This window comes from Clostridium sardiniense, assembly GCF_016907995.1.
Taxonomy (GTDB): domain Bacteria; phylum Bacillota; class Clostridia; order Clostridiales; family Clostridiaceae; genus Clostridium; species Clostridium sardiniense.
Window position 1 is genome coordinate 1 of sequence record NZ_JAFBDA010000028.1, and the last position, 40,959, is coordinate 40,959.

Annotated in this window: 36 protein-coding genes, 1 tRNA gene and 1 rRNA gene; 10 read left to right on the forward strand and 28 right to left on the reverse strand. The window is 29.1% G+C overall.

Going from position 1 to position 40,959, the window contains the following annotated elements; all coding sequences use genetic code 11:
* Positions 1-510: 510 nt before the first annotated feature.
* The gene (locus JOC62_RS16275) at positions 511-1,188 is read left to right on the forward strand and encodes a uracil-DNA glycosylase (RefSeq protein ID WP_204596353.1); all 678 of its coding nucleotides are present in this window, start codon (positions 511-513) and stop codon (positions 1,186-1,188) included.
* 48 nt (positions 1,189-1,236) lie between these two features.
* Here the strand turns inward: JOC62_RS16275 and JOC62_RS16280 are convergent, their stop codons facing one another.
* The 10 genes from JOC62_RS16280 to JOC62_RS16325 form a co-directional block, all read right to left on the reverse strand.
* On the reverse strand, positions 1,237-2,397 hold the full coding sequence (locus JOC62_RS16280) for an acyltransferase (protein WP_204596354.1): 1,161 nt from the start codon (positions 2,395-2,397) through the stop codon (positions 1,237-1,239).
* Positions 2,398-2,522: 125 nt separating this feature from the next.
* Positions 2,523-2,723, reverse strand: a complete 201-nt coding sequence (locus tag JOC62_RS16285) for a hypothetical protein (protein WP_204596355.1) — start codon at positions 2,721-2,723, stop codon at positions 2,523-2,525.
* A gap of 68 nt (positions 2,724-2,791) precedes the next feature.
* Complete coding sequence (locus JOC62_RS16290; RefSeq protein ID WP_204596356.1) at positions 2,792-2,986, reverse strand: hypothetical protein; 195 nt, start codon at positions 2,984-2,986, stop codon at positions 2,792-2,794.
* A gap of 283 nt (positions 2,987-3,269) precedes the next feature.
* Complete coding sequence (locus JOC62_RS16295) at positions 3,270-3,884, reverse strand: copper homeostasis protein CutC (RefSeq protein ID WP_341534819.1); 615 nt, start codon at positions 3,882-3,884, stop codon at positions 3,270-3,272.
* Positions 3,885-3,932: 48 nt separating this feature from the next.
* Positions 3,933-4,008: transfer RNA gene (locus JOC62_RS16300), tRNA-Phe, on the reverse strand.
* Positions 4,009-4,014: 6 nt separating this feature from the next.
* Positions 4,015-4,131: ribosomal RNA gene (rrf, locus tag JOC62_RS16305) — 5S ribosomal RNA — on the reverse strand.
* 216 nt (positions 4,132-4,347) lie between these two features.
* Positions 4,348-5,049, reverse strand: coding sequence for a B3/B4 domain-containing protein (locus JOC62_RS16310; protein ID WP_204596358.1), 702 nt, complete (start codon positions 5,047-5,049; stop codon positions 4,348-4,350).
* Positions 5,050-5,130: 81 nt separating this feature from the next.
* Complete coding sequence (locus JOC62_RS16315) at positions 5,131-5,952, reverse strand: MerR family transcriptional regulator (RefSeq protein WP_204596359.1); 822 nt, start codon at positions 5,950-5,952, stop codon at positions 5,131-5,133.
* 156 nt (positions 5,953-6,108) lie between these two features.
* Positions 6,109-6,894 (reverse strand): alpha/beta hydrolase, encoded by a 786-nt coding sequence (locus tag JOC62_RS16320; protein WP_204596360.1) that lies wholly within the window; start codon positions 6,892-6,894, stop codon positions 6,109-6,111.
* A gap of 86 nt (positions 6,895-6,980) precedes the next feature.
* Positions 6,981-7,424, reverse strand: a complete 444-nt coding sequence (locus JOC62_RS16325) for a GNAT family N-acetyltransferase (RefSeq protein ID WP_204596361.1) — start codon at positions 7,422-7,424, stop codon at positions 6,981-6,983.
* 132 nt (positions 7,425-7,556) lie between these two features.
* On the opposite strand from JOC62_RS16325, the gene JOC62_RS16330 reads away from it, so the two are divergent.
* Together JOC62_RS16330 and JOC62_RS16335 are read left to right on the forward strand one after the other, a co-directional pair.
* Positions 7,557-8,288 (forward strand): NAD-dependent protein deacylase, encoded by a 732-nt coding sequence (locus JOC62_RS16330; RefSeq protein ID WP_204596362.1) that lies wholly within the window; start codon positions 7,557-7,559, stop codon positions 8,286-8,288.
* Between the two features lie 54 nt (positions 8,289-8,342).
* A complete protein-coding gene (locus tag JOC62_RS16335) occupies positions 8,343-8,783 on the forward strand; it encodes a hypothetical protein (protein WP_204596363.1) in 441 nt (146 codons plus the stop codon).
* A gap of 46 nt (positions 8,784-8,829) precedes the next feature.
* On the opposite strand, the gene JOC62_RS16340 is transcribed toward JOC62_RS16335, so the two are convergent.
* The 4 genes from JOC62_RS16340 to licT all read right to left on the reverse strand — a co-directional run bounded on the left by JOC62_RS16340 (position 8,830) and on the right by licT (position 13,082).
* On the reverse strand, positions 8,830-9,780 hold the full coding sequence (locus JOC62_RS16340; protein WP_204596364.1) for a CPBP family intramembrane glutamic endopeptidase: 951 nt from the start codon (positions 9,778-9,780) through the stop codon (positions 8,830-8,832).
* Positions 9,781-9,985: 205 nt separating this feature from the next.
* Positions 9,986-11,215: a competence/damage-inducible protein A gene (locus JOC62_RS16345; RefSeq protein ID WP_204596365.1), complete on the reverse strand. Its 1,230-nt coding sequence runs from the start codon at positions 11,213-11,215 to the stop codon at positions 9,986-9,988.
* Between the two features lie 396 nt (positions 11,216-11,611).
* A complete protein-coding gene (locus tag JOC62_RS16350) occupies positions 11,612-12,235 on the reverse strand; it encodes a histidine phosphatase family protein (RefSeq protein WP_204596366.1) in 624 nt (207 codons plus the stop codon).
* Positions 12,236-12,254: 19 nt separating this feature from the next.
* Positions 12,255-13,082, reverse strand: a complete 828-nt coding sequence (licT, locus tag JOC62_RS16355; RefSeq protein WP_204596367.1) for a BglG family transcription antiterminator LicT — start codon at positions 13,080-13,082, stop codon at positions 12,255-12,257.
* 448 nt (positions 13,083-13,530) lie between these two features.
* Between licT and JOC62_RS16360 the strand changes: the two genes are divergently transcribed.
* A complete protein-coding gene (locus JOC62_RS16360; RefSeq protein WP_204596368.1) occupies positions 13,531-15,177 on the forward strand; it encodes a PTS transporter subunit EIIC in 1,647 nt (548 codons plus the stop codon).
* Positions 15,178-15,244: 67 nt separating this feature from the next.
* On the opposite strand, the gene JOC62_RS16365 is transcribed toward JOC62_RS16360, so the two are convergent.
* From JOC62_RS16365 to JOC62_RS16390, 6 genes are all read right to left on the reverse strand, one after another.
* Positions 15,245-16,195: an ROK family protein gene (locus JOC62_RS16365; protein WP_204596369.1), complete on the reverse strand. Its 951-nt coding sequence runs from the start codon at positions 16,193-16,195 to the stop codon at positions 15,245-15,247.
* Positions 16,196-16,319: 124 nt separating this feature from the next.
* Positions 16,320-16,556 carry a hypothetical protein gene (locus JOC62_RS16370; RefSeq protein WP_204596370.1) on the reverse strand — a complete coding sequence of 79 codons (237 nt, stop codon included), beginning with the start codon at positions 16,554-16,556 and terminating at the stop codon, positions 16,320-16,322.
* A gap of 253 nt (positions 16,557-16,809) precedes the next feature.
* Positions 16,810-18,891 (reverse strand): elongation factor G, encoded by a 2,082-nt coding sequence (gene fusA / locus JOC62_RS16375; protein ID WP_204596371.1) that lies wholly within the window; start codon positions 18,889-18,891, stop codon positions 16,810-16,812.
* An 811-nt stretch (positions 18,892-19,702) separates the two neighbouring features.
* A complete protein-coding gene (locus JOC62_RS16380; protein ID WP_204596372.1) occupies positions 19,703-20,392 on the reverse strand; it encodes an MgtC/SapB family protein in 690 nt (229 codons plus the stop codon).
* A 323-nt stretch (positions 20,393-20,715) separates the two neighbouring features.
* Positions 20,716-21,723: a hypothetical protein gene (locus JOC62_RS16385; RefSeq protein ID WP_204596373.1), complete on the reverse strand. Its 1,008-nt coding sequence runs from the start codon at positions 21,721-21,723 to the stop codon at positions 20,716-20,718.
* Positions 21,724-21,736: 13 nt separating this feature from the next.
* Positions 21,737-22,747, reverse strand: coding sequence for a phosphodiester glycosidase family protein (locus JOC62_RS16390; RefSeq protein ID WP_204596374.1), 1,011 nt, complete (start codon positions 22,745-22,747; stop codon positions 21,737-21,739).
* A 353-nt stretch (positions 22,748-23,100) separates the two neighbouring features.
* On the opposite strand from JOC62_RS16390, the gene sdaAB reads away from it, so the two are divergent.
* The 4 genes from sdaAB to JOC62_RS16410 all read left to right on the forward strand — a co-directional run bounded on the left by sdaAB (position 23,101) and on the right by JOC62_RS16410 (position 28,045).
* Complete coding sequence (gene sdaAB / locus JOC62_RS16395) at positions 23,101-23,802, forward strand: L-serine ammonia-lyase, iron-sulfur-dependent subunit beta (RefSeq protein ID WP_204596375.1); 702 nt, start codon at positions 23,101-23,103, stop codon at positions 23,800-23,802.
* Positions 23,783-24,661 carry an L-serine ammonia-lyase, iron-sulfur-dependent, subunit alpha gene (gene sdaAA, locus JOC62_RS16400; RefSeq protein WP_204596376.1) on the forward strand — a complete coding sequence of 293 codons (879 nt, stop codon included), beginning with the start codon at positions 23,783-23,785 and terminating at the stop codon, positions 24,659-24,661. The genes sdaAB and sdaAA overlap by 20 nt, the downstream gene beginning before the upstream one ends.
* A 42-nt stretch (positions 24,662-24,703) precedes the next feature.
* A complete protein-coding gene (locus JOC62_RS16405; RefSeq protein ID WP_204596377.1) occupies positions 24,704-25,759 on the forward strand; it encodes a PTS sugar transporter subunit IIC in 1,056 nt (351 codons plus the stop codon).
* A 276-nt stretch (positions 25,760-26,035) separates the two neighbouring features.
* The gene (locus JOC62_RS16410) at positions 26,036-28,045 is read left to right on the forward strand and encodes a transglutaminase domain-containing protein (RefSeq protein ID WP_204596378.1); all 2,010 of its coding nucleotides are present in this window, start codon (positions 26,036-26,038) and stop codon (positions 28,043-28,045) included.
* Between the two features lie 109 nt (positions 28,046-28,154).
* Here JOC62_RS16410 and treC read toward each other — a convergent pair whose 3' ends face one another.
* Both treC and treP read right to left on the reverse strand, forming a co-directional pair.
* Positions 28,155-29,819 (reverse strand): alpha,alpha-phosphotrehalase, encoded by a 1,665-nt coding sequence (treC, locus tag JOC62_RS16415; protein WP_204596379.1) that lies wholly within the window; start codon positions 29,817-29,819, stop codon positions 28,155-28,157.
* A gap of 68 nt (positions 29,820-29,887) precedes the next feature.
* Positions 29,888-31,315: a PTS system trehalose-specific EIIBC component gene (gene treP / locus JOC62_RS16420; protein WP_204596380.1), complete on the reverse strand. Its 1,428-nt coding sequence runs from the start codon at positions 31,313-31,315 to the stop codon at positions 29,888-29,890.
* Positions 31,316-31,499: 184 nt separating this feature from the next.
* On the opposite strand from treP, the gene treR reads away from it, so the two are divergent.
* On the forward strand, positions 31,500-32,219 hold the full coding sequence (treR, locus tag JOC62_RS16425) for a trehalose operon repressor (protein WP_204596381.1): 720 nt from the start codon (positions 31,500-31,502) through the stop codon (positions 32,217-32,219).
* 71 nt (positions 32,220-32,290) lie between these two features.
* Here the strand turns inward: treR and JOC62_RS16430 are convergent, their stop codons facing one another.
* The 3 genes from JOC62_RS16430 to JOC62_RS16440 all read right to left on the reverse strand — a co-directional run bounded on the left by JOC62_RS16430 (position 32,291) and on the right by JOC62_RS16440 (position 37,385).
* The gene (locus tag JOC62_RS16430; RefSeq protein ID WP_204596382.1) at positions 32,291-34,114 is read right to left on the reverse strand and encodes an LTA synthase family protein; all 1,824 of its coding nucleotides are present in this window, start codon (positions 34,112-34,114) and stop codon (positions 32,291-32,293) included.
* Positions 34,115-34,197: 83 nt separating this feature from the next.
* Positions 34,198-35,637 carry a glycosyltransferase family 39 protein gene (locus JOC62_RS16435; RefSeq protein ID WP_204596383.1) on the reverse strand — a complete coding sequence of 480 codons (1,440 nt, stop codon included), beginning with the start codon at positions 35,635-35,637 and terminating at the stop codon, positions 34,198-34,200.
* 212 nt (positions 35,638-35,849) lie between these two features.
* Positions 35,850-37,385: an AbgT family transporter gene (locus JOC62_RS16440; RefSeq protein ID WP_204596384.1), complete on the reverse strand. Its 1,536-nt coding sequence runs from the start codon at positions 37,383-37,385 to the stop codon at positions 35,850-35,852.
* 328 nt (positions 37,386-37,713) lie between these two features.
* Between JOC62_RS16440 and JOC62_RS16445 the strand changes: the two genes are divergently transcribed.
* Positions 37,714-39,156, forward strand: coding sequence for a DUF2334 domain-containing protein (locus JOC62_RS16445; protein WP_204596385.1), 1,443 nt, complete (start codon positions 37,714-37,716; stop codon positions 39,154-39,156).
* A gap of 25 nt (positions 39,157-39,181) precedes the next feature.
* Here JOC62_RS16445 and JOC62_RS16450 read toward each other — a convergent pair whose 3' ends face one another.
* The 3 genes from JOC62_RS16450 to JOC62_RS16460 form a co-directional block, all read right to left on the reverse strand.
* Positions 39,182-39,643, reverse strand: coding sequence for a VanZ family protein (locus tag JOC62_RS16450; RefSeq protein WP_204596386.1), 462 nt, complete (start codon positions 39,641-39,643; stop codon positions 39,182-39,184).
* Between the two features lie 109 nt (positions 39,644-39,752).
* Positions 39,753-40,196 carry a hypothetical protein gene (locus JOC62_RS16455; RefSeq protein ID WP_204596387.1) on the reverse strand — a complete coding sequence of 148 codons (444 nt, stop codon included), beginning with the start codon at positions 40,194-40,196 and terminating at the stop codon, positions 39,753-39,755.
* Positions 40,197-40,347: 151 nt separating this feature from the next.
* Complete coding sequence (locus JOC62_RS16460) at positions 40,348-40,491, reverse strand: hypothetical protein (RefSeq protein ID WP_204596388.1); 144 nt, start codon at positions 40,489-40,491, stop codon at positions 40,348-40,350.
* Positions 40,492-40,959: the final 468 nt, after the last annotated feature.

A 40,959-nucleotide genomic window follows, 5' to 3' on the forward strand; every position in this document is an offset into this window, starting at 1 on the left:
CACTCATAAAACTTACTTTTATAAAAAGAATTGCTGGTTGTTTAAATGTTTTATATATTCTGTTCAATTTTCAAAGACCATTTTATCTCGTCGCCTTCAAGCGACTTGATTATCTTATCACTTAGGAGTTATCATGTCAACATTTTTTTAAAACTTTTTTCAAAGCTTAAAGTGTTGCTATCGCTCCTTTGCGACGTTTTTCATCTTATCATCTAGTGATTTACTTGTCAACATTTTTTTCTAAGAAGTAAACTGTCGAACTTTGTTTATCACATCAATGACGTGTTTTATCTTATCATAATCTGCCCTACCCCTTATAATACATTTTGTCATGTAATTTTATTATCTCCATCATTCTTTAAATTATGCATTTTTTCTATGTTTTTTTTATATTGATACTCTTGGTACTGTTTTTCTATTTTTTTTTAATATTCAGAATATTTTAAGGCAAAATCCCCCCTCTTTTATATTTTTTCATATGATATACTTTAAACTAAGGAGGTGATTATTATGGCAAACATCTTAAAAAATGATTGGAACGATTTATTACAAGATGAATTTAATAAAGATTATTATAAAAAGATACATAACTTTCTTGTGAATCAATATAGTACAAAAACAATATATCCTGATAAATACGATATATTTAATGCGCTTCATTTTACTCCTTATAAAGATGTAAAAGTTGTTATACTTGGTCAAGATCCATATCATGGTCCAAATCAAGCGCACGGTCTTAGTTTTTCAGTTAAACCTGGAAATAGAATTCCACCATCATTAGTAAATATATATAAAGAGCTCAACCATGATCTAGGGTGCTACATACCTAATAATGGGTATTTAAAAAAATGGGCCGATCAAGGAGTACTTTTATTAAACACAACACTTACTGTAGAGGCTAGAAAAGCAAATTCACATCAAAGAATAGGTTGGGCTATATTTACTGATAAGATTATTTCTTTATTAAACGAAAGAAAAGATCCAATAGTATTTATACTTTGGGGAAATAACGCAATTAAAAAGAAAGATCTAATCACTAACCCTATACATTATATAATACAATCAGTTCATCCAAGTCCCCTATCAGCTTCGAGAGGTTTCTTTGGATCTAAACCATTTTCTAAAACTAATAGCTTTTTAGAAAGTGTTAATAAAAGTCCAATTGATTGGCAAATTGAAAATCTATAATTTTTAATGTTTCTTATAAAAAAGATGATTAATGAGAATTACTTCTCATTAATCATCTAACACTTTGAACTTATTTATTCTTCCTATTAATCTTCCATTAAGTAACTTAGAATTTATCAAATAGTTTAATGCAATCTTTACATGATAAAAATTATCATTTACTCCGGTTATAATCTTTGATTTTGGTATTAATGTTATTACATAAACCATTCCAGTAACAAGGAATGTTGCCCCTATTCCACTTATAACCGCATTAATAACTGGATGATCAATTCCAACACTTCTTAATGGGAATATTATCCTATTTAGAGCGTAAATGTGGAGCATGTATCCTGCATATGAATATTTAGATATAAATCCCATTACGCTTGATAATATCTCCCTCTTTATAACATATTCTCCAACTATATAGAACATAAGGATATTTGATGTTCTATAAGCAATATCAAATAGTAAGTTATATTCTACAAAATCAAATTGTCTGGAGAACTTATAATAAAATGTTAATATAAACATTCCATATACAATATATCTATATTTAAGAACAACTCTCTTAAATATATCATAATTAAATGCTGCATACATTCCAAATATAACGTATATGCTCCAGAATAATATTGATATATTTACAAATCTCATTTGCAGTTCTGTAGGTTGTCCAAATATAAAATTCGCAGCACCTTCCTTTATCCCACCTTGATGTATTGATACATACATATATCCTTTTAATAAAGCAAGAAATGCAAATATTCTAATTACAATATTTCTCTTATGTAACCATCTTCCTACATATATTAAAACCGGGAATATAATAACTAGTCTTATAAACATACCCATATACCAAAGATGGAAACCTCCATTTCCAGCCAAAGTCTGCCCTAAAAAATTAGATATTCTATCTGGATTATATAAAAGCATATTTATATATGAAAATATAAAATACGGTATTATTAAATATAAAAATCTATTTTTATAGTATCTTTTTATGTCCATATTCTCTTTATAACTATAAGCAATAGTCAACCCACTTATAAATAGGAATATTGCAACACCAGGTTCTGCAATAACCATAAGAAAATTAGCCACAGTCACCCATCCTGCTGACATAGAAAAGTCTGATGGTGCACTCCCTAACGCATGCTGCATTATTACAAAAAAGAAAGCAAGTGTCCTTAGCATTTCTATTTCTTTTAGTCTTTGTTTTTTCATAATTCATCCCCCACCTTTATAAACTAAATTATACAATATAATTATTACATAACAATTATAAATTAAAATTTTCTTCAATAAAAAAGGTATGTATTATTTAAAGTACATACCTAATAAATTTCCATCTATATGTTTTGTTTTACAGTAATAATCATTTTTTTATATTGTTCATCTGTTATTAAATCATATCTTTTCATTATGATTAGGGTTTCTTCATCATAAAGAGGTTTCTTCAAATCCTCATTATCCTTACATACTAAAATAGACTTTCTTCCTACTAATAAAGCTATAAAGACTAGAATTGCAGATGTTAATACAAATTCCATTTTCATATTCTCCAGTAAAACATTATATTTATATAATATTATGCTTTAATGCTAAGTATGATTCCAATTTACTTAAAACTTTTAAGCCTTTTATAAAATGTATATGCTAAAGTAGATATTATTCCAACCACGCCTCCTAGCGAAAAGAATAAAACCACTTCTCCTATTAATGTCCCAATTAAAACTCCACTTCCTACTCCAAATGCTATTCCTTTTGCAACTAACTCATATTCGTATTCTGTTAAATTAGCTTTTTCAAACACCATCATCACTCCCAAACCCATAATCTTACTTTTATTATAAAATATACTTCTTAATAATTTCTTAAGCAAAGCTTAAATAACGCTTATATAAAAAGAAAATATTTTTTAATTGTGATACTCTCTTATAGCTTACTTAGTTTTAATTTAAATACTTTATTATATTATATACTATTTAATGGGTTATTATTTACAATTTAATTACAAATTTGGTGTGTACAGGTTAATATTTTATATAAATAAAGGATAGACTATCCTTTATATCTATCCTTATACTATCTTTAAATTATACTATTTTACTTCCATGTAATTCTTTTGCATTTGTCATATTATATATATGCTCTCTATTATTAGCATTTATCCCGCCACCAGGCATTATAATAATTCTCTCACCAGCATATTCAACCAATTCTTTTAATTTTTCTAAATTATTTGGAGCGTTGGTTGATCCACCTTTTGTAAGTATTCTATCTATTCCAAGATCAACTAGTGAATCTATAGCAAAATTTTTATTCTCAATTTCATCAAATGCCATATGAAAAGTTGTACTTAAATTTCCAGCCTCTTCTTTCAATATTTTGTTTCTTTCTATATCTATAGTATTATCATCATTTAAAATACCAAAAACTACACCATTTAATCCAAGCTCTTTACATATTCTAATATCTTCTTTCATTATTTCAAATTCTTCATCTGAATAATTAAAATCTCCACCTCTAGGTCTTATTATTACGTTTATAGGTATATCTATATCGCAAACAGATTTTTTTATTGTTCCATAGCTAGGAGTTGTGCCCCCTTCTTGAAGGTTATCACATAGTTCTATTCTATCTCCTCCATTTTTGAAAGCAGCTATAGCCTCCTTATAATTTCCCACACATACCTCTAATTTCATCCCTATTCACCTCTTATAAAAAAATAAAAAGCACTAACAAAAGTTAGTGCTTTCTGGTGGCTCGAGTAGGAATCGAACCTACGACACGCGGATCTTCAATCCGCTGCTCTACCAACTGAGCTATCGAGCCATACAAACCTAGCAACGTCCTACTCTCCCACACAGTCTCCCGTGCAGTACCATTGGCGCTATAGAGCTTAACTTTCCTGTTCGGAATGGAAAGGAGTGTTTCCTCTATGCCATCATCACTAGATACAAACATATTATAACTAATATTTAGTAAAGTGTCAAAGACTTTTTTTTATTTTTTATAATGTTTTTTATCTCTTTTTATTTAACTACTAAATTATTATACACGGTTATACAAAAGTAAAAATAAATATAATAAATTTAATTTATATAATAATTTATTCTGTCCATAATACAAAGAGACTGCTCAATACAGTCTCCTATTCCTTATTAATCAATTTTATATTTCAAACTCACTATTGTTTTTATCTATAAATCCTACTTTTACTTCACAATTTAATTTTTCTTCTAGCAATTTTGCAAGCTCATCTCTTGCAGATATAACTTCATCATAGTTTTTATCAGTAAATCCATCTATAGGGAAAAATATATTCTTACTTTCTGATACTATCTTCCCATGTTCACTTTGTCTCCATATCCATCTCCTTGTTCTAACCCTATCTCCTGCAAAATATATTAATTCATCATCTTCTAAGTATTCCTTCTCTTCTGAGCCAAATGGAATGAAACTATCTCCTTTTTTTGAGAATTTAACATAAATATCTCCACCAACAGTATCAATGTCATGTGCTCCTAGCGGAACTAGATATTTTAAAGAAATAGCATTTCCAAGATTAACTATAGGATTAATATTAGGTAATCCCTTCTTTTTAGCTACTCTAGTAAGCATTGCCTCATTTGATGCCATAAACTTATTAGGATTAATATCCAAGCTTTTAAAAGCATCTCTATAATAAATTATTTCTTCTAGTTCCTTAACTTTTTTACCTTCGAATTTTCTTTCATCTAGTTCTATAATATTTTTTAATAATTCATTGATCTCAATATTATCCTTAGAATTATCAATACCTTTTGCTACTACTACCCCAAAACATACATTGTCGAGTTTATTAAAAACATCTCTATCTACTATAAATTTCATATTAGCCCCCTAAATACTTATTAACATATAATTGTAATATTTCTAATGTTTTGTATTATAAACATTCCAGTAGATGGAATGTCAATACTTATCAACTAATATTTGAATTTCTGTTACTATTTCAGATTCTTTGTTTGTTAATCCAAAATCTATCAATGTTATTTCTACTGAATCTTCTAACATCTTATAGCCTTTATTTTCAATATACTTTAGTAACTTTTCATAATATAAAGGTGATTCTTCATGAGTTCCATTAAACCTTACACATACATAAGTGCCTTTAGGTAATACTTTTAAGAATCGTTTATTATAATTCTCACCTTCTACTATAACAAAAATTGAATCATACCCTTGAAATATCCTTTCCCTTAGTTTTTCTAAAGAAATTGATACTCCAACCTTTCCATTAAAGATTGAAGCTTTTTCATTTGCTGTTATTTCTAACTTTCTAATAGATAGTTCTAAATCATCAAAGGTTTTTATCTTTTGTCTTAAAATAGCAACAATTCTACTATCAAATTCAATTTCTTGTATAATATCTAAATTATCATAACGTCTTGCATAGTTAATAGTCTCTATTCTTTTTTGTATTTTATCTTTTATAAACTCCATCTCTTTTATCTTTTCTTCAGTTATCTTTTTTTGAGTTTCAAATAAATCCATAATATTATCTATACTTCTATTATCTAAATGCTGTTTTATTTTATTTAGTGGTGTACCTAATGCCTTTAAATACTTTATTGTATTTAATTGCTCAAATTGCTCTGTAGAATAATATCTATACCCATTCTCCTTATTTATAAATCTTGGCTTAAATAAGTCAATTTCATCATAATATCTTAATGTTTTACTATTAATATCAAATAACTTTGATATCTCACCAATTGTAAATAGATTTTTCATTTTGCATCTCCTATATTATTAAGCAATTTTTAGTATTATTTTACCATAATATAAACCTAAAAATTTCTATAACAAAAAATACTGCACATTCATTTATGAATAATACAGTATCAATATTAATTATATTTATTGTTATATAATTTTAAATTATGAATCTTAATTTTCGAAACAGAATTGTAAAGCTTTCTTTAATGCTTCATTAAAGAAATACCAATCATGAACTCCTTCCCATTCCTCATAAGTAAAATTCAAATTAATCTTTTCTATTTCATTACGAAATCTTATATTATAATCTCGTAAATAATCTTCTGTTCCACAAGCTAAATATATCTTAGGCTTAATTTCTTGTACACTTACACTCTTGGCTAGCTCTAGTATTTCATTTTGAGGATTACATTCTAATTCTTGTCCAAAAGCTGATAAAAAGTCTGTAATTAATTGTTCGCCATACATCGCCTTCAATTCTTCTGTTTTATCATTCTTCCTCTGTCTATCCAAATCATCCTTTAAAAATAAACAAGCTGATGAAAATGCACAACAATAACCATATTCTTCTGGTTTTGACAAAGCACATTTTAAAGCACCATATCCCCCCATAGATCCACCAATAATTGCAGTATCTTCTCTTTTATGAGATATTTTAAAAACACGCTTACAAATTTCAGGCAACTCTTCTGTAATATAGCTAAAGAATCTTTGTCCATATTTCATATCAGTATAAAAACTTCTTGCTACTTCTAGCATTATAAAAATAGTATTATAGTTGTTTGCATAAACCGGCAACATAGTATTATCGGCCCAGCTTCCGTTATCTCCACAAAGCCCGTGAAGGACATATGCTACTTTATACTTGTTACTTTCTTTAAATCCATTAGGAACAATAACCGTTATCCCTGTATCCATTTCAAGAATTTTTGAAAACACATTTCCACGTAAAATCATATTTACACCACCTATTTCACATATATTTCTTTTGTATTTTATATATTAAAATATTTTTCTATGTCTTTAAATTATATATGTTCTCATTATTTTAATTCATACATAAGTATTTTCTCTAAAGTATTGCCATAACTTTTCAAAGTATCTATCTGTACGAAACCATACTTTTCATATAAATTTTCTTCTCCGGTTGCAATATATATTTTCTCAAAACCTTCTCTTTTAGCATACTCAAAAACCTTTTTAATCATCTTCTCACTTACCCTATTCCCCCTATACTTTTCATCAACAAATACAAATCCAATCCATGGTGTATAAGTACAGTTAGGAATATAATCTGTTTTGGTTATTGTACAAAATCCTACTACAGTGTCATCTTCAACTACTACAAAAGGGCATTCAAAATCTTCAAACATATTTTCTCTCATTCTTTTTGCCAAGCTTGCCCCAACTCTCCATGAGCATTTTTCAGCCATTTCAATTGTTCTATTCCAATATATATCTTCTCTATCAAGAATTCTTATCTCCATATACCCTCCCAAATTTTACCTAAGTATTCTTTATTTAAGTATATCACTATGATAATATTTGGTAAAAATATTTTTTATTTTCACCATTCTATGTAATAATAAACTTATCGAATATAACTTGGAGGTGAATTCATGAATACTGAAATAGAAAGATTAACTCAAATTTTAAAAGAAAGTAATAATATAGTTTTCTTTGGAGGAGCCGGTGTATCAACTGAATCTGGGATTCCTGATTTTAGATCTAGTAATGGACTTTATAATGATTCAAATAAAGTACAATATTCTCCTGAGGAAATACTAAGTCACTCATTCTTCTTTTCTCATACAAAAGATTTTTATGACTTTTATAAGAATAAAATGATTTATACGAATGCTAAACCAAATAAAGCCCATATAGCTTTAGCTAAATTAGAGGCTGAAGGTAGATTAAAAGCTATAATAACTCAAAATATCGATGGATTACATCAAGAAGCTGGTAGTAAAAAAGTTTTTGAATTGCACGGATCAATTCATAGGAATTATTGCACTAGTTGTAATAAATTTTATCCACTAGATTTTATACTAAAGAGTAAATATATCCCCATTTGTACTGAGTGTGGTGGAATAATTAAACCAGATGTTGTCCTATATGAGGAACCTCTTGACGAAACAACATTAAATGCTTCAGTAAGAGCTATAATGAATGCTGATACATTAATAATTGGAGGAACATCCCTTGTTGTTTATCCAGCTGCTTCACTAATTAGATATTTTAGAGGTAAAAATCTAATACTTATAAACAAAAGTAGTACTCAATACGATAACTTAGCTTCTCTTTGTATAAATGATAGTATTGGAGAGGTGTTATCTAAAGTAATTGAATAATTTTTTATAAAACAAAATATATATAATATATATAACAATTTAGGAGTTTTTTGAATGAAATATATTATATTTATATTGTTAATTTTAGTTATAGTTTTTTTAGTACTATATTATGAAAGAAAACTTTTCTCTTGCAGAAAACAACTACTAATCGCTAATAATCAAATTAATAGTTTAAGACAACGAGTTCCAAAGACAAATCCACATAAAAAGAATAAAAAATTTGAAATTAAATTTTCTGCTCCTAATTCTAATATGGGAATAATAAACGAAAACTCTAATATATATATATCACCTCTAGAATCTTCAGAATTAGTGCAACATATAGATATTAAAATGGAGGTCAAAATTCTAGATAAAGCTGAATTAAACAGTGAACATTGGTATTATATATCGCTTCCTATGGATAGTAATATAAATTCTAGAGGATGGATTCCTCAAAGAAGTTTCTCATATTTTTATGGTAACTCTACTAATATTACTAAAAACACATAATAAAAACCTTAGATAATGGCTTTTTCAAGCTATTATCTAAGGTTTTTTATATTTTAATAGTAAGTCCCATATATACAACATAAATAACTAATGTTACTATTAATGGCCAATCTATAACTCTTTCCGTTGTTTCAGTTAATTCTCCTGAAACACTTCTGTATCCATCAGGATTTATTATCTCAATAACTCCTCGTCTCTTACCTAATTTATCTAACTTCCTAATTACTAAAAATGCTAATACTGAAGCTACAACAAATATTATAATTCCACCTTGAAGCAATGCTAACTTCTCTCCTAGTGGAAGTGATTTAAGTGACACTTGACTTGTATTTTCTATTTGTGATGGATTAATAAAACTCATTAATTTTTGAAGTGTAACTGAAGTACCATTTATAATAAAGTGCATTATCATAGATGCATAAATACTCCCTGTAACTCTTACTGCATAGGCTAATACAAAACCAAGGACAGTTGCATATAAAAACTGATTTGCATCTAAATGGAATATTCCAAAGAATAATCCTATAATAACTGCTGATTTAAATCTACTTTTTCCATTGTATCCTGATAAGATTACTCCTCTTAAGGTAATTTCTTCTGTAATAGCTGGCATAAAGGCTATTATTCCCATAAGTATAATATAGGGTGTGCTTGATATTGAACTCATTAAATTTCCTATATTATTTTCAAAAAAGAATCCACTTATAAGTCCAAAGAAATTCATTATAGGCACACACAAGAATCCTAATACTATTACAAGAATTAAATCTTTAAAAGGCAATAACTTAAATCTAAATGTTTCTACTAAATTACATTTAGTTACAATCACATATATAATTGCTGGTATTATAAATATTATTATGTGATTACATACTAAGGCTATTCTTATATCTCTAACCCCAATTAATCTATAAATTGGCAGCAATACATAGGGCATAAATATTTCTAATAATATTATTATTAGAAAATATAAATTTGCTCTAAAAACTTTTTTCATATTTTTCTCCTTTTTTATTATACTGAGTATATTTTTTTAATTTTAGGAGATACTATTCAATGAGGCTAATGCTTCATTAATTAATCGCCTCTCCCCCATTTTATTTATATACAGGAACAATCCCTCTTTTGATTTAAAGAAGAAAGAGGGATTTTTTCTATCCCTCAATATTTTCTCTTTCTTTCAATATCATTTGTATTAATTTTTATAATAAGCTTCTTCTTATTATATCTAGAGCTGTCATACTTGCTCTATTTTTAACTGAATTTCTATCTCCAGTAAATATATGTTTATAAGATTTAACTTCCCCATCTACATATATACCAAAATACACAAGTCCTACAGGTTTTTCTTCTGTTCCTCCTGTTGGTCCTGCTATTCCAGTAGTTGATACTCCAATTCTAGCACCGGTTCTTTTTGCTATTCCTTCTGCCATTTCTTTTGCAGTTTCATGACTTACAGCACCGAACTTTTCTAATGTCTCTTTCTTTACATTAAGAGTTCTCATTTTAGCTTCATTAGAATAAGTAACAGCACCTTCAAGAAAAACTTTTGATATACCTGGATACTCTATAAGCTTTGATGATAATAGTCCACCCGTACATGATTCACTAACTCCTATTGTCATATCTTTGTTAACTAACATTTTGGCTACAGTGTCTTGAAGGGTAGTATCTCCAGTATTATACACTGCATCTCCTAGCCTACTATAAACTTCATCCTTTAATGGATTAATTAGTTTCTTAGCTTCTTCTTCGCTTTTAGCTTTTGCAGTTATTCTAAATATAACTTCTCCTTCTTTAGCATAAGGCGCTATTGTAGGATTCTTTCCGTTATCAATTAAGTCTTGTAACTTTTTCTCTGCTGAGCTTTCTCCTATGCCGAATACTCTTAAAACCTCTGATACTATAGTGTCTCCAGTACGCTTTTCTAAATATTTTCTTACATGCTTTTTAAACATTGGCTCCATTTCTTTTGGAGGTCCAGGTAATACTATTATAGTCTTATCATCTTTTTCAAATATAGCACCTGGGGCTGTTCCATTTTCATTATCTAATATAATAGCTTCCTTAGGAAAATATGCCTGTTTTTCATTACTTTTTACAAATTCTCTTCCCATTTTCTTAAAGTAATCTTTTATTTTTTGTAGGCTTTCCTCATGAAGACACATATCCATTCCAAAGAATTCAGCTGCAAGTTCCTTTGTCATATCATCTTTAGTTGGTCCAAGGCCACCAGTTGTAATTATGATATCACTTCTATCTAAAGACCTTTTAAAGCAATCTAGTATTCTTTCTCTGTTATCTCCAACCGCTTCATGATAATAAACATCTACTCCTAAATTAGCTAGCTCCTTTGCAAGATATTGAGCATTTGAATTTAAGATATCTCCTAAAATAACCTCTGTACCTACTGCTATTATTTCACACTTCATAATATCCCTTCTCACTTAATTAATTTTATTTAACTCATTTCTATATTTTCCATATCCATATATTTTATTATATACTATTTTTGCCAAAAACAATAAGGATGATAGTTAACCTTTTGTAAAGATACACTATCATCCTAATCATCATAAGTTGAATGCAATTTTTTATGTTGCTATCCCTGAGCACAAAGGAGAACTCAGGGATAGTTTATATAAAAAATCCTTCCTCTCATTACACAGAGTTTATTGCATGGGTAACTTATAAAATACTTAATTAGAGTGTTAAGCATTTTATAATTATGTATGAGAGAAGAGAATTTATTCTTCTTCCCTTAATAACAACTTATCTCTTCATACAATAACATATGCATTAATAACTTCTTTTATTCATGAATTATTTTACCAACCTTGTTTTTCCTCTTTAAGTGTAAAATGACTTCCATCATTCTTAAATTCTATATTAAAGTTTTCACCATCTACAATAACTTTTGTAAGAGATGCTTGTTCCATAACTTCATTATTTGCTTCTTGGTCATTAAAAAATGTCATTATAGCCTTTAATGTTATTCCATGAGCAACTATTAGGATATTTTTCCCTTCATTTTCTTTTATTATATCTCTCATAGCAGAGTTTACTCTTTCACGAACTTCTCCTAATGTTTCTCCATTTGGTGCACGCATCTCTAAGTTTCCTCTCATTATAGCGCTTATATCCCAATCTGGATTTTCTTTCATCACTTCTTCTGTTATCTTGCCTTCATAATCTCCAAAGTTCATTTCTTTTAGTCCTTCATGAACTTTAACTTCTATATATTTGTCACCTTTTACTATCTGCGCAGTTTTGTATGCTCTTTCTATAGGGCTTGTATATATTGTATCTATATTAATGTCTTTAATTCTTTCTGATAATTCTTTTGCTCTATTAAGTCCAAATTCAGTTAATGGTGAATTACCATGACCTTGGAGCCTCTTCTCTAAATTCCATTCTGTTTGACCATGTCTTGTTAAATATATTGTTGTCATTTTTATATCTCCTAATTCTCTAGTTTTTTCTAAATCTTCTTATGTGCATAATAAGATAAATTATCTCTTGTCTTGATAAATTATAACTAAATTGTTTTTTTATATATTGTTCAATTTTATCAATACATTTTCTTTCCTCTGGATATCTATTTGAAATTATATCATAAAGTTCTACATCTTCTTCTTCAACTTGTTCTCTCTTAAAAATTCTTTGCGCAAAGAATTTTAGATGTGTTAAAAGCCTTGTATAATCTAATGACTCTTCATCAAATTTAATATCAAAATATTTCTTTATGATATTAAGAAGCTTATTTGTAAGAACTGTAATATTCATAGTATTATACATATCTTCATTTAATGCTGAATTCAATATATGTAAGGCTATAAATCCTGCTTCATCTTCGCTTAACCTTATTCCGGTATATTTCTCTACTATATTAATTCCCTCTAACCCAACTTTAAATTCTTTTTTATAAAGACTTTTTATTTCCCATAGCATAGGATTTTCTATGCTTATATTCTCATTTGCTCTTATTACAGCAAATGATAAATGATCAGTTAGTAGTATATATATTAATTCACCCAGTTCAATGCCTAATTCTTTTTCTGCTATAGCAACAATTTCCTTTGTCATACTTAAATACTCCGGAGGTGTTTCAATCATTAATTGCTTGAATTTTTCATTGCTCTTTTCATTTTCCATTTTAAAAATTTTTTCTATTTTTTCTTCATCAATTGATTCACCAGATTTTTTTTGAAATCCAATCCCTCTTCCCATTACTACTGCTTCTTCGCAATTTAATATAACCGTCACAACATTATTATTAAGAATCTTATTAATAATCATATATTTTAAACCCCTCTTCATAAGTTTTACTCAATATTTTAATTGTAGTTATACATTAAAGAACATATTAATTATACAACTACTAATAATCTTTATTCCATACATATAATATTATCATTTTATTCATAAAATTAAAATATTTTTAACTTTTATGTTGACATCTTTTTTTTATCATGATAACATTTACTTGAGCTTAAATGCTGAGATTTGTTACTATTAGATTAGGCAAATCAGAGAAAATTCTATCATTTAGTAAAAATCGAGGGATTGCTACTATTTCATTAGGCAAGACTTAAATATATGTAAATCTGAAATGGTATAGGCGTATTATATACGTTCTTATACATCATAAAGATTTATAAATATTTAAGTCTTTTTTATTTGTAAAAAAGTCTTAAAAAGCAATTTTAAATTATATTTTTACATATTATTTAAGGAGGATTTATATATGTTACAAACACTTCAAAGAATCGGTAAAGCAATCATGCTTCCAATAGCAGCTCTACCAATTGCAGGTATTTTACTAGGTATAGGTGGTGCGTTACTAGGTATTTCAGGGCTTAATAATCCGCCAGCTGTTTATGAACCATTAATTGCATTTGTTAATATTCCAGTAGTTACAGCTATTTTAACTATAATGAAAAATATAGGGGACATCATATTTGGTAACCTTCCAATATTATTCGCTGTTGGGGTTGCAGTTGGACTTGCTAATAAAGACAAGGGAACAGCAGCACTTGCTTCAGTATTTGGATTTATCGTTATGAACCAAGTTGTTTCAACACTTCTTGCATTAGGATATACTCAACTAGGTGTTGTTACTCCTGATAACGTTGGAGAATTCGGAACATACGTTACCACTAATGTTGGTATATTTACTCTTAATATGTCAGTATTTGGAGGTATTATAACAGGTATTGTTACTTCTATATTACATAACAAATTCTATAACATAGAATTACCACAAGTTATTGGATTCTTCTCAGGATCAAGATTTGTTCCTATAATCACAGCTTTAGTTATGGCTTTAGTTGGTGCAATACTTGCATTTGCATGGCCAGTAGTACAAAACGGTATTTCAATTATTGCAGAGCTAGTTAAAAATGCTGGTGCAATAGGTACTTTCTTCTATGGAGTAATTGAAAGAGCATTAATTCCATTTGGATTACACCATGTATTTTATACTCCATTCTGGTTTGGGTCATTCGTTGAAGCTAACGTTATTATAGATGGAACTCAACAAGTTATCGCAGGTGCTAACACTGCATACTTCGCTCAATTATCAAGCATGACTGATTTAGTTGGTGCTTCAGCAGATACTATGAGTAACATAGTTGCAGGAACTACTAGATTCATGGCTGGTAAATTCCCATTCATGATGTTTGGACTTCCAGCAGCTGCATTTGCAATGTATAAATGTGCACACCCAACTAAGAAAAAAGTTGTAGGATCACTTTTACTAGCTGCTGCTGTAACTTCATTCTTAACTGGTATAACTGAACCTTTAGAATTTACATTCTTATTTGTTGCTCCAGTATTATACGGAGTTCACTGTTTACTTGCAGGTCTATCATTTATGTTAATGGATGTACTTAACGTATTTGTAGGTATGACTTTCTCTGGTGGATTTATAGATTTCTCACTATTTGGTTTACTTCCAGCTGGTGCAGGAGTTCCAACTAAATGGTTCATGATCGTATTAGTTGGTTTAGTATATGCAGTTATTTACTACTTCTTATTCACGTTCATGATTAAGAAATTTAACTTAAAAACTCCAGGTAGAGATGCTGATGAAAAAGACACTAAACTATTCACTAAAAAAGATTTCCAAGCAACTTCATCAGGTGATGAAATTATAGAAAAAGCTCCTCATGTTTTAGAAGCTTTAGGTGGAGAATCAAATATAGTAAGTGTTGATGCTTGTATAACAAGACTTAGAGTTGAAGTTAAAGATAAGTCAAAAGTTGATAAGAAAGCCCTTAAAAATCTAGGAGCTGCTGGAGTTGTTGAGGTAGGAAATGGAATCCAAGCTATTTTCGGCGCTAAAGCAAACTCTTATAAAAATGAAATAAACACTATTTTAGGTAATAACTAATTAATTTATAATTAATCCAATATAAACTAAAAAACTGTAGCTAAATCTAGCTACAGTTTTTTAGTTACTATTTATCTAATTCTAAAAGTGCTAATGCAACAGCACCTACAACACCGGCATCTGTTCCAAGACCAGCAGGTACTATTTGGCAGCTCTCTGCCATTGCTTTAAAGCATCTCTTCTTAACAACTTCACGAACTTTATCAAAAACTATATCTCCAGCTTTTGATACTCCGCCTCCAATAACTATCATTTCAGGATCAAAAATTGAAATTGCATTAGCTATCCCTATTCCTAAGAAAGTTAACGCATTATCTATTATATCTTTTGCAACTTCATCGCCATTTGCTGCTTCTTTAAATACTTCATATGATGTAACCTTATCATACTTCTTAAGTGAAGTCTCAACTTTGCTATTTACAGCTTCTTGACCTCTCTTACCTATAGCTGTTCCTGATGATAAAGCTTCTAAACATCCTATGTTTCCGCAATTACATCTTGGTCCAAATGGTGAAACAGTTGTGTGACCAATTTCTAAGGCATTTGATGTGTTTCCTCTGCATATGTTACCATCAACAATAGCTCCTCCACCTACACCAGTACTTACTGTAAAGTAAACCATGTTCTTTTTACCTTTACCTGCGCCAAGCATATATTCTCCAATAGCTGCAACATTAGCATCATTATCTAAGAATACTGGAACATTAAATTTCTCTTTTAATGGTTTTACTAAATTAAAGTTGTTAAATGGTAAATTTGGAGTAGTAATTATTATCCCTTTTTTTGAATCTAAAGGACCTGGTGATCCTATACCAATTGCCTTTATATCTTCTAAAGTAGCGTCTCCCTCACTCATTACAGATTGAATACTTTTAATTATTCTTTCTAGAACTCTTTCTTCCCCTTCATGTGCATTTGTTGGAATTATGCTTTGTGATAAAACATTTCCTTCAAAATCTGCTAGAGCAGTACTTATCTTAGTACCACCTAAATCTACACCAACTACATACTTATTCATATAATCCTCCATCGCTTATCATGTATTGTATCATTCCATAAAAATAGGACTTACTATTCTATTTTAATATATTTATAGAAATAATAAAGTCCTTATTATAATTAATTTAACCAATTTATTGTTCTTAATCATTTTTATGAGCATTTATAACATAATTACCTTCATTATCCATCCACTGATTATCAACGATGAACCTGTTATCTTGTAGCATCGAACTTATTGTGCCTACACTGTCTTTATTCTCTTTATCTATTGATATTGTAAACTTATCCTCTTTATCAACTATACATAAATAATCATAGATATTACTATATTCACTTAACCCAATACTTCCTCGTATATCCATTCTATAATCAGACATAAGTTCTATTCCTCCAATCAAAGCAAAATACCGCTTCCTATACAATTATTAATTTATTTTTATATAGTTATTATATGTAGTTTTACATAAATTATTAAAAATTTTGTTCTTATTATTGTTTTAACTCCATTTATGGTATATAAGCTATGAAATTGATATTGTTTCTTTATTATTCCTTAATTTCTCTTAGTAATTATTATTTTTATCCATAAAAAAATATTACTAGGCTATAAGTCCTAGTAATATTTTAAAATTAATCTTCTCTCTCACTATTTATCTTTTCAATTATTTTATTAGCTTCATTCTGAGGAACTTCCTCATATCTTTCAAAGGACATTTTATACTCACCCCTAGCCTGGGTGATTGACCTTAAATCAGTGGCATAACTAAACATCTCTGCTAAAGGAACCTCACAGACTACCCTTTGCCCATTTTTTTCTGGTTCCATTCCAATAATTCTTCCACGCTTTTTATTCATATCGCCTATAACATCTCCCATATATTCATCTGGTATTATTATATCAACTTTCATTATAGGCTCTAAAAGTATTGGTGTTGCTGCCTCAAGTCCTTTTTTATAGGCAATTGATGTAGCTATCTTAAATGCCATTTCTGATGAATCTACAGGGTGATATGAACCATCATGAAGTGTTGCTTTAAGACCTATCACAGGATATCCTGCTAATACTCCATGCTTTATACAATCCTTAAGCCCCTTTTCAACTGCTGGTATAAAGTTTCTTGGAACAGCCCCTCCAACAACTTGATCTACAAACTCTAATTCATCATTACCATCATATCTTCTCTCAAATTTTATTTTTACATCTCCATATTGTCCATGCCCGCCGGATTGTTTTTTGTGCTTTCCTTGAACATCAGCGCTTCCCTTTATAGTTTCTCTATATGGTACCTTTGGCTCTCTAAGTAATACATCTACACCAAATTTATTTTTTATTTTACATGCTATAACTTCTAGATGAGTTTCTCCAATTCCTGATACTATAAGTTCTGCATTCTCCGTATCACGCTTTACTTCAAATGTTGGATCTTCTTCTAATAATTTATTCAATGCAATAGATATCTTTTCTTCATCGCCTTTTGCTTTAGGTAAGACAGCCATGGACATTATAGGTTCTGGGAAATTTAACTTATCATATATTATCTTAAAGCTTGGATCTGCAAGAGTATCTCCTGTACCAGTAAACTGAAGTTTCGAAACTGCTCCAATATCTCCAGCTACTATTTCATCTGCCAAAATTTGATTTTTTCCTCTCATAAAGAATATATTAGATAATTTTTCTCTCTTATCTTTAGTTGTATTTATTACAGGCATATCATTTTTAAGTCGCCCTGTGATAACCCTGAATAAAGAAATCTTACCTACAAATGGATCTGCTATCGTTTTAAATACTAATGCAGAAAAAGGTGCATCTTCTGAAAGACAAATATACTCCTCTTCTCCTTTTTCATTTATAGCCTTTTGTGCAAGTGATAACTCTGGTGATGGGAAACACTCAACTATATCTTCTAGACAACAATTCATACCTATTGCTTTAACAGCACTTCCGCACATTACAGGTGCTATCTCTCCTGTACTACAACCGTTTATTAAGCCTTTATATATCTCCTCATCACTTAATGTTCCATCGGAGAAATATTTATCTAATAATTCTTCATCAGTTTCAGCAACAGCTTCCATTATCATTTCTTTACATTCATCTATCTTCTCTATTAAATCTTCTGGAATTTCTATATCTTCTATTTTTTTAGTTTTAAGATCATATAGTCTAGCTCTTTTTGATATTACATTTATTACTCCCCTAAAATCATTTTCTTCTCCTATTGGATACTGAATTGGTACTACACTTATCCCAAATTTCTCTTTAAGCCCTTTTAAAGTTTTATCAAAACTTGAATTTTCTCTATCTAATTTATTTATAAAGAAGGCTCTTGGTAGTTTTATTTTATTGCAATAATTCCATGCTTTTTCAGTACCAACTTGTACACCAGACACTGCACATGTGACTATAATCCCAACATCAACAGCTCTCATGCCTTGAATACTCTCCCCTACAAAGTCAAAGTATCCTGGTATATCAACTAAATTTATTTTAGTGTCTTTCCACTCTAAAGGTGAGATTGATGTAGAAAGTGATATACCTCTACGTTTCTCCTCCTCATCAAAGTCTGATACTGTAGTTCCATCTTCTATTTTCCCGAGTCTTGTAATTACTTTTCCATTGTATAATAATCCTTCAACTAAAGAAGTCTTGCCAGTTGCACCATGTCCTATAAATCCAATATTTCTTAAATTTTTTATATTATAATTTTTCATATATTATGAGGATATTCTTCAATTGATAATATACAATTGCTTTTCCCCTTCACCCACCTTTCAAAAACTCTCATATTAATCTTTATGAAGGCTTGGGCTATTTTAGACTTATAGTTTAATATAATTACATGTTTAAATTTTTAGTTAACATTTCTATCCAAATATCTCTTAATATTCTATTTCATGATAAAATTAATAGTATTTCTATAAAGGGGGAATGTCATATTTTTTTTGAGTTAACTAATAATCTAAGGAAGAGATTAGATGGCTTAAATGATATTGTTTATATTATATTTATGGTATCTTTAAATTGGTTTTTATACCTACCATTTATATTAATATCGCTACTTTACAAAGAACATATCATGGATATAGGTGTATTCTGCAATTTTTATAACTACTCTAATACCTTATCTAATATTCTATTTGCTGTGGTATTATTACCTCTCTTTCACACTTGCATTCAAGCTATTATAATAAGACTTCTTTTTAGGATAAATCTTACTAAAAAGCAAGTCTTATTCTTAGGTACTGCAATATTTAGTTTATTTCATTGTTACAGCATATTTTGCATCATTCAACTTGTAGTTCCTAGCTTTATACTATTTTATTCTTATATTTATTATAAAAATAAACAAATACCATCATTTTACATAGTACTCAGTATAAGCATTATATCAAGTTTAATAACGTACTTAGAGCAAGTGTAATTAAATAAAAGCAGAGAATTAATTCTCTGCTTTTATTTAATATATATCTTTTAATATTAGACTTAAACATCTAGTTACATATCATATACTTTTAGACTTAACTACATATTTTCTATCTCTACAGACATAACATCATCAATGTCGTTTAACTTCTTAGCTAAACCTAATGACGATTCTTCTTTTTTAGCTCTAATAATAAAATGAATATTATATATACTTATTGAATCCTCTAGACTTTTCTCTGTCTTAAATGAAGACAATATATAATTCTCATTTGATAATACTTCATCTATTTTGTTATCTGGGTACTTAGACATCTTTATACTTACATTAAATAATTTTGATCCTTGAATCTTTTTAAAAAAATGTAAATCTAAAAACTTTTGTGAAAATTTAAGAATAACGAATACTATAAAAGTAGCAAAAATACCTACCTCATACATTCCTGACCCTATAGCTAGTCCTATAGCTGCTGTCGCCCATATTCCAGCTGCTGTTGTAAGGCCTTTTATAAATCTCTTTTCTAAAAGTATTGTCCCTGCTCCAAGAAAGCTAATTCCACTAACAACTTGAGCTGCAATTCTACTTGGATCTAATCCTATATTGTTTAATGCTATAATATCACTAAATCCATATTTTGATATAATCATAAAAAGCGCACTCCCGACCCCTACCAAAAAGTGTGTTCTAAGTCCTGCTTCTTTGGAATTCATTTCTCTATCTAATCCAATTAATCCAGCTAAAATACCAGCCACCAATATCCTTAGAAAAAAATCTAATACATTTTCCATATCTCTATATTTTACTATTTTATAATAAGTAAAATCCTCCTTTCTCTCCTTATCTTTATTAAATTAAATTTCAAAAAGTCCACTTAAACATTGCTAAATAGCAATTTCAAGAGGACTATATCTAAATCTATATTTATATTAATTTTTGTATTAAGTATAACATCCAACTAAAACACTTTCAATTAAATTCCATATTATTTTAATTTATTTATTATTTAACTATAATTATAAAAATATTTCGATAACTGCTTATAATTTTTTCGTTAAAATTTAAATAAATATATGAAAAAGGAAAGAGCATTAAATTATCTCTTTCCTTTTTATTATTTAGAAAATGTAGTTTTATAGTATTTTCCGTCTAATATACTAGATACTCCATCATTGTAGTAAGAAATAAACTTACCCTTATACTTTGTTTCTTTTGATGATTTAATATTTTTTACTATTCCTTTATTAGAATAGTTTACATATATATCTCCTTTACCATTAATAAAAATATCTTTTTTATCAACAGACTTATCTAACGCTATTTTTTCACTCTTAGCATCTATATTCTCTAAGCTCTTTTTAATTATTCCATTTACTAAATTATCTTTTACTTCTCCAAGATACATATAACCATCTTCATCTATTCCTAATATCTCTATTGGTTCTTTAGAATTCATAGGTACTCTTTCATTAGGCTGAGTCATATGAACTATAGTTCCATTTTTAGAAATATAGACTAGTCTATCTTTAGTTGGCATTATTGAAACGCTTCCTAAACTTCTTACTGTTAATGGTACATTAGTTGCAAAGTTTTGATTAATGTCAACTCTATATATAGCATTATTTACTCTAACATATGTAACTCCTGTAATTGTTGAAGCTTGTATATCAAAATTCTTATAACTAGCATTATATGGACAAATATCAACTATTTTTTGATTGACCCCTTTTTGAGGCTCATAATTATATAGTACTATCTGATTATCTTCTACTTCTAAAGTAAGTAACATATTTCTATCTTGAAGCCAAACAGATCTTAATATCTCTCTACCATCTGAATCTTTTAATGGTTTTATATCTCCACTAGTAGTATCACATACTTCTAATGAATAATTTTCATAGTAACTTATATATCTACCATCATAAGATACTTTTATATCTTTTGCATTAGTTGGTATTTGTACATGCATATTTGTATTAGTATGGTTATTGTTTATTGCTACTTGCTCCATATTAACATCAGTGTTATCTTTAAAATAAAACTTATCTAGGAAAAATAGTACACCACATTGTAATATAAGTGATAGAGCTATCCAAGATAATATCATCTTTAATTTCTTCATAACTTCTCCTTTGTTATTTTACTATAATTGAGGATGCGATATATCTTTCTCCAAGTCCATTAGATACATCATTTATAACTTGTCCATTTAAATACATTGTAGATGACTTTCCTCCATCTAAATTAATGGCAGTTACGCATTCTCCTTTTGTAAGCATAAGAGATTGAAGTTCTGTCATTGTACATCCTAAGCCTCCAACTAAATCTCTACCATCAATAACCATCATAACTATTGATCCATCAGCTCTTTGTCCTATTGCAGTTCTTGGTGCTATACCTCTTGCCCCATCTGAACCTTCTAATGGAGTTGGCATGCCATCTTTAATTAAAACTGGTTTAAAACTAACAGCCTCCTGAACATTTAATTCCTTAAGTTCCTTAATAGAGTATTTACCTGCAAGCATTTTACCTTCTTTAGTAATAGCCATACATTCTGTTTTTGCATCATCCGATTTTAAATCAGAGAAAACTATTTTTCCATTAGAGATTATAACTCCTGTAGGAGTTCCTCCATTACCTGTCCAATTTGAGCTACTAGAAGTATCTATAAAAGCTCCTCCATTTACAGCTGCTACTGCATTATTTTGTATAGCCATCTCTGAAGTTGTTTCTCCTTTTTTATACATACTGCTTGTATATGCAACTTTAACTCTCTTAGGATCCTTAATTACTAACATATGTCCATTATATTTTGAGTTTTCAAATTTATAAAGTTCTATTGTATTATCATGTTTTGCATTTACTTGAACTACTGAATTATTGTTTTTAAGACCTAAGTTTGAATTTTGATCACTAGAAGAATTAAGTATATTATCAATTCTTTCCTTTGATAAAAACATCGTAGCTAAATATTGATGGTTTAAAGTCGTCATAGCTGATCCAACATATATCCTTTTAGCATTATCAAAGGGACCATAAAGTAATACAAATGGTGCTGTGATTGCAGTGAAAACTAATTCAAAAACTAGAAATGCAATGATTCTCTTCCATTTTTTTCTTTTATTCTTTACTCTTTTGTTCTTCATTAAAACTCTCCCAAACAAAATTTTTAAAAATCCATCTTATTATTATATATTAATTTAAAGTCTAAATAAATATCTCTACATAAGTATATTCCATATCATTGTTTATAAAAACTATATTTTGACGGGAATAAAACAGTATATTTACTATAGTACCTTATTTTTATAAAACATATATAATTAAATTACAATATCCGATTTTTGTCAATTAATCCTATAAAAACTTATGATTTTTTTAAGAATTTCTTATGTATTTTGGGTTTTTTTTCAATTTATGGTTTTATTTTACATTGACACTCTTTATGAAAACGTTTATTTTTATAGTATAGAATATTGATGAAAGGATGGTAATTGGCATGAAAATTTTGGGCGTTTTTGATATTCTAGGTCCCATAATGGTTGGCCCCTCCTCTTCACATACTGCTGGAGCCGCAAAACTTGGAAAAATAGCTAAAAGTATTGTTGGTACTGATATAAAAGAAGTTACTTTTCTACTTCATGGTTCCTTTGGTAAAACCTATAAAGGTCATGGTACAGATCGAGCACTTGTTGCTGGAATCCTCGGAATGAGCCCAAGTGATGATAACCTTAAAAATTCTATTCTTATAGCTCAAAATAAAGGTCTTAAAATTAATTTTATTGAACAAGATTTAGGACAAGCTCATCCGAACACAGTAAAGTTTATAATAAAAGATATCAATGATAATATCCACGAAATAATGGGTTCTTCCATTGGAGGTGGTAGTGTAGAAATTAATGAGATAAATGGAAACAAAGTTAAAATAACTGGATCATATCCTACTATAATAACCTGCCACAAAGATATTCCTGGAACAGTCGCAAAAGTCTCAGAATTACTTTATGAAGATAAAATTAATATCGCTTTTATGAAACTTGGTAGAGCTGAAAAAGGCAAAGATGCAACTATGACTTTTGAAGTTGATAGTGTGATATCTGCTTCATTATTAAATGATATAAAAAAAATAGATGGAATAAACAAAGTAATAATTATTAATCCTGAAATGGAGGTATCTAATAATGATTGCGAAGTCAGCTAAAGAACTTATAAATATTTGTAAGTCAAATAATATTAAATTAAGTGAATATGCAATAAATCGTGAAATAGATGAGAAGAATATATCACGTGAGGAATTATTTTTACATATGCAAGAAACTCTTAATGTAATGAGACAAGCTGCTAATACTGGCAGAGAAAAAGAAGTTTATTCATTAAGTGGATTAATTGGAGGCGATGCTTTTAAACTGCAAAAATACTTAGAATCTGGTAAATCATTATTAGGAAATACCGCAATAACAGCTATGGCAATGGCTTTGTCATCTTCAGAAGTAAACGGTTCAATGGGGAAAATAGTAGCATGTCCAACTGCTGGCTCTTGCGGTATACTTCCAGCAGTTATATTAACAGCTGGTGAAAGACTTGGAAAAAATGATACTGAAATGATTGAAGGATTATTTGCAGCCTCTGCTGTTGGTATGATAATTGGAATGAATGCAACATTTGCAGGAGCTGAAGGGGGATGCCAAGCTGAATGTGGCTCTGCCGCAGCTATGGCTTCAGCAGCAGTTGTAGAAATGATGGGAGGCACTCCAGAAATGAGTTTAAATGCTGGTGCTATAGTATTTAAAAACATATTAGGGCTAGTTTGTGATCCAGTTGCTGGTCTAGTCGAAATACCTTGCGCAAAAAGAAATGTATCTGGTGCTATTAGTGCACTCTCTACAGCAGATCTAGTTATGGCTGGAGTTTGTTCAAAGATACCATTTGATGATGCATTATCTGCAATGTATAAGGTAGGTATAGAGCTTCCAGCATCCTTAAGAGAAACAGCACTTGGAGGAATTGCTATTACAAAAACAGGTCTAGAACTTAAAGATAAAGTATTTAATAACAATTAAATGTTTAAAAACTAAAGTTTAAAATTCTAAGGAGGAAAAATAATGCAAGTTTTAATCGGAACAGGACTTTTATTATTAGTATTAGGTTTATTTACACTATTTAGTTACAAAGCACCACAAGGAATGAAAGCAATGGGGGCTCTTGCTAGTGCAGCATGTGCAAGCTTCTTAGTTGAAGCATTCCACTCTTCATTCTTTGGTGATGTATTAAATATAGAATTTTTAAAGAAAATTGGTACAGCAAATGGCAGTCTTGGTGGTGTTGCCGCTGCAATCCTTGTGCCTTTAGCTCTTGGTGTATCACCTGTATATGCAGTTCTAATAGGACTATCATGTTCAGGACTTGGAATATTACCTGGATTCATTGCAGGGTATTTAATGTCTTTCGTTGTTAAATTTTTAGAAAAGAAACTACCTGGAGGATTAGATTTAATAGTTATAATTGTATTTGCTGCTCCTTTAACTAGATTTATAGGAGATTGTATGACACCAGTAGTTGATTCAACACTTCTAAAAATCGGTCAAGTTTTAGTAGCTTCAGCTGACTCTAGTCCTATATTAATGGGAATAATTCTTGGTGGTATTATAACCGTTGTTGCAACTGCGCCTCTTAGTTCAATGGCCCTAACAGCTATGCTTGGTCTTACTGGAGCGCCAATGGCAATAGGTGCATTATCAGTATTTGGTTCATCTTTCTTAAACTTTGTTTTATTCAGTAAAATGAAATTTGGAAGTAAGAAAGATACTATATCTGTAGCTATAGAGCCTCTTACTCAAGCAGATATAATTACCGCAAACCCTCTCCCAGTTTATATAACTAATTTCATAGGTGGTGCTTTATGCGGTATTATAATTGTTATAATGGGACTTACAAATATGTCTCCAGGTACAGCTACCCCTATTGCAGGATTTGCAGTAATGTTTGCATATAATCCAGCATTTAAAGTATTATTAACAGCTTTAGGTTGTGTAGTTGTAAGTGCCGGCAGTGGTTACTTAGGTTATATGATGTTTAAAAACCATAAGATACGTACAGCTGCTGAAATTCGTGGAGAAAATGTAATTTCAGAGGAAATACTTCAAAAAGAAGCATCATAAGAAATATTAAATAAAAAATATATATTAATATATAAGCTTTAGAGTGTAGAATTTATCTGCACTCTTTTCTTTTTCAAATAAAATAAAATTAGACAACAAAAAAGTTACATTCAAGTATTGATATAGTCAAAATAGTTATTATTAAATATTTTTATATTTATTTTAATTATATTTTAATTATCATTAAAATATAATTGTATTTTTCTTGTATTCATAATATAATAAAACAAATTATAACTATTACTAAAAAATACAAATTTATTTAGGGGGATATTTATGAAAAAAAAGTTAATAAGTCTATTGATTATCTCAACAATATCATCAACTTATTTTACATCTAAAATAAGTCATGCTGATACTGTAGAAAACTATCCTAAGGGAGATAATGCTGTCGTTGAAAACTACTCTAATACTACGAAGGCTACTAATGTAAACGATAATAAACCAGAGACAAAAGAATTTGATAACTCATATATAAACTTTAAAAACATATGGGGTGGAAATTCATTAAAAATTTTATTTAATCAAAATACAATGAAAATAGAGGCAATTGCAAAATCTGATAATTTTGGAAACTCAAATAATAACTTTACCTTCAAATTAATCAATAAAAAAAATGGACAAGCAATTCTAGATACAACTGCAAATAGTAAATATGTTAATAATTTTGTATCTAAGATTAATAATGCATCATTCAATTATGGAGATATCGTAGCATTAAATATTAATAAATCTTCTGGATTATCTAATCCTACTTTATATAGCAACAAAAATTCAACAAGAACAGATTGTATTGAAAAAACTCAATATTTTGAGATAACTAAGAATGGACTTGTAAACTATACTCCACGCATAGATGTTAAACCATTACATATTTTAGGAGAAGGCGCTGTCACATCAGCTACTATTATAGGAACTACTAATCCAGGTAACAAGGTTTGTGTTTCTGTAGAGGGTAATAATTACTATGAAAATGCTGATTCAAATGGAAGCTTCTCAATAAATATAATTGATAGCAAAGGATTAAATGCTACTACTCCAATATACGTTAGTGTTGGTGAATTTAAAGCTTCTATCTATCCTCAATTATCAAATAAAGAAAATCTGAAGCAAGAGACAATTACAGGATATAAATATATTTTAAATGCAAATTTAAATGAATTAACTAAACCTACTAATTCTGAAGTATATTATGCAAGAACCCTATTAAGTAAAGAGGGACAAAAAGCTTGGGACTTAGCTTATAGAACTTTACTTAATTATGATAATAGTGATAATAAGTATCCAAGAGATTCTCAAGGAAATACCATAATTTCTATAGATTATGCTTCTAAAGGAATAAATATAAATGCTGATGATGCACAAAAAATACAAAAGTATTTAGTTAGAAACTGCCCAAAAATGTTCTTATTAAAAGACTGGCCAGCATCTCCTATTAATAAAGATGGAAAAGTTATTGGACAAAAGTTTTACATAGGTAACGGAGCCCAAAATGGAGATGATTATCATAAACAACTTTTAAAAACAGAAAAATCAGTTTCAGAGATTCTAAGTAAAATTCAACCCAATATGAATATATATCAAATAATTCAAGCAATACAAATTCATTATGAAAATATGGTTAGTTATATGGTGTCAGGAGCTGACAGTGATATTAGGGGAACATTCATAGCTCATAAAGCTATCTGTGGAGGATATTCTAAAGGTTATGAATATTTACTTCAAAGATTAGGAATTGAGGCAATATGGGTAAATGGATATGCTGCTGGACCTCACGCTTGGAACTTTGTTAACTTATATGGAAATTGGTATTTAAGTGATACAACTTGGGGTGGTCAAAACTGGTACTTAAATGGCTTCGATAGCAAGTTTACTGAAAACCATAAAGTTTATGATACATACGATGTTATGCCTAAATTAGCAAAAGATAGTATTCCTTGGGATATAGGAAATATTGACAAAAATATAGTTAACTTAACTGGAGTAGTAAACTACCATAACAATAATGATGGAACAATTACAGTAACATACAATGATAGCCAAAATATAAATAAGAATATTCAAATAAATTCTAGCTTAAATGATTGGAAGCCAGTTGATATGAAGAATGATGGAAATGGACTATGGAGTGTAACTATCGCGAATAAAAGTGAAAATAAAGATATCAACTTCTTCTTTACTATAAATGACCAATATTCAACTACAGGTAATATTAAAGAAAATAACTTAAAAACAGATTTATTTCCTAATGGAATGAATAATATTGTATTAGATAATGTGAGGTAATATTCACAGAATAACTAAAATAATGTTATACTATTTTTTATGAATATAATATATATATCTTAGTCTATATACAAATAAAATCCTAGAGATTACTCTCTAGGATTTTTATTTATAAATATATAGCTAGGCTTTCATATGGTCTTAAGTTTACCTCTTTTGATATTTTACTATCATTATAATTACTTATTAGTATCTTACTATTTTCTAAATTGTAGTTAGATAATGAAACTTTAGATTCAGTACCATAGAAATTACATAAAACAATAAGTTTATTATCTCCAAGCACTCTTTCATAAGCTAATATGCTATCACTCCCTTTTAATAAAGGTACAATCTCACCATCACTAATTATCTCATGCTGTTTTCTTAAATTTACTAAATCTTTATAGTAATTGTATATAGATTTATCATCATTTAAGTTTTTCTCTACATTTATATCTTTATAATTCTTCGATATATTTATCCAAGGTGTTCCCTTAGTAAATCCGCTATTTGTCTCTCCATTCCACTGCACTGGGGTACGAGAATTATCTCTTGATTTAGATTTAAGAATATCTAATATTTTCTCCTCATCATAACCTTTCTCTTTAAGATCTTTAAATGCATTTATAGACTCAACATCTCTATATTCATCTATACTCTCAAACTTTGGATTTGTCATCCCAATCTCTTCACCTTGATATATATAAGGAGTCCCCCTCATTAAATGAATAGCAGTTGCCAGCATTTTACCACTTTTTTCATGGAAGTTATTATCATCACCAAATCTTGATAATACTCTTGGTTGATCATGGTTACACCAAAACAATGCATTCCATCCATCCCCTACTTCCATTCCTACTTGCCAATCAAATAATATATCCTTTAACTTTTTAAAGTCAAAATCCATTAAGCTCCACTTATCACCATTTAGATAATCTACTTTTAAATGATGGAAACTAAATGTCATAGTTAATTCTTTCCTTGATGGCTTAGTATATTTAATGCAATTATCTATTGTTGTTGATGACATTTCACCTACAGTCATCGAATCATCATACTTAGAAAATACCTCTTCGTTCATTTCTCTTAAGTACTCATGAATTTTAGGTCCATCTGTATAAAATCTTCTACCATCGTGATTTGTATCTTCTAAAGTATCGTTTAAAAACCTTTGATCTTTAGACAGTAAGTTTACAACATCAAGTCTAAACCCATCAACACCTTTATCCATCCAGAATCTCATCATCTTATATATTTCTTCTCTTAAAATCTTATTTTCCCAATTTAAATCTGCTTGAGTTACATCAAATAAGTGAAGATAATATTCATCTAAACTTTCAACATACTTCCAAGCTGATCCACCAAATTTTGATACCCAATTTGTTGGTAGCTCTTCATTCTTTCCTTTTTTCCATATATAGAAATCATGATATGGATTGCCTTCACCTTTTATAGCTTCTTTAAACCATTTATGCTCTGTAGATGTATGATTAACTACCATATCCATTATTATCTTTAATCCTCTTTTATGAGCTTCATCAAGTAACATCTCAAAGTCTTCCATCGTTCCAAATAAAGGATCTATATTATAATAATCAGCTATATCATATCCATTATCATTTTGTGGAGATACATATATTGGAGTAAGCCAAACTACCTCTACCCCTAGGTTCTTTAAATAATCTAATTTTTCTATAATCCCTTTAATATCTCCAATTCCATCACCATTGCTATCATTAAAGCTCTTTGGGTATATTTGATATACCGTAGCTTTTTTCCACCAATTATTCATTATAATTTTTCCTCCTAAGATTACTTAAAGGAATTGCATACTATTAGTGCAATCCCCCCCAAGATTATCTATCTATTATTTTTAATTTGATCTCTCTTGTAGAATACAAATGTTAATATAAATGGTACTGCCACTGCAACTCCCATAGCTAACATATATGTTATCCAATGACTAGGTTGTATTGCTAAGAATGCTGGAAGTCCTCCAACACCAATTGAATTTGCAAGCACTCCTGTCATTATTGATACTACTGCCGCTGATGCTGAACCTATTATAGCTGCATAGAATGGATATTTAAACTTTAGGTTTACACCAAACATTGCAGGTTCTGTAACACCAAGCCAAGCAGATATTCCTGATGAAAGTGCTATTGATTTTATCTTTGAATCCCTCTTATACAATATAACCATGGCCATTGCAGCTGAACCTTGTGCTATATTACTTAATGCTATTAAAGGCCATATCATTGTTCCCCCATTATTAGCAATAAGCTGTAAGTCAACAGCTATAAATGTATGGTGAAGACCTGTTATTACAAGCGGTGCATATACAAGTCCAAAAACTATAGCTCCAATTATCTTAAATGGTCCAGTTAAAAGATATGTGAATACCGCTGCTAATCCATTACCTATTTCACGTGATACTGGCCCTATTATTATATAAGAAAGAAGTACTGTAACTATTATTGCAACAAATGGTACTATAATCATTTTTAATACATCTGGTATATATTTTTTTATTGTAATTTCTATCTTTGATAGTGTAATACCTGCAAGTATTGCTGGTATTACTTGTGCTTGATAACCAACTTTATCTACTGTAATAATTCCAAAATCCCAGAAAGGAATAGCTCCTTTTGCCGCTGCTTCTGCATAACCGTAAGCATTCAATAACTGAGGTGATACTAAACATATTCCAAGTACTATACCAAGTATCTCAGATCCACCAAATTTCTTAACAGTTGACCAAGTTACACCTACAGGCAAGAAGTGGAATATAGCTTCACCTATTACCCATAAAAAGCTATGAACTTCTCCAAGTACAGGATGCAGTTGAATTAATGTTTGAGTTCCATCCCCAAATATAGCTAAGTCACCAATAATGTTTCTAAATCCAAGTATAAGACCACCAGTTATAATAGCAGGAAGAAGTGGTATAAATATCTCAGCAAGCCCACCTATTATACGCTGCATAATATTCATATTCTCTTGTGCTGCTTTCTTACTTTCTTCTTTAGATACAGATTTTATATTTCCAGCTTCAATAAAATCATTAAAGAACTCACCTACTTTGTTTCCTATTACAACTTGAAATTGACCTGCATTTGTAAACGTACCTTTTACAGAATCTAATTTTTCAATCTCTTTAGGTTTTGCCTTAGACTGATCTTTTAAAACAAGTCTTAATCTTGTAACACAGTGTGAAGCACTAACTACATTTTCTTTTCCACCAACTAGTTCTAAAACTTTTTCGGCTTCTTTTCTATATACTCCCATTTGTATCCTCCTTTTATATAACGTTTTCTCTTTTTGTAAACGTTTGACCATTGTTCTTATGTTTATAATAACTTGTTCAAACAAGTTTGTCAACACTTGTTTGAACAAGTTGTCAAATTTTAATGACTACTAGTAAAAAAGTGTATATAATATACTTACAGAAACATTTTGAAGGGAGACAATTATGTCTAAAAGTAAATACTTAGATGTATATAACTATCTTAAAGAAAATATATTAAATGAGAATTTTAAAGCTGGAGAAAAATTGCCTTCAGAAAGTGAACTTACATCTAGATTTTCTGTAAGTAGAAACACAGTTAGAAGAGCAATAGATATGTTAGCTACTGATGGGCTCACAACAAGCGTTCATGGAAAAGGTGTATTTGTTATAGAAAATAAACCTTTTAAATTCTTAGTTGGAGGACTTCAAAGTTTTAAAGAAGCATCTAGAAATAATAGTATTAAGTTTATAACCAATGTTCCATTATTTGAGGAATTGATTGTAGATGATAAATTATCAAAAAAGACAGGGTTCCCTATTGGAAGTAAAGTTCTACATATTTTAAGAGTCAGAAATATAAATGATGAAAATGTAATCTTGGATATAAATTATTTTTTACTTGATACAGTTTTGGGATTAACTAAAGAAATGGCTTCTGGTTCAATATATAAATTCCTAGAGGAGGATTCAAATATAAAAATAGCAGGTGCTCAAAAATTAGTATCCGTAGAACCCGTGTCTTCTTTGGATAGAAAGTTCATTGACCTAGGAAATAATAATTTAGTTGCAATAATTAAAAACTTTGCTTATCTAGATGATGGTACACTATTTGAGTATACAGAATCTCACCATAGACCTGACAAATTTACATTTACTACATTTGCACGTAGGTCTAATAGCTAAAAAAGTAGTATAAGGGTAAACCCTTTATACTACTTTTTATTTTCTAAATATATTATATAAGAATTATTGTTCTAATTGACTAAATCTCTATTTTCGAAATACTTATTCTTTATTATATAATCAGCTATTTGATATGCCTCTTCTAATTTTTCCTTTTCTTCAGGGGTAGGATTACCAACTACTATACCGCCTTTAATCACAGTAGCATCTCTATTTGTATTTAAGAGATTTCTTCCCATAAATTTAGCATTCGTATCTATTCCTAAAAGATATAAAATTGTAGGTGCTATATCAGTTTGTCCCCCCGGAACATTTAAAGTCTCGCCTTTTATTCCTTTTCCATAAATAAATAGTGGTATTTTATGATCTACGTTCTTCCACCAATCCCCTTCAAGAGGTAAGTTTTGAATTTCATCATTATAATATTTATGAACTCCTGTATGATCTCCATATATAACAAGAACAGTATTATCTAAAAGTCCAAGTTTTTCTAACTTATTCATAAAGAAACCTATTTGCTCATCTGCATAATGAACACTCTGGAAATATCCACCAAGCTTATTCTCATCAATTTCTTTTGGAAGTTTTAGCTCTCTATACTTATCTGGTAAATCAAAAGGACCATGACTTGATAAAGTAGGAAGCATTGAAAAGAATGGTTCTTTTAATGTCTTAAGTTTATCCGCATATTGATCGTAAAATGATCTATCTGAAAGTCCCATTCCAAAGAAATCATCTGTATTATAGGAAGCTACATCCCACATTCCTTCATATCCTAATGCATTACTGTGAGCTTCAGACCAATTCCAATCACCAGCTCTTTCAGCATGTGTAGATACAGCAGTATATCCATTTTTTCTAAGTATTCTTGGAAGTGCAGGATACTTAACATCTGCATGAGTTAAAAATGTAACACTATCTCCTAATGTCAACAGACCTGAATTCACCATCATATCACAATCTATACTATTTCCTGCATTATTTTGCTCATATATATTATCAAAATAAAATGATTTATTCATAAGCTTATTCAAATTTGGAGTTATCTCTTGACCATATACTTTCTGTCCTATTACAAAGTTTTCTAATGACTCTATTTGCATGAATATAACATTTTTCCCCTTAAACATCCCCTTATATTCATTATCAGGTAGTTTTTGATTATTCCATTTAAGCCATTCATCAACCTGTTTCATTTGATCTTCATTTGGTTTCATATTTTTTTTCTCTAATGCTACCGCTGCCTCATATATATGATATCCTATTGGAGAAGCATTGTGCATCATTGCAAATGGTGACCATTCAGTACTCATATATGATACTCTACCATCCGTAATATCTTTTACATCAATTAAGTAGTGAGTTCCATATATAGTAGCAATGCAAGCAATTATCCCACCAATTGCTAACTTTACATTTTTCTTATAATTACTTATACACTTTGCTTTATTTCTTATTACTATAAAAATTGGTATATCTATTATAAACAGTAGATCTAATATATCTGGGTTTACCAGACTTTGTTTTAGTGGATTAAACATTTCTCTAAAGAATATATGTCTAAGACCCAAATAATCTCTATTTGCTCTATAGTACCAAAGATCTGCTAATAATAATAATGAATATAAAACATCAATTACTATTAGATAGCTAAGCTGTCTTTTACCCTTAAAGAAAAATGCTGGAATAACTAATATGGCTATAAATGCTATATGCGCAAATATTAACTCTATATCTACATGAACTCCCCATCCAATAAATGTTCTTCCTGTATTTGAAGAACCTATAGCCATAAATGATACTGTCTTTATTATAAGCATAAACACTACAGCAAATTTAATTACAGTTTGATTACTTATTTTCTTAAAAATATCACATGCTTTTTTTAAATTCATAATTTTATCTTCACCTATTTCATCCTACTCCTATTGTCTTATAAAATATATCTTTTAAATATCTTCATTTTATAATTCTTAAGTTAGCTAAGCCACTCTTTTATTTTTTCTACGCCAGATACTGCCAATATTACAAATAACCAACATACTATATATGAATATCTTGATTGCATTTCTGTAACCAAGTAAGTTACGCCATATCCACAGAATGTTATATAAAATAAGTTTATTTCCGGATTATTTTTAAATCTCTTTTTATTAAATAATCCTATAAACACAAGTATCATTATTAATGCATAAACGAATTGGAAAACTTCTTTTCCTCCAATATCAAATTTAACTATTATATCATCTTCTGGAACATTAAGCTGTGACCAAAACACACCACTTAAATCACCTTCACTCCATTGAATTGCATATTTACCTATATAGAATTCTGATAGTGTTGAAATAGGAGTAGTTGTAAGCCTTTTAAATATAATATCCTTACATGCATTTTGTATATCATCATAATTAAAGTTATACATTTCTGGAATTGCTGCATCATCTGGATTCCATCTACCACCATACTCTACATTTGTACCTTTAAGTACATTAGTAATTGATGGTTCTGCACCTCTCCATAAGTTATTTTCAGTAATCTTTAACACTCTTAGAGTTGTACTCGCTATTCCTAATACCAATATAAATGATATTACTACCATAAGTACAGACTTTATCTTATCTTTTACAGTATTATTTGTATATATGATTATATACATAACAAATGCTATTACAGTTACTACTGCAACCATTCTAAACAAGTTTCCAATTGATAAAAGTGCCCCTGCTAAGATAAACATAGCTGGATGAACCTTCTTCTTACATGCTAGAAGAAATACATATATACTGCCTAAGTAAAATGGTATAGCTATATTTTCTGTACACAATACCCCAGTATATGTTATAAGAGGTGGAAAAACTGCCGCAATTAGTCCCCCAATTATTGCATACTCTCTCTTTTCAAATACTTCTTTAAGTATTAAGTAAATTAAATAAATTACTACTACACCCATTATTAAATTAACGACTTTCATTGCTAAAATCGCATTCGGGAAAATTTTAAGCATAAGTGCCATATACATGACCATTACAGTTAAATGAGGGAATCTTGATATGTATCCTGTACCCCATAACATACCATAGTTACCTTCTAGTACTGCTTTTGCAGTTTCATACATAGTATTAAAATCAGATACGGGTACTGATTTTATATTTATAAGCCATAATAACCTCAATAAAAATCCCCATAATAAAACTATTATTATTTTACTTTTGTTTGTAAGATATCTAGTCTTTATTAAAAAATATCCTAATACAATACTTATTCCATATAGTGCAATTGAAATTGCAGTTGATAAATCTAATCCTTTATAATAGACCTTTAAACTACCTATTGCTGCAAGAACCAAAATAAGTATTAATGGCTTTAATGCTATAGTTACAAAGCTTGTAAAACCATTTCTAAACTTTTTCATCTCCATTATAAATTCCTCCTAAATTATAGTAAATATTCTTAACTACAGAATTTTACAAATATCATTGTATCATAATATTAATAGCTTTTGGTGTCCTGCATACACACTTTGTAAAACTTATAGTCATTTTAAGAAAATTTTAAGTATTATAAAAAAGAGTAGAAGACTTAAATATCTTCTACTCTCTTGTTTAATCTTTATAATTTAAAAAGCTTTTATTACATGAATAATCCTGCACCTGGTCCAAGTGGTAACCCTAATAAAAGCCAAATTATTAATAGAGCTGACCATGATACTAGGAATGCAATTGAATATGGAACCATTGTTGAAATCAATGTTCCTATTCCCATATCTTCATCATAAACTTCTGCAAATGCAACTATTAATGCAAAGTATGTCATAAGTGGTGAGATTATATTAGTAGTTGAATCACCAATTCTATATGCCATTTGAATAAGCTCTGGAGAATTTCCAAGCTCCATAAACATAGGTACAAATACTGGTGCCATAATAGCCCATTTTGCTGATGCTGAACCCATAAATAAGTTTATAAATGCTGCAACTGCTATAAATCCTAATATTAGAGGTATTCCAGTTATATTTGCATTTCCTAGGAAATCTGCTCCCTTTACTGCAATAACAGTACCTATATTTGTATGGTTGAAATAAGCAACAAATTGAGCTGCAAAGAATACTAAAACTATGTATCCTCCCATTGATGCCATACTTTTACCCATTAAATTTATTACTTGCTTATCGTTTGTTATATCTCTCTTACCAATTCCAAACGCAATTCCTGGTATAAAGAATGCCATAGCAATGATTGTTACCATTGAGTTCATGAAAGGTGATTTTAATATTTCTCCTGTTTCTGGATTTCTAAGTGGTCCCCATTGTGGAACAACAAGTAATGCCATAAATATTACAAATAAAAGTAATGCAATCCCAGCAAATTTTAGTCCTCTTTTTTCTTCTGGAGTAATTTCTGTTATATCTTCAACTAATTTCTTTCCTTTATATGCCCCAAGTCTTGGTTCTACAACCTTTTCTGTAATTATAGTACCTACAATTGTAATTAATATAGTTGATGCAATTAAAAAATACCAGTTTGAAGCTATACCCACTTCATATCCAGCTTGAGCCATTTGTGCTGACTCTTGAGTTATACCAGCAAGTAATGCATCTGTTGGTCCAAAGATAATATTTGCACTAAATCCACCTGATACACCTGCGAATGCTGCAGCAATACCTGCAAGTGGATGTCTTTTAAAGCTTAGGAATACAACTGCTCCTAAAGGTATAAGAATAACATATCCTGCATCTGATGCAATATTTGAAACTATACCTGCAAATACAACAACAACTGTAATTAATCTCTTAGGAGTGCTTGTAACAAGCTTTCTTAACAATGTAGCTATAAGGCCTGTTCCTTCAGCAACACCAACTCCAAGCAATGCAACTAAAACTGTTCCAAGTGGTGCAAAGCTTGTAAAATTATTTACAGCACTTTCAAACATATATCTAATTCCTTCTGGAGTTAAAAGAGATTTAACTGTTACTGTTAATTCTTTAATCTCCATTGTTGCTCTATCTAATCCTGTATATGTAACTCCTACTCCCATATTAGCTAAAATAGCTGATAAACCTATAATAATTGCACATAATATAACAAAAATAGTAGCTGGATGTGGTAGTCCATTTCCTACTCTTTCAACCATGTTAAGAAATCCTTTTTTCTTCACTTTCTTTTCCATTGATAGTCCTCCCCCTTAATAAATATTGATAATTTCGTCCTTATAATAACTACATATGTTTTTAATATGAAAACATTATATAATATTTCCTTAAATAAAACAACATTTTTATTAACAATCAGGTAATTTTTTGTTAATAAAAAATCTGAAATCCTTATAATTTTATATAAAAAAGATATAATTCTATGTAAAAATGCTAATTTATTTTACTAAACGATTTTATTTTCTATATTTTTCCTTAATATTTCCTTATTTTTATTTCAGCCTTATCATATAAAGTATTACATATGATAAAATATATTTATCATTAAATAACGGGGGAGAATATATGAAAAATAAAAAACTAAAAAAAGGACTTATTTATAGCACTATTGCTATTTTTGTCATTCTTATAGGTTATGGAATTGCATTTTATTTTAGCTTCTTTCAAGGAGATACCTATGTTAAAAATGGACAAGTAGAAAGCAAAATTACTCCTGAAAATTATGAAAGCATTTATACTCAATCAATTATTAATAATGGAGAAACAGCAAATAACCTTACTCATAAAGATTATAACGGTATTTATCCTAAATCAGATACTCTGGATAATATCAAATTAAGTAAAGTTAATGATGTAAAAATAAGTATCTTAGGAAAAGAAGTTCCAAAAGATATTCAAGTTTTATTGAGATCACAAAGATATTATCTTCCATTAGATTATGTAACTAAAATTTTTGGGTATACTTCTACTAAAGAAAATCCTTTAAATTTTGAAAAGAAAGACTCAAAAATTATTTTTTCCGAAAAAGAAGCAACTATTAACGGCAAAAAGTATAATTTAAGAGGATGGCTTCCAAAATACAAAAATCAATATTATATCTCAATATCAGATATTGAGTATATATTTTCATTGACAGCAGTATTTGATTTTAAGGATAACTCAGTAAAATTACTAAAATCAAATTATAATCGTGCCACTAATGGAATAGCTCCATTAAAAGATGGCCAAGCTGCACTAATTAGACTTGAAGACTTTTCATCAGGTGGAGCTTTATATACAGATATAAATCAAACTAAGTTAAAAGCTATGGGAGACTATTTATATAGTAATGGCATAAGATTTCATGTAGCATGGGTTCCTCGATATAAAGAGCCTGATGTGAACTTTGATAACGACCTATTAACCAATCAATGTATAAATAATGTGGGCTTCGTAAATCTATTAGATTATATGATAAACAGTGGTGCTGAAATTGGACTTCATGGATATACTCACCAAGCAGGTAATAGTACTAGTTTATCTGGAATTGAACTATCAAGTAAATTTAATTCAACAGAACAGGAAACCAAAACAGTTATTGAAAATGCTCTTAAAAATGCAAATGAATTAAATATACCTGTTTATTTCTTTGAAAGTCCTCATTACCAAGCTACTAGGAAACAAAAGGATGTTATACAAGAATATTTTAAATATTTATATGAGCCATATAGCGTATTATACTATACTGCTCTTAAAGAAACTAATAAAGGTAATGTCTATATACCAACACCACTTAGTTATGTTCAAAATCATGATACAAAACCTATGATTAAGAATATTGAGAATCCAAGACCAGATATGCTAGCTTCACTATTCTATCATCCAACTTTAGAACTAGATTATATAACAGTATCTGATGATAATAATACATTTACAGAAAAACTTGCAGATAACTCTCTGATAAAATCAATAGTTGATGCATTAAATAAAAATGGATACTCAACTATACATGTAACAGATATTAAATAAGAGTATTAAATCAAAAAGCAAAGGTCTAATGAAAGACCTTTGCTTTTTTTATCTCTTTTATTTTTATTATTATAAATGCTATTATAGACCCAGTAGCCGCACCTGAAGTATCTATTAATACATCAGTAAACTTCCCTGCTCTTCCTTCAACAAACCTTTGGTGAAATTCATCAGTTGAAGCATAAAGGAATGATAAGATAATTGAATATATTAATGCCTTTTTATTACTTATATAGAATCTTAACATATTAAAATATAATAAGTTTAATATTAAATACTCTGTAAAATGTGCTCCTTTTCTAATTATAGTAATTGCTATATCAACATAACTTGCACTTATATTAAATCCTAGTGATTCAACTAGGTTTAATACAAAATCACTTTGTCCATTTGAAACATCTGCAGGTTGATTTGACATATAAAATATAAATATCATCCAACCAATTAGAATAATCCAAGATATTAATTTTTTTAACCTAATACTCATTTAGAAAAAAATCTCCCATCGATAGTTATAGGATATATTATACTATAATAAATCTATCAATGTAAATTTTGCATTCACCTATAAACCTGCATATCTATAATTATACTGATTATCTTTGCTCTACTATATACTTGTTTATATATGCTAGAGATTCTTCCAAAATACTTTGCCCACGCTCTAAATTCTCAATCTTAATATCTAAATTGCACAATCTTTGATCTATGGAATGCATATGATTCTTTAGATCTTGCAATAATTTTGTATCATATGGTATTTGTATGCCATCAGCATCTATAAAAATTCTTTCTGGTGGATCTCCACATTCTGAACACTTACAATATATCTTATTAGCATTTATATCTCTAAATAGCTTAAAAGTATCATTTTTGCATGAAGCACATGTTGATAGAATCTCATACCCCTCGCTACCTGCTTCATATAAATATTTGCTTCCACATTCTCTACAAGTCGCTTGAATATTATTATCTATAGTCTCAACTTGAAATTTATTCCCTGAACAACCTTCTTTCTGACATACAACTGTTCTAATCATTTTACCATCTCCCCAATCATAAATACTATACCTTACTAGGTAAATTATATTCTTGAGTAGATATAATTATTCTAAAAAAGAAAATAGAAATCTAACCTATTTTTTTGTTAGATTTCTATTCTACATAACTACACCTTTATTACTATATACACTATCTTTGTAACTCATTAATATCTTCTTCAACTTCTTTAATCTTTATATCTATATTAGAAGTTTTCTTTCCAGCTAAAATTAATTCTCGCTTTTCGAGCTTTAATTGTTTAAGACATTCCTTTAATTCCTCTATCTTTGTCAAAAAAAACACTCCCCATCCTAAGCTTTAAAAGATTCTAATTTTATATATTCTTATTATATTATATGCCTTTATAACCTTTTAGTTCCACCCTCTGAAAACGTAAACATACAAATTAATTATTTCTATACACTAATTATATATAATCATTAACGACTTGTACATAATTAACTTTAGTAATATTTTTTCATTTTATTACATTTTGTAGTCAATATATTAAAATTTATATAATTATTTTATTATTTATAATAAATAATATTCATATTATGTAATTTATGGTGATAAAACTCGTTGATACTAATTATAAAAGTTATGTAGAAGATATAATATTACAATCTTTTCAAAATTCTTAAAATAAAAAAAGCTATGAACTTGTGTTCATAGCTTTCCACCTATTTGGTGGAGATAAAGAGATTCGAACTCTTGACCCCCTGCGTGCAAGGCAGGTGCTCTCCCAACTGAGCTATACCC

Coding starts and splice junctions, on each gene's coding strand:
- JOC62_RS16275 (WP_204596353.1), top strand. CDS start 511: ATGGCAAACATCTTAAAAAATGATTGGAACGATTTATTACAAGATGAA.
- JOC62_RS16280 (WP_204596354.1), bottom strand. CDS start 2,397: ATGAAAAAACAAAGACTAAAAGAAATAGAAATGCTAAGGACACTTGCT.
- JOC62_RS16285 (WP_204596355.1), bottom strand. CDS start 2,723: ATGGAATTTGTATTAACATCTGCAATTCTAGTCTTTATAGCTTTATTA.
- JOC62_RS16310 (WP_204596358.1), bottom strand. CDS start 5,049: ATGAAATTTATAGTAGATAGAGATGTTTTTAATAAACTCGACAATGTA.
- JOC62_RS16315 (WP_204596359.1), bottom strand. CDS start 5,952: ATGAAAAATCTATTTACAATTGGTGAGATATCAAAGTTATTTGATATT.
- JOC62_RS16320 (WP_204596360.1), bottom strand. CDS start 6,894: ATGATTTTACGTGGAAATGTGTTTTCAAAAATTCTTGAAATGGATACA.
- JOC62_RS16325 (WP_204596361.1), bottom strand. CDS start 7,424: ATGGAGATAAGAATTCTTGATAGAGAAGATATATATTGGAATAGAACA.
- JOC62_RS16330 (WP_204596362.1), top strand. CDS start 7,557: ATGAATACTGAAATAGAAAGATTAACTCAAATTTTAAAAGAAAGTAAT.
- JOC62_RS16335 (WP_204596363.1), top strand. CDS start 8,343: ATGAAATATATTATATTTATATTGTTAATTTTAGTTATAGTTTTTTTA.
- JOC62_RS16340 (WP_204596364.1), bottom strand. CDS start 9,780: ATGAAAAAAGTTTTTAGAGCAAATTTATATTTTCTAATAATAATATTA.
- JOC62_RS16345 (WP_204596365.1), bottom strand. CDS start 11,215: ATGAAGTGTGAAATAATAGCAGTAGGTACAGAGGTTATTTTAGGAGAT.
- JOC62_RS16350 (WP_204596366.1), bottom strand. CDS start 12,235: ATGACAACAATATATTTAACAAGACATGGTCAAACAGAATGGAATTTA.
- licT (WP_204596367.1), bottom strand. CDS start 13,082: ATGATTATTAATAAGATTCTTAATAATAATGTTGTGACGGTTATATTA.
- JOC62_RS16360 (WP_204596368.1), top strand. CDS start 13,531: ATGTTACAAACACTTCAAAGAATCGGTAAAGCAATCATGCTTCCAATA.
- JOC62_RS16365 (WP_204596369.1), bottom strand. CDS start 16,195: ATGAATAAGTATGTAGTTGGTGTAGATTTAGGTGGTACTAAGATAAGT.
- JOC62_RS16370 (WP_204596370.1), bottom strand. CDS start 16,556: ATGTCTGATTATAGAATGGATATACGAGGAAGTATTGGGTTAAGTGAA.
- fusA (WP_204596371.1), bottom strand. CDS start 18,891: ATGAAAAATTATAATATAAAAAATTTAAGAAATATTGGATTTATAGGA.
- JOC62_RS16380 (WP_204596372.1), bottom strand. CDS start 20,392: ATGGAAAATGTATTAGATTTTTTTCTAAGGATATTGGTGGCTGGTATT.
- JOC62_RS16385 (WP_204596373.1), bottom strand. CDS start 21,723: ATGAAGAAATTAAAGATGATATTATCTTGGATAGCTCTATCACTTATA.
- JOC62_RS16390 (WP_204596374.1), bottom strand. CDS start 22,747: ATGAAGAACAAAAGAGTAAAGAATAAAAGAAAAAAATGGAAGAGAATC.
- sdaAB (WP_204596375.1), top strand. CDS start 23,101: ATGAAAATTTTGGGCGTTTTTGATATTCTAGGTCCCATAATGGTTGGC.
- sdaAA (WP_204596376.1), top strand. CDS start 23,783: ATGATTGCGAAGTCAGCTAAAGAACTTATAAATATTTGTAAGTCAAAT.
- JOC62_RS16405 (WP_204596377.1), top strand. CDS start 24,704: ATGCAAGTTTTAATCGGAACAGGACTTTTATTATTAGTATTAGGTTTA.
- JOC62_RS16410 (WP_204596378.1), top strand. CDS start 26,036: ATGAAAAAAAAGTTAATAAGTCTATTGATTATCTCAACAATATCATCA.
- treC (WP_204596379.1), bottom strand. CDS start 29,819: ATGAATAATTGGTGGAAAAAAGCTACGGTATATCAAATATACCCAAAG.
- treP (WP_204596380.1), bottom strand. CDS start 31,315: ATGGGAGTATATAGAAAAGAAGCCGAAAAAGTTTTAGAACTAGTTGGT.
- treR (WP_204596381.1), top strand. CDS start 31,500: ATGTCTAAAAGTAAATACTTAGATGTATATAACTATCTTAAAGAAAAT.
- JOC62_RS16430 (WP_204596382.1), bottom strand. CDS start 34,114: ATGAATTTAAAAAAAGCATGTGATATTTTTAAGAAAATAAGTAATCAA.
- JOC62_RS16435 (WP_204596383.1), bottom strand. CDS start 35,637: ATGGAGATGAAAAAGTTTAGAAATGGTTTTACAAGCTTTGTAACTATA.
- JOC62_RS16440 (WP_204596384.1), bottom strand. CDS start 37,385: ATGGAAAAGAAAGTGAAGAAAAAAGGATTTCTTAACATGGTTGAAAGA.
- JOC62_RS16445 (WP_204596385.1), top strand. CDS start 37,714: ATGAAAAATAAAAAACTAAAAAAAGGACTTATTTATAGCACTATTGCT.
- JOC62_RS16450 (WP_204596386.1), bottom strand. CDS start 39,643: ATGAGTATTAGGTTAAAAAAATTAATATCTTGGATTATTCTAATTGGT.
- JOC62_RS16455 (WP_204596387.1), bottom strand. CDS start 40,196: ATGATTAGAACAGTTGTATGTCAGAAAGAAGGTTGTTCAGGGAATAAA.